Genomic DNA, 57671 nt, shown 5'->3' on the forward strand with positions numbered 1-57671 from the left:
ATTTAGTTGGATGGGCAATTCCCAATGGGTATTGCTTATTATTTGTGTTTAGGTGTTGGGCAGTCAAATCCAATGTTCTGTCAAGCAAGAGCTCAAAAGTTTTGTAATGTTACCTTAAGGCTTTAAATCTACATATCAAATGCTAACCACCTCTCTGGAATTTGGTATATTTTTACCTTGTGTGTTTTTTTTATATTGGTTTGTTTTTCACAAAAACCTCAGGTTCCAGAACGCCCTTTTGTTGGTAGCAAGCTACATCTTTTATGGTTGGTGGGACTGGCGATTTTTATTCCTTATAGCCTTTAGCAGTATCGTCGACTTTACTGTTGGTAATCTCTTAAACCAAACAGACTCTTCTCGCAAGAGAAAATGGCTGTTATCGCTTAGTATTATTGTCAACTTGGGATTATTGGGCTTTTTTAAATATTATAATTTCTTCGTGGACAGCTTTGTGGATACATTCACCTTGTTGGGCCAGCCTTTTACTGTACACCGTCTAAATATCATTTTGCCAGTTGGAATTAGTTTTTACACCTTACAGACACTTAGCTATACTTTTGATGTCTACGATGGCAAACTTAAGGGAACTAAGGATTTCCTTTCCTTCTTTGCCTATGTAAGCTTTTTCCCCCAATTGGTGGCAGGTCCCATTGAAAGAGCGACCCAGTTGCTTCCCCAGTTTCAACGACCAAGGGTGTTTGAATATGATAAGGCTGCTGATGGTATGCGCCAGATTCTTTGGGGCTTGTTTAAAAAAATTGTAGTTGCCGATAATTTAGCCCGGTTTACAGGAGAAGTTTTTACCAATTACTCGGACCACACCGGCAGCACCTTATTTTTAGGGCTCTTAATGCTAGCCGTACAATTTTATTGCGACTTTTCTGGTTATTCGGATATTGCTATTGGAACTGGAAGACTCTTCGGTTTTACATTGATGAAGAATTTTGCCTTCCCTTTTTTCTCAAGAAACATTGCAGAACTCTGGCAACGCTGGCACATTTCTCTGATCACCTGGTTCAAGGACTATTTAGTAAATCGGTTCAAAGGATTTAAAAAATGGCAGGTGGCCAGAAATATATTTCTCATCTTTTTGATCACAGGAATCTGGCACGGCGCCAATTGGACCTATATCATTTGGGGCGTCCTTCATGGGCTGTTGTTTATGACGTTGGTATTTTCAAAAAACAGAAAAAGATACAAAACCGTGGTTGCCAAAGGAAGGATTTTCCCCACTCTTGGAGAAGCCGGATTAATGTTAAAGACATTCCTTTTGTTTGCTATGACCGGAGCATTCTTTGGGATTCAATCCGTTACCGGAAGTGTAGAATACACCGCAGGATTATTTGACTTATCCCTTTTTAGCACGCCATTCCTTCCTCCTAAAAGAGCCCTTATAGGCATGCTTATAATGTTTGTAGTGGAGTGGTTCCAACGTGAAAAGGAACATGGACTCGACATGACAGGATTGAAAATTTCAAGTCCAGTGAAGTTGGGAAGCTATTATTTATTACTATACGCCATTTTCTTCTACGGTGGCAGATCTCAAGATTTCTTATACTTTCAATTTTAAACCGCCATGAAACGTTATCTGATAAAAGTTGGACTATTTATTCTCCCTATGGTGCTGTTACTGACACCAATTGAAATATTTCTTAGGGAAAATCCTTATAAAGCCAAAAGAAACCACCTGAAAGAACACAAAGATTCGATCGAGGTCCTTATTCTTGGCCCCTCCTATTCCTTCCGGGCCATGAATCCAGAATTTTTTGACATTCCCACTGCTTCACTTGCCCATGTCGGAAGTGCTGTGAATACCAATCTGATGCTTTTCGATAAATACGCGTCAGAACTTCCTAATCTCAAATATGTGTTCTTTGATCTTTCCCTTGGTTTTCTAGAGAGAAATAACGGTGATGGTTGGGAAGGCAACCATCTTTTGAACATCTATTATGGGGTACAGAATCAAACCAACACCATCAAGAACCATTTTTTACTCACAGCCAACTTCCAATTTTATATAAAACTAATGGCCAGCTATCTGTACGACAACGATAACATGGAGCTCTTTAATAATTACGGGTTCATCTACAAGCTTTCCAAGCGAAATGACCTCTTCAGAGAATATGGCTATGATGTGGAAAAGTTGCAAAAATCCGGAGAACTGTTCAAAGGACTTGACTTTCAGAATGAAGTAAATGAAGAAAACTACAAAATGAACACCGAGCTCCTCCATTCATTCATCCAAGAGTGTACTTCCCGGGATATAGAAATTATCTTCATTTCACCTCCCAAATTTTACCTAAACAATGAAAAAACACTCCCTTTAATGTCAGAAAGAAGACAGAATTTTCTGGAAGGTTATAAGGACAAGAAAAACATCCACTTCTGGAATTACGAAACCTATCAGGAGAAAAAAACCGAATTGTTTTATGATGAAACCCACTTAAACCCAGAAGGAGCCAAACAATTTTCGACCTTCATCAATGATAAACTGGTCAGCCTCTACAGACAAAAACAACAGGCCAAATTAAAATAAGTCCATCAATAAATAAGAATAAATCTAAATAAAAACAGTTTTATTTGGACTGGTTCAAAAAAATGGCCTAGCTTTGCAGCTGTTAAGAATTAGTCTAAATAAAACAGTCCATGAAATATAGTCTACTAACAGCCGTGCTTGTTTGTGCCTACACCTTTGTTTTTGCACAGACAGGGCAGCTCAAAGGAACGGTAAAAGATCAAAACGGCAACAACATCGCCTATATCAATGTACTTTTAAAAGACACCAAGCTGGGTACATTATCCGATGAAAATGGTCACTATACCATCAACAATATCCCAGCGGGAAACTATACGGCGGTCTTTAACTCTTTCGCTTATGCAGGACTAAGCAAAACCCTGAGCATTAAAGAAGGCCAAACCACCCAGTTGGATGTTCAGCTTGAGGAAGGCCAAATGCAGCTGCAGACCGTGGAAATTCTTGGACGGGCAGAGACCAGCTATAAGAACACCAACTCGTTCATCGGAACCAAATCCTCCACCCCGCTTAGGGAAGTGCCCCAGTCCATTGGTTATGTAACCAAGGAGCTGGCACTTGACCAGGGAGCGTTCAGGGTCAATGATGTGGTCAAAAACATCAGCGGGGTAAATCAATACACCTTCTATAATGACATTACCATCCGCGGCCACCGAATCAAAGGCCAGGACATTTCTGGAAACCTGGTCAATGGCATGAGGGCTTTTACCAGCTTTTGGAAGCAGCAATTGATCCCTCATATTGAGCGGGTAGAAGTAATCAAAGGCCCTGCCTCGGCACTTTTCGGCAATGCTTCAGCCGGCGGGACCATCAACAGGGTAACCAAAAAGCCACTTCCAGAGGCGCGACAGTCTATAAGCTCCACCGTAGGCAGCTTCAATACCTTCAGGATTTTGGGAGATTTTACCGGCCCCATGAGCGAGGACAAAACCCTGCTCTACCGACTGAACCTTGGCTATGAAGATTCAGGTAACTTCCGTGATTTACAATATGACAAAAACCTGATCATAGCTCCTTCTTTCTCTTTTTTGCCCTCAGACAAAACACTATTGAATTTTGATATCGTCTATCAGAAATCAGATGGCAGACTGGACCGAGGACAAGCGGTATTTGGAAACGGCGACCTTTTTTCCGTTCCCATCACCAAATCGCTGAATGCAGCAAATGATTACCTAAAAGAAGAAAGCATCAACGCCACCATTTCCCTCCGCCATGAGTTTTCTGAGGGTTTCAGCTTTAACTCCATCTACATGAGGTCCAATTACAGCGAGGACCTCTTAGAACATCGGGGCAATAATAAATTCGCCAATCTGGGCGATGGAAGTCTCGATATCGAAAAAGTGGAAATGAGAGTGGGCATGCGAAAAAGAAGCTGGAGCAACAATAACTTCAACAACTATTTCAATTATGACTTCAGCACAGGAAGTATCGATCACAAACTTCTGGTAGGTTACGACTATTTCCAGCAGGCCCTCCACCCTGGAGGCTCCCAGCTACAGGCCAGAGGCTACCTGACTGCTGACCGAACGGGCTCCATCAATTCTTATAATCCGGCTAATAAAGACCAATATGCGCTGGATGCCAATGGCAACCCTATTCCTGTGGTAGAACATTTTGACCTTACGGATCCCTTTGCCAATAAGCTGAGAGACCTCAGCAAATACATTTACAGCTCGAATGTCTATGCCCAGTCCCAACTCCACTCTCACGGGATATATCTCCAAGAGCAGGCAGATTTCGGCAAGCTGAAAGTATTGCTCGGACTCAGACAGGAATATTATACCGATGTGCTCAACTACAAAGGCGAAGATGAAGAAAAGGTAAGCCAAAATGCCTTGATCCCAAGAGTAGGCCTAGTCTATGCCGTTCAACCAAACATCAATGTATACGGTACCTACGTACAGGGTTACCAACCCCAAACAGCTACTGTCATCAACGATCCTTTGGCCGGAGGCCCCTTTGATCCCCTTACCAGCGAATTGAAAGAAATCGGTGCAAAAAGCGATTGGTTTGAAGGCAGGTTAAGTGCATCTTTTGCCCTTTACCACTTGATAGACAAAGGTGCTCTTTATAGTGCAAACGAACCGGGAAATCCTGATCTTTTGGTTCAGACAGGCAAGGAAGTTTCCCAGGGTTTTGAACTGGACCTGGCCGGAAGAATCACCGACAATTGGAGCGTCATCGCCAACTATTCATTCAATGAGGCCACCATAGAAGAAAGTGACGACGAAAACCTGATCGGAAGACAGAAACCCAATGCCCCCAAACATGCAGGGAATGTCTGGACCAAATACATCTTCCATGATGGCTACTTCAAGGGCTTGGGCTTTGGCTTAGGAGCCAATTTTGTAACAGAACGTTTCGGTTCTTTGGGATCCACAGCCGAACCTCCCGTTTTTCCTTCTTACCAACTGGTGGATGCGGCCGTTTATTACAAAATGAACAAGTTCCAGATTCAGATGAACATCAACAATATCCTGGACAAAACCCACTGGGTAGGAGGATATGATTATATTCGCGCCTTCCCTGGAGCACCTAGAAACGTGATGACTACGGTCTCCTATACCTTCTAAATTGGAAAAGTATTCTTAATACGAAAACTTCCGGGAATTCCCGGAAGTTTTTCGGGTTTAAACGACGATGGACAAAAAGTTACTTTGGACAATACATAATTGGATCGGTGTATACTGCGGAGTCGTGATCGCCTTTCTCAGTATCACCGGTGCTGCAGCTCTGTTCCGACCTGAGGTAGATCGCCTCCTTAACCCCCATTTGACCAAAGTAGCCGCCCAGGATTCCACTGTATCACTGGCCACTACAGTGCAAGAGGTACTGAAAGCGCATCCTGATATGCAGCTCTTTGAGGTCGAAATGCCCAAGGCTTATCTGGACACCTGGAACATACGCCTTCGAGCCAATGAACCCGATGCCTTCTATCCCATGTTTTGGGAAGTCTTTGTCAATCCCTATACCGGGGAAATCCGTGGCGAAAGAAACTATTACGAAACCTTCAGCTATTTCCTGCGCAACCTGCACGTCCGTTTCTATGAAGGGCAATTTGGCAGGCAGATCGTAGGGCTGGCAGGGATTGCCTTGTTGATATCCACCATCACCGGTCTGCTGATTTATGGAAAATTCATGAAAAAGCAGCCTTTTGGAAATATACGGAGGAAAAATCTCCGCATTACCCAAGCAGACCTCCATAAGCTGATCGGCATGTCCGCCCTGCTTTTCAATCTGATCATTGCCATTACAGGTGCCTGGCTGGGCCTGCAATCCTATCTGATGGAAGGACTGGACATCAAAATGCCCAATGAGTTCATCCGGTCTGAAAAGCCCCTTACCAAAGAAGAAGACACACATTATGCCCTGGACTATGATGCCATAGTCTCCAAAACAAAGGAAGAGTTTCCAGAGCTGCAGCCTTGGTATATTAGGCCTACGACTACCGGAGAAGGCCTCGTTCATGTATATGGGAATGTAGCGGGGCAGGTTTATGAAAGGAGGTCCAACAAACTGGTTTTTGACAAAGCCGACTATTCCATAGAACACCGATACAATATCAGCGACCAGGATTTCAGTGCCAAGCTGTACTATGTCCAAGAAGCCCTTCATTTTGGCGATTACGCTGGACTCCCCATCAAATTGTTCTATTGTATCCTTGCCCTGTCTTCGGGCTTCTTGTCCCTCAGCGGATTCATCATTTACCTGGAAAGGATCAAAAAACAACGCCAAAAAGAAGATGCCCTAGCACTCAAACCTTTGCTATTGAGGTGGACTGCTGGCATGATGGCCTTTATCGTTCTTATCGGTATTTTAAGTCTCCGATACGGCATCGGCATTCCTTCGCTTATTGTCACTACTGCTACTTATGGTTTCTTATTGATCGTCATTTTAAGAAAACTGTTCCTTCTAGGTAGCAGGCACTTCCATTCCACCCAAAAAAAGGAATATGAAAAGACCACTTGACCGTATCAATGAACTTTACCTCATCCCGGCGGTCCTTAGTACAGGGCTTTTGTTTATGGGAATGTTGCTCTATTACTTCCATCAATGGTCACAGGTAAATCCCTTGGCCAAAACACCGGGCATAGAAATAAAAGGGATGACCTGTTTGCTGCTTTCCTTCATGACATTCGCAGTACTTAGGCGAAAAAAAAGACCATTATCTGTTTTGCACCTTACACTGAGCCTTTTGGGGCTGATCTATATTTTCTATTAGTCCACAGCAAAAGACGCACTGACCGGATAATGATCCGACAGGTACCAATTGTCTTTGCCATTATGGACCTTTGCCGTACGGCAAGTTGGGTACAATGATTCGGAAACCATGATATAATCCAGGCGGACCAGCCTACCCATCATTTGAGCTTTGCTTTCCCCAGACTCTCTGCTCAGGATCATTCCGGGAAAGCTGCCCCTTTCAAGTATTCCGGCTGCAAATTCCCTGGTGACATCATGTAAAGGAAACGATAAAAAAGCCGACATCACCGAAAAATCAAGTTCACCCTCGCCCAGCATATTTCCTGCTAAGCCCTTCTCCTTATTGCCTTCCCACATCCGCTTTACCAAATCCCCATTAGGCTCATATAAATGTTCATCATAGGGGCTTTGTGCATTGAAATCCCCCAAGACCATAAACTTATCGGTTGAGCTTGCTATCTCCGCCAATTTAACCTGGAGAATTTTCACTTCTTCTCTTCTGCGTTCTATACTTCCCGGATGTAAATGCACCACCAAAAAATCAATCCCTTTTGTTTGTACATGCAATGCCCCATGGTGCAGATTTCCCAGCATTTTTTCCTTCAATTCTATCGGGTGCTTACTGGTCAATCCCACAGAATAACCGGTGGTTTTTAGCAATACCGAGTACGGATGGCCCCAGGCCGCTGCATCCTCCTGCAATTTTTCATCTGTATAGGCACATAGTTCCTGCAAGGCCACCACATCAGGCTTCTGGGAGCCCACCCACTCCTGCAGGTCTTTCCTCCTTAGCGTATCCTTGCCCCAATCAAAACCATTCCAGATATTATAAGTGATCACCTTGAAATCATCGGTACTTTGGCCTGAAACCATCATTGGAACGGACCATACAAACATCAATAACAGTGTTATCTTTTTCATTTACCTAAAAATCTATTTTTACTTCCTCTGCTCCATTCAAAATGGACATTACTTACCTCCAAAAAAACAAAGAATTCATAAGATTCCTTAACAATTTCCCATGAATGGTTGCATCCACTAGGGAAGATTAATTTTCAAAACATGACAAACCGTTCTGTCTCCTCCAAAATAATTCCAACCACTAGGACCATATAAATAGGCCGGTTTTCCATCCATCATCAATATTTTCGGCCTTTCCATCAATTTGGGCAATCCCCCATAAATCTTCCTCACACTGTTTTCCTGATAAGCACTATAGTAATCCCCAATGGTTTTATACCCAATCGTGGCATCCTTCAATTGAAAAGTCTTTCCATCCTTGGATTTCCAAAGGGTTCCTCCTCCTTTGATTCCGGTATTATGCCCATGATTATCCGTTGTCAAGAGATACACATGGTCCTCGTAGTAAAAAGCGGTTCCATCTTCCAAGGCGCCCTTGTTTGAAGTGACGGGTTGATCGGTTATTTCATAAGGCCCTTCCAGCTTGTCACTGATGGCCAAGCCATACTTCAGTCCCTCCTTACCGGTGGATTTAAAGTAAAGCAAAAACTCCCCATCTCTTTCCATGAATACCGGGTTTACCGCTCCGTTCCTGGACTGGTAGTTCCACTTTTCAGGATCATCAAAACCCAAAATCAAGCCATCCTTTCCTACCTTTTCCCAGGGCCCATATGGAGAATCCGCAATGGCCATCCCTATTCTTTGGTTCCCCGGATGAGGAGGCTGACGGTAGTCGGTATTTGCAATATAAATCAATACGTACTTGTCGCCAACTTTGGCTATTTCAGGATTATGCGGGGCGTACTTGTCCCAAGTATCTTCCCCTGTCCCTTTGATCGCAACATCTGAAAACACAAATGGTCCCTCGGGCTGATCAGCCACATAATGGGCTATTTCGGAAGATTTCCGCCACGCAGGGTCCACCTTCTTTTCCGGCCACCTGGCAGCAAAAATGTGGATTTTGCCATCATCGCCCACTATAGGGGCACAGCCCCAAATGGAGTAATTTTCATCCTGAACGGCTATCCCTTTCCATTCCAAATGCTTGGCAATAAAGGATAGTTCAGCAGCATCTCCCTGGCTAAACCCTCTATTCCCAAACAAGAGGCACAAAACAAAAAGCCCTACAAATCTAAATATTGCTAATTTCATGGATCCTATAGCTTATCAATAACTTTTCAGCTCTGTGCTCATACCCGGTTCTTGGGGTGTTTTATAGCGTCCTTCGACAATCTCCACAGGGTTTACAAAATGGTCCTTTAAATGGGGAATATGTTCCAGCAAAAGTGCAGGATGATCCATGGCAATATGGTTGAACAATACCAAATGCTGATGGATTTGCCCCATATCTCCCACATGGGGCACCACAGGTACATTGTATTTTTTGGACAATAAACTGATCAAAATAAATTCGGAAACCCCACCCACACGAACGGCATCCACCTGGTTAAAACTCATACAGCCGGACTGCAGGAAGTTTTTAAAGATAATTTTATTAGGGACGTGTTCACCTAATGCCAGCTTCACGGGAACTTCTTTGGCCAGATCCACATGTGCCTGCACATCATCGGGATGAGTGGGTTCCTCCACCCAATACGGGTTCAGGGGCAATAACTCCCTGCAAATGTCAATGGCCTGAGGCAAATTCCACTGTTGGTTGGCATCAAACATGATGGTTGCCTTATCTCCGGCGATCTTTCTTACCAATTGGGCCCTGCGGATGTCCCTGGAAGCCTCTTTTGACCCCACTTTCAGTTTCATGGCCGTAAAGCCCATATCCATGGCCTTTCGGATATTTTCAGCTACCTTCTCGTCAGAATAATTGAACCAACCGATAGAAGTATCATAACCCGGATAACCTAAATCCAAGATTCTTTTCCGCTCCACCTTGCCCACCTGCTTGGAATGGAGCTGAGAAATCGCTTCTTGTCTGGTCAAGACCTCCTCATAATAGGAAAAGTCCAAAGTATTGACCAATTGCTCTGGCGTGAGTTCTATCAGCAGCTGCCATAAAGGAAGCCCCTTTGATTTGGCCCAAAGGTCATAACAGGCATTCACCACCGAAGCAATGGCCAAATGCACCACGCCCTTATGCGGCCCCAGCCAACGGAAATTGGGATCATCCACCATGGCCTTATAGGTCTTTCCAAAATCCGCCATCAGCTCATTGATTTCCTTTCCTTCCAAATGCTTGACCAAATAAGAGATGGCCTTACAAACAAGGTCATTGCCAGCTCCCAGGGTAAAGGCCAAACCGACCCCTTCAAGCCCAACATCTGTGCTCAAACGGCAAACCGCATAAGCATATACCGGAGTGGTATGCACAGCATCTGACCCTGCACCATCTTTGAGCGGGAAACGGGCATCTCCCGCCATTCCCTTTTTAATTACTACTGAACTCATTTATCTATTATTTTTTTTAAATACTACTAAAACTTTGGCCGCCCCTACTGCTGGACAGGTATGCCGCCTCCACAAGTCGCATGGTATCAAATGCATCCTCTGTGCAGTGAGGAAGTACATCCGTTTCCCCTAAAACAAATCTTTGCAAACCGGCCATGCTTCCTATAAAGGCATGTGGAAACCAGCCACCTTCAAGCTCCAATTCTCTCCAGCCTTTGTCATCATCCAAAAGGTAATACTCCATCTTGGGCGGCATACCCTTGGGATAGTCAAGAGAAAGCCCTATCCTGATTTTGACCGCTCCTTTGGTACCCTCTACTTTTAAATAGGATTCCTGATGTTGGAGACCAAACTCATGCCCGTGATTGGTCATCACCCTGGCCTGTGTAAACTCATCATAATCCAGGATCATGGTACTTCTGGTAGAGGCCAGCTCCTTTTGTTTAGGATGCTTTATGGTACTGGCGTATACTTTTTGGGGATTGCCCAAAAAACTCCTGATCAAATCCAAATAGTGAATACTATGGTAAAGGATCTCCATCCTGGGCAGCTCAAACAGGAAATCCCACAGGTACCAGGGAGTAAAGACACAGACCTTTATTTCCATATCATAAATTTCCCCCAGCCATCCTTCCTCGACCAGCTGGCGGGCAGCAATGATATAAGGGGCAAACCTGAGCTGAAAGTTGACCGCACTGACGAATTTCTTCTTTTGGCAGGTTTCGAGGATTTCACGCGCCTGCTCCATATTTTCCCCCATGGGCTTTTGGATCAGCACCGCCGATCCCTCTGGGATTTGCTGAAGAATGCTATTGACCATCCCGGCGGGAACGGCGATATCAAAAACAGCCTTTTCCTTCTGTGCCTGTTCTATAAGCTCTTCCAAACTGCCAAAGGCTTGCTTTACAAAAGGGAATTGCTCCTGAAGCGACCTTGCCTTTGCGGGATCAGTATCAAATATCCCGACAACGGAAAAGCCGGCCAATTGGTAAGCAGGTAAATGGGCATCTTTCACGATCCCCCCTGCACCGATAATGACTATAGGCAATGGTTTTTCCGGTAAGATCGCAAGTTGGTTAATTTTCATCTTTACTCCATTTTAATGGTTCCATAAGCTTCCACTTTCTCACCCCCTCCTCACTTACGTTTTGGTATTGACTGACATACTTTTGCCACTCTTTTTCCCTTGGCAGCTGTGACCAGCTCTCGGCATCCTGTTCCAAATCAAAATCCGTTTTGGTCTCCATCACCATAAACACCCTGAAACCGTGGATAAAAAGTTCCATTTCATAAATGCCCATGGTATTCATATTTTCGATTATCTCGGGCCACACTTTTTGATGCACTTCTTTATAGGCCTGTAGCAAGGCAGAATCTTTCTCCAGCCCCAGCGTCATCACTGTCTTCTTACTCCCTTCATTGGTGCTTGCCATGGAAAGCTGAGGTAACCTAAGCTTTATCGCAGTCTGCCTTTTGCTGAAAATTCTTTCTGCAAAAGCCACCTTGTTTCCCCATTGCTCAACCAACTGCTCAAGGCTGGAATCACCATTAACAGCCGGTTTATACTCCACATGGACAAAGCATTCCTCCTGCACCTTATAGACGGCCGGTTTACCTACTTCGAACTTTGCTTGAAAGTCCTTCAGTTCAGCCATCCAAGAATCTGAAGCATTGCCTATTACCATTCCTAGCGTTTGATTTCCTGCCGATGCCATTTTTTAATAGAATATGAAATAGATCACCAACATTATTGCCACCAGTGTCGCGCTCAATAAATTCACTGCCTTTGAAGGCTGCTTTACCCGCAAATAGAAGTTGTCAGGTATCAGTTGTTCAGAACGATCAAAGACAGTTACCAGACCATAGATGATCGAGGAAAAGATAAAATAGAGGTAAGTTTGTCTTAGCCAGTTGAGCCCCAGTCCCTCTGAATTAGAGACATAGTTTTCAATCCCATTGATAGGGATGTATTTTTCTATTATAAATATGGTGGCGGCAAACAAGCTGCCACCCAGTAGTGTCCAAAATGCCGCATTGGCCGTGCCCCTTTTGGAAACCACCCCCCACAGGAAAACGGCTACTATGGAAGGGGCAAAAATGCTGAACATCTGATTGATCAGTTCAAAAATGGCGCCCAGGTTTCCCAAGAAAGGAGACCAAAGGACCGCTGAAAGCAGTACCACAACCCCAGTTATCCGACCAATCCGTACTTTGGACTTATCTGAAAGCCCCGGTCGGAGTTTTTCAAAAACATCGAACACTATCAGTGTGGAGCAACTGTTCAAAGCGGCAGCCACACTGCTCATCACCGCCGCCAGGAGGGCCGCTATCATCAGACCTTTTAGCCCCACAGGCAGCAGGTTAAGGATCATGACCGGCAGCACACTTTTGCTATCCGCGCCTATTTGCTCACGGAAAAGGGCAAAGGCCAAAATCCCGGGAACCACCATAATAAATACCGGAAGGATCTTCAAGAAACCGGCAAATAAGGCCCCTAGCTTGGCTTCCTTCTCCGACTTTGCTCCCAGCACCCGCTGTACAATCGTCTGGTCGGTGCACCAATACCAAATCCCCAACACCAAATGCCCCAGTAGCATGTCCATAAAAGTGAAGCCCTTTTGTGCGCTGTCAAAACTCACGGCCTTCAGCCGATCCGCGTCAACGGCCGCCTTCAAAGCATCATAGGAATCCACTCCCACCTCCGGTAGTTTATAAATGGCCAACAAGGTGATGGTCAACGAACCCAAAATCAAAATGACTGTCTGCACGGTCTCCGTCACCACTACCGATGTCAAGCCCCCAATGATGGTATAAATCCCAGTAGCCGCAGCGATAACAACAATGGAAATCAGGATATTCAGTCCAAAAATCTTTTCAAACACCACCGCTCCGGCATAGAAACTTACTCCGATATGCATAAAAAGGGCCGCCAAAATACTGAAAATGGCCAATACCACCCTGGATCGGCCATCATATCTCTTCTCCAAAAAAGCCGGCAAGGTGGTCACCTTGCTGCGCAGATAAAAGGGCACAAAAACAAAAGCCAAAATGATCAGTTCAAATGCAGAAAACCACTCAAAATTTCCCCACACTATCCCGTCCTTAAAACCGGACTCCGCCAGGCCCACTAAATGGACCGTAGAGATATTGGAAGCAAAAAGCGACGCTCCTATGACACCCCATGTCAGGGATTTTCCTGCGAGAAAATAACCCGAGCTGGTGTTCTTGCTTTTACGGCTAAACCATAGCCCTATCAAAACCACAAGTACGATGTACAGGACAGTGATCGCCAGATCCCAAGTAGATATTGATTCCATACGCATGTATTACCAACAGGACAGCTTTGATTTCAAAACAGCCTGATCTATGTCTTAGTTAGTATAATTTTCCACAAGTTATAAATCTTTATTTAATTTCTAGGTCAAACGACCTAGAAAAATAATTCCAAAGCGCTTTCTTTCCGCATAAAGAAGCACTTTACCGTATCATAGTCTTACTAAAGCTTGCTTTACCAAAGTTTTTTTTGCATTATTAAACCTATACAGTACGCAGCCATTACCGTTACACTAAGCCCTGACCTTAACCTTATCGATGATCATCAAGCACGCTCTTCAAAGGCTGGCACAATGACATCAGGAAGTACGAATGCCATCGTTCATTTTGACCAAAACACTATGAAGATTAAGCCCCAAACTTCCAGGGAGTATTTTAAGGGCCTCAACGCACTCTTTATCGGCTTGCTGATTTTCCAAATCGGTTTCTTTGTGGCGGCCATCGTTCTGGCAAATCCCGCATCCACACAAAGATCCTATTTGGTGGAAATGCTTTTTGTATTTGTCCCCGTACTGGCAATAGGGGCTACCGCAGTCAGCAGCTATTATTTTGATATTGAGTTGGAACACCTAAAATGCCTTCATCCGCTAAAAGAAAAGATGGTCGGCTATCTGGACGCTACGCTCACCAAATATGCCATTTTAGAAACACCTGCGCTACTTTCCATTATAGCCTATTTTATGACTTTAAACCCTTTTTTCTTGGGAACCGCCCTATTCATGGGCATTGTCCTGCTTTTCCATAAACCCTCTAAGGTGAAAGCCATTTCAGACCTTGGCCTGAACAAGCATGACCGCCAGCAAGTAGAAGACCCAAATGAAATTGTAAGTGAAGTAAAAACAAGGTAATCTCTTTTCTATCGCCCGTAAAAATAAGGAAATGAAATTGATATTTTTCGATATCTTAAATTATTAGGCCGTTCGTTCTAAATTTGAGCATGTACAAATTCTATTCTACCCTTATTTTGGCCGTATTGGCCATCACTTCGTGTAAAAGCCCGCTGGAGGAAACACCACCAAACATCATCCTGATCTATGCAGATGACCTTGGAAGAGGCATGCTCAGCCATGAAGGCCAGCAATTTTTACAGACTCCCATATTGATAGATTAGCGGATGAGGGCATTCGATTTACCAATGCCACAGGAAGCATGCTTTGTTCACCTGCGCGAGCTGCGTTGATTACCGGCCTCCACAATTGTCATGAAGCCCCTTTTGAGATCACAAACGGTGCATCGTATGAAAAAATCAGCACTGGAGAAGCCTCACATGAGGAAATTGAAAAAGCCATCAACAGTTCACTCACTGCTGTTCCAGAAAACCAACTTTTTTAGGTCAGGTGGCACAAAAGGCCGGCTACAAAACGACACAGTTCGGCAAACTGGAATGGGGTTTTTCTGTTTCCCGTCAACAGATGCAGCGGCATGGCTGGGATCATTATATGGGATATATGGACCATGTACGAGCTCATGGTTTTTATCCTCCCTTCCTTTTTGAAGATGGTAAAATGGTAGAAATACCGGGCAATACCCGAGCAGACTGTGGCAAGACCATTGAAATGGAGACCGAAAAAGCCTATCAAGACCGCTGGGACATGAGCGGGAAAGCAGTTTACTCCCAAGATATCTTTATGGAAAAAGTACTGGGCTTTATCCAGGACAACAAAGACCAGCCCTTCTTTCTATTCTTCCCCACTCAGCTTCCTCATGGCCCCGTGGCCATCCCGGCTGTGGATCCGGAAATTGCCCAAATCGAGGAACTGACCCAAATCGAAAAAGAATATGCTTCCATGGTCAAACTTCTGGACAATAACGTAGGTCAGATCATGGAAGAGCTCAAAAAACAGGGCATTGCTGACAACACCTTGGTCATCTTCACTTCGGACAATGGCCATGAGATTTACTACTCCATGAAAGACCGGGTACTTAAACCCTATACCAATATGCAGACCGGCGAAAGGTTTGACAACCTGCAGCACAAGTACTACAGTGATCTGGCGGGGGATATTTTCAACGGAAATGACGGAAGGGCAGGCATGAAAAGGAGCAGCCTGCAAGGAGGCATAGAAGTACCACTGATCTTCCATTGGCCCAGTAAGATCAAAGCCGGCAAAACATCTGATCTCCTAGTCAGCAATTATGACCTTATGCCCACTATCGCCGAAATCACCGGATTTGGGCAGGCTTTCCGCACAGATGGCCTTTCCTTTTTCAATGAGATCACCGGCACTGCCCCAGCACCCAAACATGAGCACATTGTGCATTCCTCTTTTGAAGGGCCCACGCTGATTACCCAAGATGGTTGGAAAATCAGGTATATCCTTAAGCGGAACGTGTTTGAGTTATACTATCTGCCGGAGGATTATAGAGAAGAGGACAACTTGGCCCAAAAAGAGGCTGAAAAATTAACCGAGCTTAAAGCTAAATTGCTTGAGGCCTGTGACGGCAACTATGAAAATGGACTGTATGGAGCCAAGAATCAGCTTTCCGTAATCTTTCCACCAAAAAGGCAATAAAACTCCCTACCAAGCTTTCTTCATCCTAAGCGATATTTTCGTTAAATTGAACAGTGTAACAAATCGCTGCAGGCATGTATAAAACGGGAATTGTTTTTGTCTTCTGTTTATTACATTATACCGGTTTGCTGGGCCAATCCGGCTGTGCCTGCTGTTCCAAGCAGCACCATCAATTCGACTTTTGGCTGGGCCAATGGGAAGTGGTGGACGATGAAGGGAAATTGCTTGGACATAACCATATTGAGAAACTGGAACAGGGATGTATAATAAGCGAACATTGGGAAGGGGCAAACGGAATCACGGGAAGGAGCTACAATTATTATGATGCCGAAAATGCCACTTGGAACCAGATTTGGATTGACAGCCAAGGCAATCACCTCCAGCTAAAGGGAAGTGCTTCCGACAACCAAATGGTGCTGGAAAGCAAAGCCCAGGACAAGCCCTCTGAACCATCAGGCAAAAACCGTATCACCTGGACCGCCAACGAAAACGGCACGGTCACCCAGCTTTGGGAGCTCTTGGATTCATCCGGAGCGGTCAAGCATACTGTATTCAAAGGCATTTATAGAAAGAAAACAGAAAAACCATGACTCCCGACACCTTAGAAAAACTGAAATACCCTATCGGGACTTTCCGAAAACCCGAGCAGATAGATGAAAGTCACCTAAATGCATGGATAGAAAGCATCTCTTCTTTTCCACAAAGGGTCAAAGTGTTGACGGATGGACTTACCACTGAACAATTGAACTGGCGTTACCGGCCTGAAGGGTGGTCCATCAAACAGGTCGTCCACCATTGCGGGGACAGCCACATGAACAGTATCATCCGCTTCAAACTGGCCCTTACCGAGGACAACCCAAGTATCAAACCGTATTTTGAGGACCGCTGGGCCAAGCTGATAGATTCCAACGATGACGATATCTCCCATTCCATCATGTTGCTGATGGGGCTGCACTATCGATGGGTCATCCTGTTAAGAAGCCTCGGCAAAAAAGAACTGGAACGGACTTTCTATCATCCAGAAAACCGGAAAGAATCCAATCTTGCCGAGACCATCGGCCAATATGCCTGGCATTGCGAACACCATCTGGCCCATATCAAGCAGGCGGTGGAGCACCAAGGAAGTTTCTGATCAATTGCGAAAACCCTTTATTCACCTTTAACCCTAAAAACCATGGCTGAAATTACCAAATTTGACTGGAGCAGGTTTATCATCAAAACGCCCCTGAAAAGTGATGTAAAAACCATATTTGATGCCTGGACCACCCAAAAAGGACTGGAAAGCTGGTTTCTGAGGCTGGCTGAATTCCACAGCCCGATCGGGCACTTACGCAAGGCCGAGGAGCCCATCCATGTACTTGACAATTACAAATGGCTCTGGCACGGCTATCCTGATGAGGTAGTGGAAAAAGGTGAAATACTTGAAAACAACCACAAAGACCATCTTCGCTTTACCTTTGGAAAAGCGGGGGTTGTCAGTATCAATATTAAAGAAGGCCAAGGAAAATCCATCATTGAGCTCACCCAAGAGGACATCCCGCATTTTAATACCACGGAGGAAAACTACCATGTGGGCTGCAAAACGGGCTGGACCTTTTACCTGGCCAACCTTAACTCCATCCTGCAGGGAGGAGTGGACCTACGCAACAAAGGAGACAACAGTGCGTACATGGATTGATCCTACTTTTTATAAATAGAGATAATGGAAGCCTACATCCGAACCTTGGAAGACGAATTTAGAAGTCATGCCAACAATGTCATTGCCCGAGGTCAAAAAGCCTATATGAAAGATAAATTTGAATTCTATGGCATTAAGACACCTATAAGAAGAAAAATACAAAAACCCTTTCTTGAAAAGGCCGCTTTGCCTGCGAAAACGGAAATTCCGGAAATAGTGGAGATCCTATGGCACAAACCCGAAAGGGAATACCATTATTTTGCCCAGGAACTGGTATTTAAATACATCAAAAAAATAGAAAAACAGGACATCGACCTCTTTGAATACATGGCAAGCCATCAATCTTGGTGGGACACGGTGGATTTTATAGCCGTAAAATTGATGGGAGCCTATTTTCTCAAGTTTCCTGAATGCAGAAAAGTCTATGTAAAAAAGTGGCTCGAAACTGAAAACATCTGGCTGCAACGATGTGCCCTCCTCTTTCAACTCAATTATAAAAAAAATACTGACACCCAGCTTCTCTCCACTACCATTCACGGATTGCTGGATTCCAATGAATTCTTTATCAATAAAGCCATCGGATGGATCCTCCGCCAATACAGCAAAACCGCCCCCAGCTGGGTAAAAGCCTTTGTTGAGAAAACTACGCTTGCCAAATTAAGCGAAAAGGAAGCCCTGAGGTTAATGACATAAGCCCTGCCCCTATTGTTTTTTGGTGTCTTTGCGGATATACATATTGTATTATTGGGATTAGAGGAAGAATGACTTCCTTTAATCCCTCTTTTATAGTTCCTTATTATCAAAGGATAACTGCCTTACTGATAATCGCCTTTTAAAACTATTGCTTCACGACGGGTTGTACCCATGCCACTTCTTTATCTCCTGCTTGATAGGGATTCTCTTTTATTTTGGAAGACAGCACTTTTGCCCGGACATACATATCATCTTCAAGCAAAGCATAAGAGGCTGAGCCACCTTTGACCTCCGATAGCAGCACTCCACTGTCTTCTGGTCTGGACTTTTTGGTTCCAAAAAACTGAATACTGTACTCCACACCCTTCTCTTCCGCCACCTCCACTCGTAGCGTGCTCCCATCAAAAGCCACATCATCCAATACCACGCCGGTGGAAGCATAAAAGTCACCGCTTTCCATGGCTTCTACCAACGCGTCAGGGGAAAGCGCTTCAGCCCGCACGACCACCCAACCCCGTCCCGGATTACTGCTGTTCTCGTTGAACAAATGGTAGTTATGCGCATCGTCCACTGCCAAACCATAGAGCAAGGGTTTGCCGCTTTGGAGATAGGCGGTTTGTACCTTGTCCCAAAGCACCTCCATGCTGAGACGTAAAGAGTCCCCATAGTTGTGCACCAAAGGATGCCCATTGTAAACCTCAAAAAACCGCTCCCCATTCAGCTCAATAAGATCTTCCGGAGAGATGGCCCAGATAAAGTTGGGATGGTTAATATGCATAAACATAGGCTCCCCAAGAGCTTCCCTTTGTTCCTTTACCTTGTCCAGATTGTTTTGCAGGACTTCTACCACAGAATTTCCCCCTTGCGGCTCTATCAATTCCTGCACATTGGTTACATTCATATGCAGTGGCTTCTTATCATAACTATCACTGATTTCTTCGGATTGGATGATCAGGAAATCGCCCTCCTGCTCCATTAAGGCACGGTATTCCTCCAATGTCTTTAACCTTACCTCCCGTCTTCCGGCAGTATCCTCTCGGTATTCCACCCATTCCTCTCCATATTTCTCAAGGTATTTCTGAAAAGCTCTTTCATGTGTGGGCGAATTTGGCAATAGTTTCCATTTTTCGCCCTTGGCCAGAACATTATGGTCTGAAAGCACCGCAAAATCATAACCATGGGATTTATACCAATCCATGATCATTTCAGGGTAGTCATCGCCATCACTCCAATAAGAGTGAGTATGGAGATTCCCCTTATACCACTGCTTATCTGCCGAATCCTCTTTTTCGGAGCAAGCAGAAAATAAAATGACCGTCGAAAGAATGAGTAGAAAGCGCATACAAGTATTCCGGTTGGTTATCATCCTAAAAAGTTAATGATTATAGTGGTAAGCTATAACCAAATGGCTATTAAATAATAGTAAAGACGACTTGAGAGCGCACTGAAAATCAAAAACCGCATTCAACTAAACCGTTTGTTTTAAAACTAATTTATTAGTATTATTAACTATCTTTCATAAACCATAACATCATGAAATTTACAACAGTAATCCTGATAAGTCTTTTTCCGCTTATTTTTTCCAATTGTACCGAAAAAGCAAAACCCGACAATGAAAAAGCAGCACTTGAACTGGCCATAGAAGTCATATCTGATGAGTTGATCTTTATTTCCGGAAAAGAATATTCTTTGACTGAATTTTCCAAAGCAGTCGAAGAGCACTTGCAAATAATGAAAGAAACCGGGGCAAAAGTAGATGGAGTCTTTGTAAATTTAGTAGCAAGCCCCTCCGTAAAAATGGGAACTGTTGCTGATATACAAGGCGCATTAAAAGACCTGAACCTAAGAAAAATAAAGTATTCAGGAAGGTAATCATTTCGACCTGGCTTTTACAGCTCATAAAAAAATCTCTCGCAAAGCTGCCTACCGGAAAGCCACTTTACGAGAGATTTATCTTCATTCTATCATAAGGCATCTACATCCACCTTTGGGCAGATTAGTATTTACACACCTGCCTAAGACAGGGATTTATTCACAAAAGCTGTTCTGTAAACTGGCATCCCAGCAGTGGTATAGCGCATTCTCAAAATGGCTCTGGCTTTTCACCCGACCATATTTGTCCTCTTTGCTCCAATCCACGGATATTTCGTTGCTAAGCTGCACATTATTGATCACCACGCTGCGGTTCAAATCCATGGAATTATCGACAGTATAGCTTATAGAACTCCCCTTGCTCTCCCCTTCTTTTTCAACAGTGAAGGTGGTGGTCGCTTTACCTGACTCCTTATCAAATTCCCAACTGTTGGACAGCCATACCTGAGGATTTCCCTTGTTGCCATCGTATAGTTCCCAAGCGCCCATCTCTCCGTTGAGCTTAGACGTACCGGTAAACCAAACGTATTTATCATACCCTTCGCCACTCACATAACCTGTCCAGCTGACATCTGTACCATTTACTTCGGCAGTGAGCCTTACATCAAAGGAACCCTTAGAAGGAACCTGAAACGCCTTTTCCCACACCCACAAACCTGCATCGGCATTAAACTGAGCATCCGTATTTACGGTGGCCTTAAATGCCCGTACAGGAACAGCCAGGTGGGAGTGAAGAATCGCAGAATAAACACCTACATTGAGCGCGGCATAAGCCCAGTTGCTGACGGCTATCTCCCGTGATCCAGATGACTCCTGATCATCGAACAAACTCATATCGGGCGCCATACTGCTTTCCGGCGGCATGACCGGTTTTTCGGACTGTTGGGCCATTGGCTCTTCGTTTTTGCTACAAGAAGCAAATAGGACCAGCGCGGCCAAAAAGAATCCTAAGGTCTTTTTCATATCGAAAATGGTTTATGTTGTGAATGAGATGTTGAATAACAAAGAAAATGCCAAATAGGCAATTAAAGTATAAAGTAGGGAGTATTGAGTAAAGAGTAGTTAGTATTGAGTAGTTAGTAGAGAGTATTGTGTAGAATGGATCAAGCTGAAAAGTTGGGGAGACAGGAATATTTTAGCTTTGTTATACCTTCTTTATTGTTCTTTTTTATTAACCACAGATGGATAAAGATAAACACAGATGCGGTTATCAGTCCATTAAAAATCTGTGTGCATCCTTTTTATCTGTGGTTTATAATAACCTTATACTGATAGGAAAAGGGAAGTTTTATATCAGATTGATCTGTCCTTCAGGAATATTGCCTGATCCCCTTTTTCCTGTACAGACTATCTAAAATTTACGCTTGAAATTCCTCGCCCCCAGAAATATTGCTTGATTCTAAATAAATCCTCCGTTGTTCCTCCGCGCCCTCTGTGGTTAAAAAAACTTCCCCTTAAAACACAAAAAGCCCCGTATTTCTACGAGGCTTCTGTACCAGGAGCGGGAATCGAACCCGCACGGCCTAATGGCCACAAGATTTTAAGTCTTGCGTGTCTACCTATTCCACCATCCCGGCTTCCTCTAATTGCTTAGAAGTTGTTTCTTTGATGTAGACGAACTTATCTGAAATAACAAAGCCCTTTCTTTCAAGGGCTTAAGTGAGCGAAAGACGAGATTCGAACTCGCGACCCCAACCTTGGCAAGGTTGTGCTCTACCAGCTGAGCTACTTTCGCTTGTGATAAAACTTAATGACTTTGAGTAATTTTCCCCGTCATTGTGAGTGCAAATGTACACAGCTTTTTCTAAACCGCAATACCTGACCAAACATTTTTTTTAAGTTTTATCAGCCAAAACCCCTACACGGTTGATTTTCAGCAGGATTTTTACTCCAGTTTTTTCTTGATTTCATTTAGCTTCAGCAACGCCTCCACCGGAGAAATGGTGTTGATGTCAATGGCATCCAACAGTTCTTGGGCTTCCTTAAACTTCGGATCAATTTCAAACAGACTAAGCTGAAAGTTGTTCTTTGGCACCTCCTTCATCTTCTCCTTCTGCTGATGCATGTCCTTGTCCTTCTCTAAATGCCCCATGATTTCTGAAGCCCTTAACACCACCGGATTGGGCATGCCTGCCATCTGGGCCACATGGATACCAAAACTGTGCTCACTGCCCCCTTCCTTCAGCTTCCGCATAAAGATCACCTTGTCCCCCACTTCCTTTACCGATACATTGAAGTTTTTGATTTTTGGAAAATCCTCAGCCAGCTGGTTCAATTCATGGTAGTGGGTCGCAAAAAGCGTTTTCGCCTTAAACTTCGGATGGTTGTGCAGAAACTCCACGATGGACCAGGCGATGGAAATCCCATCATAAGTGGAAGTCCCCCTTCCTATCTCATCCATCAGCACCAAGCTCCTGTCCGAAAGGTTGTTCAGAATACTTGCCGTCTCGGTCATTTCCACCATAAAGGTCGATTCCCCCTTGGACAGGTTATCCGAAGCCCCTACCCTGGTAAACACTTTATCAATGATCCCTATCCGCGCATAAGAAGCAGGGACAAAGCTGCCCATCTGGGCCATCAGCACGATCAAGGCCGTCTGTCTCAGCAAGGCCGATTTACCCGCCATATTCGGCCCGGTGATGATGATCACCTGTTGGGTGCTGTTATCAAGGTAAATATCATTGGGAACGTAATCCTCTCCTATGGGGAGCTGCTTCTCGATCACAGGATGGCGGCCGTCTTTGATTTCCAAGGTATCGGTGTCGGCTACTTTTGGCCTGCAATAGCCATTGGCAGCTGCCACCAAGGCAAATGACAACAAACAGTCCACCGTGGCCAAAATCCGCGCATTTTCCTGGATCTGGGTCACATATTCTCCAGCACTCTGCACCAAGAGGTTGAAATATTTATGCTCCAGCACGATCAGCTTTTCCTCAGCATGCAGGATCTTGTCTTCGTATTCTTTGAGCTCTTCGGTAATGTACCTTTCGGCGTTTACCAGGGTCTGCTTTCTGATCCATTCCGCCGGAACTTTGTCTTTGTGGGTGTTGGACACTTCCAGGTAATAGCCAAATACCTTGTTATAGGCGATCTTAAGCGAACCTATCCCCGTCCGCTGCATTTCCCTTTGCTGTATCTGCACCAGGTAGTCCTTTCCGGAGGTGGCCAATTTGCGGTATTCATCCAGCTCCGCATCCACCCCGTCCCGGATGATATTGCCCTGATGTACCAGCATGGGCGCATCCTCCTTCAGCTCCCGCTCGATCTTTTCCAATAAAAACTCGCAGGCATTGATCTGGTCACCCAGCTTTTTAAGGGAAGGGTTGCTTTGCTGCTTCAGCAGGCCCTTGATCGGTGTACTACTCTTCAGCGCCTTTTTCAGCTGGTTCATCTCTCTTGGATTGATCCTGCCTACGGCCACTTTGGAAATCAACCTTTCCAAGTCCCCAATATGTTTCAAATGGGCAAGCACCTCTTCTCCCAATTCGGGCTGGGAATGAAAATGCTCCACCACCTTCAGTCTTTCCTCTATCGGATCTTTTTCTTTTAGGGGCAGCACCATCCATTTTTTCATCATCCTGGACCCCATAGGGGTTACTGTCTGGTCCAAAATCTGGATCAGGGGCACCCCTCCGTCTTGCTGTGGATAGACCAGCTCCAAATTGCGGATCGTAAACTTGTCCAACCATACAAACTTCTCCTCTGCTATCCTAGAGATGGAAGCTATGTGCTTTACCTCCTTATGCTCTGTTTCCTCCAAGTAGTACAAAACAGCGCCGGCGGCAATGATTCCGTGCCCCAAAGCCTCGATCCCAAAGCCTTTTAAGTTGGCCGTCTCGAAATGATCAGTCAGCTTTTCATAGGTATAGTCGTATTGGAACACCCAGTCCTCACAGTGAAAGGTGGTGAAATCGTCCTTCAACAGCTCTGCCGCTTTGGCCTTGTCTGCCTTGGAGTAAATCACTTCCGATGGACTGAAGCTTTGTAGCAACTTTTCGATATAAGAAGTACTGCCCTCCGCACACATAAACTCTCCGGTGGAAAGGTCCAAAAAGGCGATTCCCTGGCTCTGCTTTCCAAAATAAACCGAGGCCAGGTAATTGTTACGGCGCTTGTCCAGGACATTATCGTTAAAAGAAAGACCCGGCGTCACCAGTTCTGTCACCCCTCGCTTTACAATGCCTTTTACTTCCTTCGGATCCTCCAGTTGGTCACATATGGCCACCCGGTTTCCTGCGCGGACAAGCTTTGGCAAATAACTGTCCAGGGAATGGTGCGGAAATCCGGCCAGTTCAATATGGCTCGCCGCGCCATTGGCCCGCTTGGTCAGCACAATGTCCAGCACCTTGCTGGCTTTAATGGCATCCTCCCCAAATGTCTCATAGAAATCCCCTACCCTGAAGAGCAACAATGCCCCCGGGTGCTTGGCCTTGATACTATTATACTGTTTCATCAAGGGGGTTTCCTTCGCTGCTTTTGCCTTTGCTTTGGCCATCTTCTACCGGATTTAAATCTTAAGTATTACTTTTGGAAATTATTCAAAGCCTGAAATTAATCGATTCAAGAAGGTAAACAAAAACCGAATGAAAAAATTAAGCATGGACGAGCTTAACCGCCTGTCCGTAGATGAGTTCAAAGAATCCCGTAAAATCCCCATAGTCATTGTACTGGACAATGTCCGCAGCCTGAACAATGTAGGCTCGGCTTTTCGAACTTCGGACGCTTTCCGCATCCAGAAGATTTACCTTTGTGGCATCACGGGCAAACCACCGCATCGGGACATCCAAAAAACCGCCTTGGGAGCCACCGAATCGGTGGAATGGGAATACACCGGCACTACTTTGGAAGCCATTGCAAGCCTTAAAAAAGAAGGCTTTGAGATTTGTTCCCTGGAGCAGGTGGATAAAAGCATGATGCTTGATAAGTTTAGTCCTGCAGCAGGCAAAAAATATGCATTGATTTTCGGAAACGAAGTCTTTGGAGTGGAAGAGGAAGTCATCCTTGCCAGTGACCATGTCTTGGAAATCCCCCAATTCGGCACCAAACACTCCCTTAACATTTCTGTAAGCATGGGCATCGCCATCTGGGATTTTGTTTCTAAGCTGGGGGTACTTGACGAAAAATGAGGTTGGAATTTTGGAATGTTGAAAAGTTTGAAGATTCCTTGCTTGGGATAATTGGAAGATTTGAATATTGAAAAATTGATTTTCCGAACATAATAAGGTTGGTGCTGGTCGGGATTTGCAATCCCGACCTACAGAAAAAAATCTATTCCCATCGTACTCTCCCTCCGAGTCCACCGTGCCCTCCGTGGTTAATCTTTTTAATTCGTGTAATTCGTGGACAGTAAAACTTCCCTGTTCTCCGATGGCTGTGCCTTCAGAGATCATAAAGTTGGGTCTCCAACTCTTAGCTGAGCGATCTATCTGTTGCATTTTTCACCAGAAACATTAGTTTTACGAGGATTTTAAACTTAAATACATTCATTTTATGAAAAAGCTATTTTTTGCAGCTTTGCCTTTTTTAATTATTTCTTGTTCTGAAAAGTCCAACAAAGGAAACATCAACCACAGCGGAGACCAGGGCAAAAAGTTTACATTGGAAATTGTGGATACAATTATGGTGGATTCCGGTGAGAAATTGATTTTTGTGGAAAGCCAAATACAACGCACGGACATCAGCCATGACTTAAACTATTATTTCAACTATAACCGCAAGCAAAATTTAATTGATGTTGTCAATTTGAAGGATTTCAAGCTTGAAAAACAAATCCCTTTTGAAACAGAAGGTCCCAATGGCACTAGCAGTTATGTCTCAAGAATTGATGGTTTCGATCAAGGAAAATTTATGATCAATAATTTCAATGGGCTAGTACAAGTGTTTGACAGCAATGCCGAAAAGCTGCAAAGCCTCCAATTGAACAATGAAACCCTTCCTGGGGATACTTTGAAGCCAGAGGAAAAGGTCAGCACTTTCGGATTTATGGGACCTGGTGGAAACACCTACTATTCATTTTACGAGCAAATTTTTGAGGGGCCAAGGGGAATGGCAATCATCGATATGAAAACTAAAACATTGACGAAAATCCCCATAGATGGGCTTGATGCTATAAAGGATTTCTACATTACCATGAAAATAGAGGGAGGTAGCTCAACAACAAGTCCACCGTTTAATTTTCAGCTAGAAGGTAATAAAATACTCTTATCCAACGGTGCGATCAACGAACTGTTTGTTTATAATATGGATAATGATTCCGTAACGCACTATTCCTATTCAAGCAAACTCACCGTCAATAGGCTTCAAAAGCCTAGTAAAAATATTGCCCATTCACAGGAGGAATCTAAAAAGCTTCGTCAAGAGATGGGAAATAATGTCAGTTTTCAAAAATTTATAGCTGATCCGGAAAACAATCGATATTATAGAATTTCCCATGGAATGGAGGACTCAAAATGGATAAATGTCCTCACTGTTTTTGACGGAGATTTTCAGCAAATTTCAGAAAACCTATTGACCAAATCAATTTACGTTTCAAACAGCTTTGTTAAGGATGGCAAAATCTTTTTTCAACAAAATATAGAAGACTAACTGGCCTTTGTGGTCATGGAGGTGAAGGAAATATAGGTTTGAAGGAATCAATTTAATCTAACCCTCAAACCTATATTTGAGTCAAAGAGGCAACTTTCTTGGCATTTAGGATTTTATTCCCAAGCTGGTTCACTTAATGAAAAATAAGGTTGGAAGGCTGAAAGGTTCCTTGCTTGTGATAATTGAAAATTGGAAGATTAGAACATTGAAAAATTGATTTTCCGCACATAATAAGATCAATTATCCATCTGTGTTTATCCTCGTTAATCTGTGGACAATTTATTTGTCGATAGTCGGGATTTGAAATCCCGACCTACAGAAAAAATCTATTCCCACCGTACTCTCCCTCCGAGTCCACCGTACCCTCCGTGGTTATTTTTTTTTAATTCGTGTAATTCGTGGACCGTAATATTTCCGCCAACCTTTCCAAATCCTCTTTCCTGTGATAAGCCGAAAGCACTATCCTATCCACCGGTGCATCTTCGGGCCTTGGATAGGAAAAAGAAGAAATCAGCATGCCCGCTTGCATTAGCCTTGCTGCCCAACCCTTTTCCTTAAAGGTCAGCACAGGAAAGCCCCTATCAAAACTTAGCCCCTCTATGTCCTCCACCAAGCCAAAAAAATAGCTCATCTGCTCCCTTAAGCGGGCATGTTGATTACTGTAAAGTGCCTCAGCCCCTAAAAATGCCTCACAATATCCCGGTGCCGGAGGCGATGCTCCGCGAAAAATGGCGCTGTTCTTCACCTTGCCCATAAAATAGGCATCCCCTAAAATCACCCCAGCCGGCACTGCCAACGCCTTTCCCAAAGACCCTGCTACGATAAGGTTTACCGGCAGCTCCTTCCACTTTTGGTAGCCTCCAAATATGTCCTCCCCAAGCAGCCCAAAGGCATGGCTGTCATCCACCAACAAGTAATAGCTGTTGTCCGGACAAAGCTCGTTGATCCATGTGAAATCATGGACAGCTGGCAAGATGGTATCCACGGCATTGCAAAGGATCGCGATGGTTCTCCCTTTCATCGATTGGCTCTTCCTGATACAGCCTTCGGCAAACTCCTGAAATGATTGATCAAGATCGGGAACAAATCCCACCGGTAAAATCGCCGGGTGTGCATCCGGAGCCGCCCAAACCTCTTGGGCCATTTCGGCCAACAAGGCCTGTGTCAGATAGCCTGCCATAAAGCCACTGCTTAGCAAGGCGGCGTGATCGGCCCCGGTTTTTTCGGTAAATAGATGTTCCACCTTATCATAAACCTCCAACTGCACATTGCTAAACCTACTGGCCCCATGGTTGGGACCGTACTTCTGTATTCCGTTTAAAATCAATTGCTCAAATTCCGGCACAGCCCCCATCCCCAGATAAGCCGTACCGCTGAAATAAAGGTATTCCTTACCTTCCCAAGGTATGACCCTGTCCACTTTGTGTGCTATGGGATGATGCTGCATGGCTGAGCTTATATCTCTGGTTCATACTTCCCTAAAAAGACATTGACTCCTTTGGGCATGGGGTTACCGTTGGCTCTCCTTAATGTCGCGATCTGCCCACTGTGCCAGATGGCATCCACCAATGGTCCATTGATCAGTACCCAAAAGGGATGGTTTCCCCTGATTTTTAAATTCTCCAATGCTTCTTCATCCATGTCTAAAAGCCGGTCATACACTTCCTTCAACACCAGCAATGCCTCCGCCCTGGCTTCCATAGGGGATAGCTTGTCCTTTTTCCCGTAGCTGTCCTCGATCACCGCCGCCCGGATGACAGTACTCAACCCATAAATATGTTCCATGGTCTCTCCAATGGTCCTCGCATCGGCCTCCACTTTGAATCCAAAATCAGTCTCTTTCAGATCCTGTGTCGCATAGCGGAACCGAAAACCCAGACTTTCCACCATTCTCGCAGCTACACTTCCCGGACTATAATTTTCGGGGTGATGGGTCAAATCTCCAAAAGGTAAATCATCCCCTCCATGCGAAGAACTTTGGGCTGATGAATGATGGGTATACAAAGTCAATACGGTTAAGAGTAATACAAAAACTGATTTCATGTGTTTAAAGTAGCTAGTTTATTTTTTTTTATGAATATCCGCGATTGTCCCCGTAAACGAAAATCTCAAGAAGGTGTCCACGAATTACACTGAATTAGCACGAATTAATTTTTAATAGATTCAAAGAAACGCAATGATTAGCGGAAAATTTCCTAAGAGGTAACCATCCGGATAATCATCAAGAAAATTCGTGCAAACCTGTTTAGCGACAGATAGATTAGCATAATTCATGGGCTCTCAACTTATACTCCAGGCTTTTCTTGACACCGTGCCACTCCTGCTGGATGATGGAAAATACTACTGTATCACGGTAAGTGCCATCCTTGTTCAGGCGGTCATTCCGCAGGACACCATCCTGCTTTGCTCCCAGCCGGCTGATGGCGTTCCTTGAAGGAATATTAAACCAATCCGTTTTGAACTGAACACAAATGCAATCCAGCTTTTCAAAAGCATAACTTAGCATCAGGTACTTGCATTCAGTATTCACCCCTGTACCCTGCGCACTTTTGGCGTACCAGGTATAACCAATTTCCAACCTTTTATGTTCGGCTGCGACATGGCAATATCGGGTAGCGCCAACGATACAATGGTGCTTTTTGTCTATGACCACAAAAGGCAGGGACGATTTTTCATTTTTTTCCTTCAGCGCCTGTTCAATATAAGCGTCAATGGAATCTTGAGACGGCACAGAAGTAAACCAAAGCTCCCAAAGCTTCCCATCAGCAGCGGCTTCCAAAAGACCTTCTTTGTGGGACCGTAGCAGAGGAACCAGCTTTACCCTTTCGCCTTCCAGCTCCAATGTTTCTAACCAGTTTTCCATAGCGTATATTGATGAGTATACATTTAATGGCTGGAAAGATACAATTAAACCTGAGATTAATCCCGCTGGGACGGGACGGTTTTAGGCCTTTAGGAGTTAAACAATAGCCAAGGTTAATCAATAAAAAATCATTCTGTCATCACAAACAGAGGAAAGGGACCTTGACAAACTATGGAGGGAGAAGGCTGAACCAAGGTCACCTGTACCCCTAATCCTGCCCTCTCCAACTCATGAAAGCTCCTCATTTATAACAAACCCACTACCAGGTTTCCCCAAAAATGGGTTTAGTCAATTCCATATTACCATTATCAATCGCCAAAAAAATTCAGGCTGATACGTGAAAACTTGCCCCCTTGTGGAGCTCCCTGCCAAACAGGCGGATTCGTGGACAGCCTCTTAAAACTTACCCTAAGCGTCAAATTCACAAACCAATACTTTTTAAAATCAGTGATTCAAAAAATCCATCAAATAACCTCTGTAATCGTAATACTCGGGATGTTCTAAAACCTCTTTTCTTTCGCGCGGCCTTTCAAAGGGAATAACCAGTTCATCGCCTATTTTGGCGTAAGGCCCACTGGTCATCATAATGACCCTATCGGCCAAAAAGATGGATTCATCCACATCATGGGTGATCGCCACAGCAGTGATTTTTTCCTTCTGCCAGATTTCCAACAGGACGTCCTGCAGCTCTCCCCGGGTAAGGGAATCCAGCATCCCAAAGGGTTCATCCAGCAGCAGTATTTTTGGTTTCAGCGCAAAGGCCCTTGCAATGCCCACCCTTTGTTGCATGCCTTGGGAAAGTGAAGTGGCTTTCTTGTCGAAGTCATTGCCCAGCCCTACCTTGTCCAGATAGTACTTGCAGATATCGAGCTTCTCGGCTTTGCTGGCGTGGGGAAACACCTGCTTTACCCCGATCATCACGTTCTGCAACGCCGTAAGCCAAGGTAAAAGGCTGGGTGACTGAAATACTACCGCCCGGTCTGGACCTGCCCCGTTGATGGGCTGCTGATCTACCATGATTTTACCACCAGAAATATCGTTCAGTCCGGCAATCATCGTCAGCAAGGTGGACTTCCCACAGCCTGAATGGCCTATGATCGACACAAATTCCCCTTTTTTGATGGACAAATGCAGGTCATCCAGTACCACATAGTCCCCTTTGGGTGTGGGATAAACCTTTTGAAGTGCATTGCAGCCCAGCATTTCCGGCTGTCCTTCCAGATGGGGGATATACAGATTTTCTTTTTTTAATAACGCTTCCATGAGTCTTGCTTTTTGGGATTAGAAATATTTTACCTTCTCGCTTTTCTTTTTTCTTCCCAGAAAAACCCTTCCCGGCATGACGGGCTTTAGATCAGGAAGAATGAACTTTTGATCGCTGGCTTTTTTCCTGGTCGCCCCGACCTCTATCAGGTATTCAAGAATATCATTTCTGAGCCTTTTGTAATGCGGGTCTTTATTGATCTCCGTCACATCCCTCGGCCTTTCAAAATCAATCTTAAACTCCGGCCCCAAAGTAGCCTTGGGCCCCGGGGTCAAAGGGATAATGCGGTCGGCCATAATGATGCCTTCATCCACATCATTGGTGATCAATACGGCGGTCTTTTGGTCCTGGCTCCATATTTTGATGATCTCCTCTTGAAGGGTGCCCCTGGTCAGCGCATCCAAAGCACTTAAAGGTTCATCCATCAGCAAAATCTCCGGGTTCATGGCCAAGGCCCTGGCAACCGAAACCCTTTGGCGCATTCCTCCGGAAAGCTCCTTGGGCATTTTATCGATGGCATGGCTGAGGTTTACCATCCCCACATATTTCTTGATATGGGCTTCTTTTTCCTTGGCAGGCATTTTTGGGAACACCTCATCCACCGCCAGCTTTACATTCTTGTAAACAGAAAGCCAGGGAAGCAAAGAGTAATTCTGAAAAATCACCCCTCTGTCAGGCCCTGGGCCAGTGACGGGTTTTCCATTCAAGAGGACCTCACCACTGTCCGGAAACTGAAGCCCGTTGATCAGGTTGATCAACGTGGTCTTTCCACTTCCTGAAAAGCCTACAATGGCCACAAATTCCCCTTCTTCCACCGATAGGTTGATGTCCTTTAGTACATCTACTCTGGAAGAGCCTGTCCCGTAGGATTTCGATACGTTTTTTAATTCTAAAATTGGCATGGTGATTAGGCTTTGTTGAAGGTCATCAGGTTCTGTACAGTAAGCATGATCCTGTCAAGCAGGAAGCCGATAATACCGATCACAAACATGGCCACGATGATTTTGGCGTTGGAATCGCTGGCTCCGTTTTGGAATTCCTCCCATACGAAGGAGCCCAGCCCCGGACTTTGCGCCAACAGTTCGATGGCGATCAATACCATCCAGGCTACAGAAACGGTAATTCGCAATCCGGTAAAAATCAAAGGAAAGGAAGCCGGCAGAATGATTTTAAAAATTTGCTTGCCCACACCAAGTTTCAGCACCTTGGAGACATTGATATAATCCTTGTCCACAGAGGAAACGCCCATGCTGGTATTGACCAAAGTGGCCCACATGGCACAAAGTCCCACACTGATAAAGGAAATGATAAAGGATTTGTCCATCTCTGGGTCGGTGATCACTGTTTTTACAATCATAAAAACCAGCAACAACCAAACTACCGGAGAAACAGGTTTTAAAATCTGGATCAGCCAGTTGAAGGAATTACGAAGCACATCGCTAAGCCCAATGATGATACCGATGGGCACGGCCACAAACAAGGCGAGCAAGAAACCTGCTGCCACTGTTTTTAAGCTGGTACCGATCTGATCAAGGAAGGAAGGCCTTCCCGTATATTTGATAGGAGATAGCCCATCTTCAGCTCTTTGAGCGTTGGTTTCAGCTACTTTTTCCTGGAATTCCTCCTTTTTTTGAGAAATCTGAAGGTGGTCTTTCCAAAGGGCAATATAAGCGTCATAAACCTTTGCTGGGGAAGGAAGGGTGTTAGGCTGGCAGCTGACATCACCAGAAGCAATACAGTCGGCCATGGCCTGGGCAGCTTCTTCACCTTGTTCGCTACGGGCCTTTTCGATCCGATCGTTGGCTTCCATATTGTACAGCGCGGTAGCTCCTAGATGCCACGCCAAGATGAAAACGAAAATCGATGCTATGGGAAATAGCGATTTTTTTATAAAGGTGGTGAGATTCTTTTTGGGCTCTTCCCCACTGATCATTCTAAGAACGGGCTCCATGAAGCCTAGTCCTATAAATTTAAGTGTTTGAATAGTTTTGTCTTTCATGAGTGTAATATTTTGGTTAACCCAGGAAAGGGCGGGAACTGATCTCCCTTTCCCTTCCCTTGGGCTAGTGGTTAATCTTTGTTTCCTATCTTGAAGCTATTGATATAGCCGATAGGGTCTTTTCCGTCGAACTTGATACCATCGATAAAGTCCGCGCTTGGGGCTTTATAGCCATCAGTTTCAGGTACATCGGATGATTCCAGCTTGCCTTCTTCTACCAACATTGCGGCAGCTTTTTCCCAAATGTTCGGTCGATAGATATCCTTGATGGTTTTATGGTACCAATCGGCTGGTTTGCTTTCCGGAATTTGTCCCCATCTTCTCATCTGGGTCAGGAACCAGATGCCATCGGAAAAGAAAGGATAAGTGGCATGGTAGCGGAAGAATACGTTGAAGTCAGGCATAGAGCGTTTGTCGCCTTTTTCGAATTCGAATGTTCCGGTCATGGAGTTTGCGATCACTACGGAGTCGGCACCTACATATTCAGGTCTTGAAAGGATCCCCACGGCTTTGGGGCGGTTACCCGGTGTGTCCAACCATTTTCCTGCACGGATCAAGGCCTTGGTCACAGCGATGGCGGTATTAGGATTTTCCTCCACAAATTTCTTGGTCATCACAAACACCTTCTCCGGGTTGTTTTTCCAAACATCATAGTTGGTGGTCACCGGTACGCCTATACCTTTGAAAACTGCCTGTTGGTTCCAAGGCTCTCCTACACAGTAACCATAGATGGTCCCTGCTTCCAAGGTGGCCGGCATTTGCGGCGGCGGAGTTACAGATAGTAGCACATCGGCATCTACCTGTCCCTGGATATTGTCCGCGGTATAATAACCGGGATGGATACCTGCAGCTCCCAACCAGTAGCGAATCTCATAATTGTGGGTGGACACGGGGAACACCATCCCCATTTTGAAAGCACGTCCGTTGTTTTTGAATTCCTTCACCACCGGTGCAAGGGCATCTGCCTTGATAGGGTGCACGGGCAGACCATCCTTGTCCGTGGGCACATTGGGCTTCATCTTGGACCAAACTTCATTGGATACCGTGATGCCATTACCATTCAAGTCCATGGAAAAGGGAGTCACCAGCTCCGCTTGTCGGCCAAAACCAGCCCCGGCTGCTATAGGCTGGCCGGCCAACATGTGCGAGCCATCCAACTGACCGTCAATGACGCGGTCCAACACGTTTTTCCAGTTGGACTGGGCTTCGATGGTCACGAAAAGTCCCTCGTCCTCGAAGAATCCCATTTCTTTGGCGATGGCCAAAGGTGCCATATCGGTCAGCTTGATGAATCCAAAAGTGAGCTGAGGTTTTTCAATGGCCAATTTTTTGGAGCTGGAGGAACTGGAAGAGGTTGGTTCTTCACTTTCCTGGCTCTTGGAATTGCCGCTGCTACAGCTACTGATAAGGCTGCCGGTACATACCAGCAGTAAAAGGAATGCAAAAAGTCTATTTTTATTTAAGTATCTCATGATCAATGTCTATTAATGTGAATTATTTAGCGCTAGTGAAAAGGGTAGGCTTGAAGGTAATCATGGTCCAGGCCCAGTTTTGCATACGACCTTTGTCGCCTCCACGCAGGGTCTCCATTGTATCGGTGGCAAACATCTGGGAATATCCGATGTTCCAGGTCACGGCCTCGGCGAGTTTTACGCCATAAACCAAGTCTATTTCTGTTCCCATGCTTTTGCTTAGTTCTACGCCATCCCCGTCCAACTGAGAGGATCCGGTCAGAAAATGATGAGCATTAGCTTTTAAGCTTCCCTTACCGATTTTCCAGCTGGTTTTGAGGTAGAAATCATTTACGCCCACAGCACCATTGGCAGGACCTACATAGAAGTAGTCCATAAATCCGTTAAAGGCGTGGTTGGTACCAAAGTCAGGGCTAAATGCTTTGTTTTTTGAATCGGTAGGGTCATCGTCACCGGAGATATATTCCACCCCAAAGGTCAAGGGAGTCACCGGAGTAGCAATGGTAGCATTGATGCCCGCCAATAAGGCGCTCACTTCTGAGGATCCTTGCGATCCTGTTTGGTAGTAAAGATCTCCCGCAAACGTGATCCCTCCGATTTTGGTAGAGGCGATAGCTCCAAATGTTTGTTTATTGGATACGGTGGAATCAGCATTTTGAAAGCCAGCATTCAAAGCCAAAAGGGATAATGCCGCCGCATCAAAATCCTTATGGAACCAAGCATATTGCATGGTCTTATAGTTTCCTCCTACACTGTAGAAGCCTGCTCCGTTGGATTGGATAAACGCCGGTTCGGCCACATCTGTATCCTGGTTATAGGCAAATCCCAGATGGAGTTTGGTTTTGCTTTCCTGCTCTTCATACATGAAAAGTAAGGCATCATGTCTTCTCCCTTGCTGCGCCCACTCCAGGCCACCCAAGAACCGTTGGTTATCGTAAGAAATGATTTGTCGACCTGCCTTTACCGAAAAGGAGGGTGAAATGAAATACTGGCCCCAAGCTTCACTGATAAAAGTCTTGCCCATTTCTTCCTTAAAGATCTGAGGTGTTTCTCCCCAAAACCTTACATCCTGAAACGCCAGTTTGAATTTGAAATCACTGGACAGATAATCCAGGTAAAGTCGCGAGCGCTGCTCTGTAAAGAAAGCAGGTTCTTTACTTTCATCGGTCAATGTTTTGAACCCATTTCTGAATTCCGTGCGTGGACGGACTTCTGCAGAAACTGAAAACTGAGCCAAAGCCTCATTCCCGATGAGACAAATAAGTACGGCTGTTAGGTAATAGAATTTTTTCATTGGTATATGTTTGTTGTGGTTGCGAACGATTGATTAAGTAGTATTACGTAACTACGTACAAACATACAGGGAATGAATTTGGGGTTTTATGGAATTAAGCAGGTTAAAACCACTTTTTACACCATAAAAAAACCTGCGATAACGCAGGTTTATTCTTAAAATCATCCTCAAAACACCAATAAAGCGGTTTAGCTATCCAGAAAGAAATGGTGTTCAGAGATCTCTTTACTAAGTAATTCTACGTTTTTAACACCTAATTTTTTACCGGAGGTCTGGACAAGTCCTTCTTTCTTTAGCGCAGAAATAATACGTATAACCTGTTCATCTGTGGTTCCAGCAAAATCTGCAATGTCCTTTCTGGAAAGCTGCAGCTTAAAAAAACCTTTGTCCTGGCCGAATTTCCTATTGATATACAAAAATGCATCGATGACTCTTTCCCTGACAGTCATTTGGGCAAACTTCTTCACCTTCGTCTCACTTCGATTGAGTTCTTCTGCATAAAAAGTCATCAGATCAAAAGTCAAGGAAGGAACCATTCGAAGCATGCTAATCATGGTATCCGTGGAAAAATTGCACAAAACAGTATTTTCCAGTGCTGTGGCACTGATATGGTAAAACTCCCCTGCGCCAAAGCCCCTGTGACCGATAATCTCCCCATCCCGGGCAAAACGAACAATCTGCTCCTTCCCGTTCAGTCCCGTCTTGGCCACCTTTGCCTTGCCTTTGTTCACAAAATACAAGCCATGTACAGGGGCCCCTTCGATGATAAAATTCTGCCCTTTCTTACAGCTGATCATGTTCTTTTTTTCTATAAAGTCATGCATTTCTGCCAAATGACAGTTCTTTTTAATAATACAGGATGTATTGGGGCAAGTCGGGCATAGGGTCATGTTCTCCTTCATACGTAAATCATTATATACGTAAATATACGTATTATTTTTAAGGAGAGCAAAAAACGTTAAGCCAAGACAAAGCATAGCCTACTTATTATCAATTATTTACAGGTCCCCTTTCACTTCTTAACGCCTCGCCTGAGAAAAAGCCTGATCTTCATTGATCCCTAATTTTTTTCCAAACCTCCCCTGAAACTAACAGCCTAAGTAGTTATGATTCCACTGGTTAGCAGAATTAATGTCCTAGATAAAATCCTCGGCTTTCATTTATTGTATTTCCAAAACATCCTTGTTAAATTGTTTTTCACCGTTTAAAAGAAATGTTGTCCAAAAAATCCCAAATGTCAACTTGTCCTCAATAAAAAAGGCGTCGACATGGTCCTATTTTTGAAAACAGTTTTCCATCAATGATTCAATGAACGTAATGGAAAGCCACATGAAAACACACATTAATGCTGTTCAATGTGTTTTTTTTGTGCTTAACCTTTCATTATTTATTAACAAAAAATACTTAAATTAATGTATTAAATCGCCCAAATATGGAAGCCTACGAAATCATTATCAGACCTGCAAAAATGGAAGACATGTCCAAAATCCAGGAACTTTACGTGTCTACTATATTGGAATCCTGCAAGAACGACTATAGTGAATCCCAGATAGCCGCTTGGATTTCTTCCGTTGTCAACGAAGAAAGATGGAAAGGTGCTTTGACCCAGGAATTTTTTTTAGTGGCTGAGGATGGAAATAAGATCATAGGCTTCGGTGGCCTTGAAAACGGAAGCTACTTGGATTTTATGTATGTTCACCATGATTACCAGCGCTTGGGCTTGGCAGAGCGTCTGCTCAATGCCCTGGAAACGGAAGCCCTGCGTCTTGGCTCAAGGGAAATCACCACGGATGCCAGCAAAACTTCGATGCCATTTTTTGAAAAAAAGGGCTTTCACTATATCAAGGAAAACAAAAAATACATCAACGGTCTGGAAATCACCAATTATAGGATGAGTAAGGACATCCATTGATCAGACATTTTTTACCAAAGGGGGCTTTATGTCCAATTGGGCAAGAAAATTTATCCCGTAACTTTGGGGTATAATCAGGAAAAGTAGTCAATGGAAGACCAGACGGTTAGAATCAATAAATACTTAAGTGAAATAGGGTACTGCTCCAGAAGGGCTGCGGACAAACTGCTGGATGAAGGCCGCATCACCATCAATGGCAAAGTCCCTGAGCTGGGCACGAAGGTCAGACCAGGAGATGAGGTCCGGGTAAACGGCAAACTGGTCTCACCTCCTAAGGAAGATTTTATCTACCTGGCCTTCAATAAACCTGTGGGCATCGTCTGTACCACCGATACCAAAAGGGAAAAAAACAACATCATAGACTTTATCAAGCATCCCAAGCGTATTTTTCCCATCGGCAGACTGGACAAGCCCAGCGAAGGCCTGATCTTTCTGACCAATGACGGGGACATTGTCAATAAAATACTGCGCGCTAAAAACAACCACGAAAAAGAATATGTGGTCACTGTGGACAAGCCCATCACTACCCGCTTTATCCAAAGAATGTCCGATGGCATCCCTATCCTCGGCACGGTAACCCGCAAATGCGAGGTCCAGAAAATCGGAAAATACACCTTCAAAATCGTGCTCACCCAAGGCCTCAACCGGCAAATTAGACGAATGTGCGCCTACTTGGATTACGAAGTCACCAAACTGAAACGTATCAGGATCATGAATGTCTCCTTGGATATCCCTGTTGGAAAATGGCGCTACCTGACGGAAAAAGAACTTCAGGAAATCAATCTGGCCGTAGAAGACTCCTCCAAGACTTTTGATGACTAAGCAATAACTGAGGGCTCCCATAGGAAGTCATCTACTTTTATTACAGAATAGAGAAGAGAGATGTAGGCTTAAAATCTTTAAAATTGCCTTTCGCCTGTAGTCTATTCCAGGGCAAGTTCTTGCCCTAAGCTTTGAGCACATGTTCAGGGCAGTCCATTCGAAGATCCTTATCCTCAAGACGCATTTTTAACAGGGCACAGTAATGTTCCCCTTCCCGGTCTTGATAGTATTGGCAGGAAAAACACATTCTTTGCAAAGAAATAATTCCTGCCTTGTTCAAGTGCCTGATAAGATGAAACAGACTAGACAGCAAGGCCGCTTTTTCCTTCTCTTGGAGGCTTTCCAGGGGCTTTTTCAATTCCTTGGTAAAATGGCTGCTGTTATTGGCCAGCTGCCTACCTCTTTCTGTCAGGAGAATCTTATAACTTCGCGAATCTTCAGAAGAATAGACTTTTTCGATGAGCTGTTTTTGATGAAGGCTTTTGACCGTATCACTAATCGTGGGCTTGCTCATGTTAAATTCCTTGGCCAAATAGCTTACCGTACATGTATCCGCCTGATGAAACAATAAAAAAATCAATACCTGTACCTGAATCGGACTCATTCCATGCACCTTGCTTTCTTCCCATAGAAGTACCCGGTACGCCTGGGATATTCGCTCCAAACCAGCAATGATCTTACTTTCAATATGCTGGTTTTGGTAGCCTAAATCAAAATCAGATTTTGCCATAAGACCTTTCTCCTCAATTTTGGTTAAAATAACAAAGCCCATACAAGTAAGGAATCCTAACTTATATGGGCAAATTTTTTTGGTGAATTTGTAGGCTTAACCTTTTACATCTTCCATGGAAGCTCCAAAATTGATGTGCAGCACATTGCCATTAGGAGTTACCAAAGCCGGAACGGACTTTACCCCTACCCGCTCGGCATCTTCAATTTTTGAGCGATGCTCACCCAAATGGATAATCTCTACATTTTCTTTGCCAATAAGGCCTACTATGTCCTGCTCTGCTCTTACACAGACCGGACATCCTGCGTGATAAAATACGGATTTTGCCATGATCATTAAATTTTAAAAGGATTCTGAGCAGTATTGCCGACATCAATTTAGTTAGGATTCCTAACTTTTACAAATTTTATTGTTAAGAATAATCCCATCGTCTACCCTCCCAAAAAACAACATTGTTTTATTACCTTCAACCATGGAAAAAATCAGACAACTTTTTGAGCAGCAGGTATCCATGAGTGATAAGGATTGGACCCGTTTTTCCAGCAAGCTACACAAACAGACCTTTTCCGCTAAGTCCCCAGTTTTGTCCGCTGGAAAGGTAGAAAACCACCTTTCTTTTATCGAATCCGGTATTGTCCGCTACTTCATTCCAAAGGAAGAACAGGACCTGACTTTTGGCTTTAGCTTTGCCGGGGAATTTATGAGTGCCTATGATTCTTTTTTGGGGCGCAGCCCCTCCCTCTATACCATTGAGACACTGAGCGCCACCTCCCTATGGCGCATAAGCTATGATGACTTACAGGAGGTGTACAAAAATACCAGTGTAGGCAACACCATTGGCCGGTATGCTGCCGAGGGGCTCTTTCTAAAAAAGGCCAAGAGGGAATTGGCATTGCTTCAGGAATCGGCCGAAGAGCGTTACCTGAAGCTTTTCAGGGAAAGGCCAGAACTGATCCGCGAAATCCCCTTAAAATACATCGCAAGCTATATTGGCATCACCCCTCAGGCTTTAAGCCGCATCCGTAAACGCATTTCTTAACCTAGGTTCATTGTTTCACCTCGGTAAAGGACGGAACTTTGTTCCAAACAAATTCCAATGCCATGTTGCCATTGTATGTATTGATGATCGCTTTCTTGTTGAGCTGGTCCACTATCTACCTGACCAAAAGGAAAAGTTGCTGGCCACTGGCCGGAAGAATGGCCCTGTCCATCATGCTCTGCTTTACCGCCATGGGCCATTTTATGTTTACCGAAGGAATGGCCAAAATGCTTCCTGATTTTCTTCCCTATAAACAAGCCGCCATTTATTTTACCGGTTTGATTGAAGTGGCAGCCGCCATTAGTATCCATCTGCCCAAAATGCGAAGATTGACCGCTGGACTCCTTATCCTCTTCTTTCTATTGATCCTACCCTCCAATATCAAGGCAGCCATGGAAAACCTGAATTACCAAACCGGCACTTATGATGGGCCCGGGCTCTCCTATTTATGGTTCAGGATACCTTTTCAGCTTCTTTTGATCGGCTGGACTTATTGGTTTGTGGCCAAGTCGAAATAAGCACTTGTGTTAGGTTAATTGTAAACAGGCGTAGTGAACTTGTCGAATCCTTTACTTTTTAATATTATTAGAGCGGGTATAACTGTTTAGGCAGCTTCCCCGCTGTGCGGGACAAGGCTGCTTGTTTAACTGATTAACTGAAAAATCAGGTTTAGAAACGTGAAATCCATCAATCCTGTCCGGCCTTTAGGCAAGGTAAACCATTAAACAAACCTTTGCTGTATGAGGAAGGTAGCCTACTAAAAACGAAGGTGGCTTCCAAAAGCATCAACACATCATGCTTACCATAACACTTGCATTAATAAATATTAAAGTCTAGCCAAATTCACCAATTTTATAAGAATATTCCTCCAAACGAAACTCGCTTTGGTTTTCTGGAATCTTTGAAATGGTCCCTTTCCCCAAAAGGAGTACCTAGAAAGTCCCCTTTAGGGGATTTAGGGGTAAAAATCGGCTATATAGTTTCAATAAGTGTATTCCTTAATTCAGAAATTTATATCCATGGTACCAGTAACTTAAAAAAAGTCCTGCTGATAATGTTGATAGGCGCAGATTCTTTTGTGGCCCATTTATGGAGATTCTAAAAAAGCAGTGGACAATTGAATATACAGGCAACTTAAATCCTTTGGGTCGGTCTCTAATCAAAGTCAAACTCAATTTCCCATACCCTTCTTCACTGTCATTGGCATTAATCTGATAAGTATACCTCACAGTTCTTCAAAGGTGTTTCCCTACATAGTCAATTGGAAAGACGAATATTTACCGCATCAGGTAGGTTATCATCCCTGCCAGCAGCTAAGCCCATCGTGCAGAAAATTAAAATCAGTAGCTTTTTCATAATTGTCTTATTATTGGTTATATCCATAAAAGCCCTTTAAGTTGGCCTTACATTTGAAAATAGATCATTCTCTCGATAAATTACCGCCTATAAAAACACAGCCCTATGAAACTGTACAGAGTCATTTTACCGGTTCCGGACATTGAGCAAGCCTTCAAGTTTTATGAAGAAGCCCTGGTCAATAAAGGACAAAGGGTATCTCCCGGAAGGCATTATTTTGATTTGGAAGGGATGATTCTAGCCCTGTACGACCCACAGGCTGATGGCGATGAAGTGCAGTCTTGGCAATTTCACGAAAACCAATACCTTTACTTTGCTGTTCGGAACCTGGAAGAGGTTCATGCAAGATTGAAGAAAACAGCCTGTAAACAGTTGGACCAAAAGATCGGGACCATGCCCTGGGGAGAACGGCTATTTTACGCGCAGGACCCTTTTGGCACCCCCATTTGTTTTGTAGATGAACAAACTGTTTTCCTTGGTTAATAACCGATTACTTTTATTAGAATGAAGAATAAATTCAGCGAAGAGGAACTGAAGGCCATTGCCAGCCAACTGAGCCACCCCAAAGGGGAAATGGGAATGGAAGTGTCCAAGACCATGCACCAATCCAATATCAGCATGACCGAAAAAGCCATTGAACTCTTGCATCTCGAAGAGGAGGAACAGCTGCTGGAACTTGGTCATGGCAATGGCCATCATGTGCCGGAACTGTTCGGGGCTTACCCTACAATCCGTTATTCGGGGCTGGAAATTTCCGAGCTGATGCATGAAGAGGCCAAGAAGGCCAATGCCGGCTTTATCGAAAATAAACAGGCAGCCTTTTATCTATATGATGGCCAAAACATCCCTTTTGAGGATAACCACTTTGACAAGATCATGACCGTAAACACCATTTATTTTTGGAAAGAACCCCAAAAGATGGCCGCTGAAATCCACCGGGTCTTGAAAGAAGGGGGCAGTTTTTCGCTGGCCTTTGCCCAAAAACGCTTTATGGAAACCCTGCCTTTTACACAATATGGCTTCACGTATTATGATGACCAAAAGGTGGAAGATCTGATGTACGATACCGGTTTTACCATCGTGGAGCAATCCGATATCAAAGAAACGCTGAAGAGCAAAGACTTAAGGGAGGTGGAAAGGGAATTTACGGTGATGCGCTTTTTAAAGTAGGGAAAATTGCCGAAATTAAATAAGGCTAAATTTTCTGACTATGAAGCGGGTTCATCTTTTTGAATTTGAAGACCTCAGTTGGTTCCCCGACCTGATCCGAAATTACATGACGGATTTTCTGGCTTTTCTGACCAGTACTACCAATTTGTTTCTCCCTGTCCTTCCCCTGCTCGAAAAAGGCATCCATGCCGGCAAGACCGGGCACTTTATAGACCTGGGATCCGGCAGCGGGGGAAGTATCCTTTCCCTCAATCGGGCACTTCGCAAAAAGATGCCCCATCTGAAGATTTGGCTGACCGACTATTATCCCAACTGGGAGGCTTTTGAGCAGATCAAGCAACAGGCCTCCAATATCGATTATGTCCAAAATCCCGTGGATGCCCGTAATGTTCCGGATGAACTTCATGGTCTAAGGACCATGTTCCTGAGTTTTCATCACTTTAGACCGGAAGATGCGCGGGAGATCCTCCAGGATGCCGTGAATGCCCATAGCCCCATCGCCATTTTTGAAGCCCAGGACAGGTCCCTGGCCAGTTTGCTGGCCATGTTCCTCTCTCCGATCACGGTACTGCTGACCAGTCCCTTTATCAAGCCCTTTAGCCTGGGAAGGTTGTTTTTTACTTATTTGGTCCCTATTGTCCCCCTGGCCGTTTGGTGGGACGGTATCGTTTCTTCCTTAAGAACCTATTCCCAAAAAGAAATGCAGGAATTGGTGAACGGGCTGGAACAGGCCGAATCTATGGACTGGGAAATGGGAAAAGTAAAATCCGGCCCCGGCTTTGTACTTTATCTTTTAGGAGTACCTAAAGGAAGGAAATCAGAAAACAAGGGGTGACAAGTATTCCATCAAGCTGATCACTTTGAGGTGTAAAAGCATAGGCAGCCTCTACTACGACATTTCATTTCCAAAAGGTACAAACACAGTAGCGACCGTCACCTCTTAGGATGCTCGGCTCAGTTCCCCGGGAAATTCGCCTAGGCCGCCACCGCGTTTGTCCCAATTTAACTCATCGTTTCTAGAACTGTTTTATCAGTTCATGTTCCCAATAAGCGCCGCTTATATCCGTAATTTTGACGGTATAGCTACCTTCCGTGAAACTTTCAACCTGCGGACTGTCCAAGCTCAGCCTTGCTTTTGCCCCCAAGGGCAGTATAAGGCTATGGTTCCCCGGTTTCACCTTGGCCACATAATAATTGGAGATATTGCTTTCATCCAATGCGGCCAAATCTTCCTGGGAGTACCGAAGGAGCACCTTACCTTCAGCATCTCTTAATTCAATGCCAATGACCCAAGAGCCATAGACATCCACTCCTTCTGTTCTCATTATATCAAATGAAAGGCTGTTCCTAGTGATTAGGCCATGGCTTATCTCCAGCTTTGGCTTCACCGATTTATTATGAAGAGTTCCCCATACGCCACCATGAAAGAGCTGGTTGGTCATTAAGGTCATCCCCAAAATGAACAGCGAACCCACCAATACGAGCTTTGGAAACAGCTTTTCTTTAATGGGCAATTCACCAGAACCAATCCATGGAAACCAGGACTTTTCAGTGATCGGAAATCTTTTACCTATTAGATAGTGGTCCATGGAATACTTCCCGCTTCCGGTTAGAAACAAGACAAAACCCGTGGCTATTCCCAAGACACCTATTTGCCATTCATCCAAGCACGTTGTGCCTATCCATCCTGAGCCAAGGAGAATCCCCATGGCCAAGCCAAATACCCCGATGCTCATCCCCCTAGTAAATAAACCCAACATGATAAACAATCCCACCACCCCTTCGATAAGCGTGAAAATGACCATATTGAGCCACAATAAATCCGGATGCTCAACCAGATATTGGATGATGGGCTTTATACCTAAGGCATTTGGCAAAAAATGATTAAACTTTTCACCAATATAGCCCGCCACCTCCGGATCCAGTTTATTCGCTAAAATGGTCCTTCTAAAAAAGGCAGAAAAATAGGTCCAACCAATGACCAACCTCAATCCCAGGGCTAAAAGCCCTGTATCACTTTTTAAACTGATATTTTTCATTTTTTCCATTAAATACTAAGTGTTATACCTCCCTTTTTCATCCATTGAAAGCCGTACAAAATGCCATTCTCCACCACCACTATTCCCTGGGGCAACTGTTCCGGATTGACCTTAAATTTGCTTAGCGAAAGGCCGCAGACAAGGACCTTAACTTGTTGGGTCATTGCCCCTGCCACTATTTGGTTGACCTCTGCAGCACCTACCAGTTCCGTGACGGTTTTACCACAAATGACTATGTGAAACTCCCCGTACTTTTCTCCGTCTTCTTTGGCCAATTCCTCGGCTGTTAAGAGGATGGCTTGAAGTTGTTGGACGTTTTTGCTTAGCACCAGATAGTTGTGCTTTTGGGGATTAAAAGATTGTGCCTTCGTATCCGTCAAGCCTGCAAACAAGGTCAAGAGGCTCATAAAATATATTATTCTTATCTTCATTGTTGCTGTAATTTTTTAAGTTGAAATGGATGATGCTATAACCCGCCGCCAATAAGGTCCAGCTCTGCCGCTGACCGACTTTTCTGTTCGGAATATCACTGGATAGCCAAGGGTGTTTTGGGGAAGTAAACCTGCAGCGAGACCCGCCAGGCATCTATTATCCCGCCATGTGGAAGCGGAAGTATTACCTAATGCCCTACACAGTCCCTTTTGGGTTTTTGTTTCCTATTGGCGGAGCTGATCTAAAAAATGGTTACAGGTATGCCCTGAAGTTTTGATACAAAATGTACAGAGGAGCAAAATAAACCGTATGGTTTATCGCTTGAAAAGGATGGATTGATGTTTTACTGACCGCAACCGGCTTGAAAGTAAAACCAATAGCTTTCTCTAAGCAGGGTAAATGATCGATCGATAGCTTGGAAAAAGATAGTTGAGTCTCAGCAAGCTCAAATGTGCCGCAATTTGAATTGCTTAGGGTCGTTTTATTCTTGGTGAGTACTTCGGTTGGGGAAAGCCCCATTTCTCCCTGAATATAATTCCTCACCTTGCAAGGGGAAAGCAATAGCAGAAGAGCCAGTCCAATGACAGACAAAAGGAGGCTTTTCTTTCTTTGGCTTTCTCGTTCCTTCACCTTGCTAGCTTTACGGTAATCTATGGAATGACCTGTTTTAAATTTCTCTTTACGTAAATCATGATTGGAGGGTTCGAGGGCTCACAAAAAATGAATGGTTTAAAGCCTCCATCCTCTATTTCGTTAAAAATTGACTGTGTATAGCTAAGTTGAAAATCAACAATGTATAACCTGATCTACGTGCATAAATTCTTTTCCCTTTAAATAAGAACTTAAAGGGAGACAAGGGATGGTAGACCATCGACTTAGATGGGAAAAAAATGGTTACCCCCACTTTATATTATGGTTGAATTGTAAGCTTTAAAGAAGAATTTGAGACTACCTTTTCTCCTCTAAAGTCATCTGGCATCGACTGCTTAGATCAATGCTCCTCCTTTTTTGTGTAGGTCTTCTTCGGTAATAACGCCAAGCTGCATCAAAAAGGCCAAATTGTCAAATACGCTCCAGTATTCAGAAATTTTGCCATTTTTAAACTTGAACAACTCGCACAAATCAACTTTGATTTCCCGCTTTGTGGGCGGAGTTCCCATAAGCTCTCCTGTGTGTTTACCTTTGATGGTGACATAGGACAAGCCTTTTTCTCCTTCCACAATGATTTCTTTAATATCCACTGACATATTGGAAAAAGCCTGGAAATAAAACCTCAGTTGCTCTTTGAAATAGTCAATTCCTTTTTTGGCTGTGGGAACATTTTGATCGGGAGTATGATTGACTACATCCCTGTTGAAATATTTGTCAAGTTCATTGACATCCCCGCTTTTAAAGACATGGTAGGTGTCTTTGATGAGTTGTTTATAATCTGTTGTTTTCATGGATTGATTTTCATTAAATCTTGTTCCATTCATGGGGATAACCGGGATAAATTTACAAAATAATTGGCCAATATATTATTTTAAAGCAACAAATATCCATCGACAAACCAGAAACGAAATTAAATTTCGACTGGCTTGTCAGCTATGGATTTTCTTTGGCAATTAATCAGCAAATACTTAGCGGTGGGAAAAAGGGTGATTTAGTTACCTGCTATACTTCCACTACTAAAACTACCATATAAAATGAGGCCGCTACTTTTGCCGATTTTCCTGTGGCGTTATGCTTCAGTTCGTTTTATCTATATGGGCTATATCTGCCCAATTATTTATGCCTCAGCATTCTCCTTCGGAAATTGCCCCTATTCATAACCTCTACTTTTTGCTCCAATCACTTCCTTCTCAGCTACCACTATTTATGATTGCTTTCATACAGCATTTTTCATTTCTGATATGCTCCGGAAGAGTAGGTTAATTCATAACTATGGGTATAAATTTCAAATACTATTCCGAAAGGATCTTCCACATAGACCATTTTATAGGGCTTTTCATTGGGGTAGTATTCTCTTATTGGCATTCTCTGCTTTCCTCCTGCCTCTACTATTTTTTTGGTGAGATTTTCAATATCCGGATCTTGTACGCAAAAATGGAACAGTCCCGTGTTGAAAGGGTTGAACTCAGGGGATTCCTTTATTCCATGGGGAAAAGAAAATAATTCAATTCCAATTCCATCTGAGGTGGACATATGGGCAATCTCAAATTCTTCCCAGCCTTCTCCAAATACATCAATGCACATCTGCCCAATGGCCGTTTCTCTTTCTTTTTTTACCGTTGAAGGAGGCATGATAACATACCATCCCATGACATCTTGATAAAAGTCAACAGCTTTCTTGATATCTGGAACGGTAATCCCAATATGGGAAAAGGATTTAGGGTAGTTTATTTCTTTCATCAGTTCTTGGGGTTTGTAACTCTTATAACTCGTGTCAACTTTTTAAGTTCAACTGTATTCTTCAAACCATCTTACGGTTTCCGGCATATTCCGTTCAAATCCTCCTGGAATGAAAAAATTAAGCAGTCCTACTTTCTGCTCAGTTTGGTTTTTAAAGTCGCGAATAGTTTTTGAAGGAATTCTAATAAATGCTCCCTTTTTAGCATTAACCCATTCTGTGCCAATCAATATTGAAACCTCACCTTCAAGCACATAAAAAACTTCATCATTATCTTCGTGCTGGTATGCACCTGGACCATCAGCGTTTGGCTCTAACCACCACTCCGAAATACTGTATTTTCCGGCAGTTTCATCTTCGTCTGCTTTGAAAATTGCTTTCATCGTCCCACAATTGTACTCCCGCCACTCGCCTACTGTCAAGACAATTGGGGCTGTATGGTTTTGCTTTGTTCCATATTTATTTTAGGTTCATTTATAGTTTTCAAAGTCTGCCTAATATAGAATACTAAAGCCTATTAAAACCGGAAATACTGACCAAGCTGCAAACCCTAAGTGAAAATAACAATTAACAAGGTACCTCTTTTAATATATACAAGGGACGCGGTAAGTCATTGGATTTCCCGCATTCCCTCCAAAAAGACCTGGGCTGGTCCAATCGCAGTATACTTATAAATTTTCAGCTTCCTGTTCTTCCAACCATTTTATAATGGCTTGATTGGTTTGCGCTGGCTTTTCCTGCTGGATCCAATGGCCACAATCCAAGTTGACCACATCCAAATTTGGGGCGAACTCATTTAAGGTTTGGGACTTCGGAATCACATCCCGGTCACCATAGATCATCAATGTCGGCTGCTGGATCATTGGCTTCACGTCTGCCAATAAATGCCAATTGCGGTCAAGGTTTCTGTACCAATTTATCGCCCCTGTAAACCCTGAAGATTCGAATGCGGAGACGAAAACGGACAGTTCCTGTTCATTCATAATGGACTCACCAGGTGCTTTATCTGCTAGCGAGAGGTTCATCAGCAGCATTCCCGGGGCTGGCGGTGCAGGAGGTACGTCTTTCCGGAACAGATTACGCAGAAAACGAGCTACGTTTCCATCCAATACCGCAGCTGCCACTCCCGGTTGTCTGTTAAAATGAACAAAATAAAAGTCCTCACCGAAGACCTCCTCCATCACCTCTATCCAAGGCTTCTCTCCTCTCTCCTGATAGGGTAAAGCCAAGTTTATGACTTTATTTACCCGCTCTGGATGCAATAAGGCAAGATTCCAAACCACATTCGCCCCCCAATCATGGCCTACAAAAGTAGCATCTTGATATCCATAATGGTCGAGTAATGCCACCAGGTCACCCGTTAGGTGCTCAATATCATAATCTGTTACTTCGGCCGGACGAGATGAGTTGCCATAACCTCTTTGGTTGGGGACAATGACATGGTAACCCGCTTTGACAAGAGCCGGGATCTGATAACGCCAAGAAAAGGCATGTTCCGGAAAACCATGACAGAGGACAATGGGCTTGCCTACATTTTGTTTTCCCGCTTCAACTACTTCGAGTTCCACTCCGTTGACCGAAATCATGATGGGTTTGGGAAACCCCATATGATCAGGTCGCTTGTTCCTTTCGTTTGTCATTCCTTTTATTGTTTTACTATTGGATATATTACAAACGTAAAGCCGCCCTGTGACAGCCCTATGTCAGTAGGGGCAAAAAATTAAATCATGACCTGATAATCGAAATTACACTTCTTTTGGCTTGAATACTTCTATTGATTTATTTATTTGCTCCAGGTATTTTTCCGCTCTTTCGGCTGCAAAATAGTCAATAAAATATACCATCAGCCCCAGTAACATTAGTGATAAACTAATGGCTTTCCAATGAGGTGAATTAAAAACAAAAAACAAGATGGCTCCACCAATTACCATAATGATAGCCGCCGGATAAGAGTACTTAAAAATCTCATCAAAGCCTTCCACTCTCTTTTTCTTTGATGCTATGAAGGCTTTTGGATTGACATTAAATTGCTTAGTGTATTCAACTATCCGGGTTTTATTGCTATAAACTCCCGAAAAGCTCATTATCAAGGGGATGAGACCTACGGTTAAAAGTGGCCATACCATTGCTTTTGCATTGGGTGTGTTACCAAACTTCCAGAACAATAATGCCGAAACAACTATCATTAACCCAACGGATCCCATTATTACTGCTTCTTGAATTTCGCCTTTAGCCCAATTGATAATATGCTGTATAAATTCCATGCTGATTAGTTTAGGTTTCGGTATTCCATAGGAGTTTTTCCCACCTTGTTTTTAACCCGGATTATTCATTAGCGATCGTAGTAGCCTGTCCCGACTACTGTCGGGAAGGGCTGAAAATGCAACAAAATCAGGCTGTTTGGAGACTGAGGCATAGCACCGCTATGGTGAAGTCGAAAACAGAAGCAAAGCGACTGATTTTATCCGCCGCGGCGGATCAGTCCGTAATAGATAAGCTAATGAATATTTCGGGTTTAAATAATCTACTGAATTAGACTGCATCAGATAGCAGGGATGTATACAAATCATCGGGTATTGTATAGATTACTACTATAGACTCGATATTAGTTCTGCATTGCCACGGAAAACAACGCTTTCAAAAATTTCGGAAGTACTTGGACATTTGGAATTTTTAAAAGTAGTGTGTTTGTGAATTGAGCTTATTTACACCGTCTTTCTAGAGTAAACACCAAAAGGGGAAAAAGCTTTCCCCAGGGTTATCGCTTTATCAATTTGTTCAACACGGCATTAAAGACTTACCCGCCGAGAAGGGCTGGGGCTGTTCCAACTTCAGCAGGCTTGGTTACGGGGGCAGTTTTAACTTACAGATTTTCGACAATTTGAATGTTATTTCCGCAGGTGAAGGTATTTTCTCCAACTGTATTTAAATTTTATTTCTTTAGGATATTCTATCAATGTATCGGTGTCTTTTCGCGTGCTGGCCGGACATCTTTGCGCCGTACTATTTCATGCCTGGCCTCCAGCCGACAGTTATGTCCTGTTCAGTAATTCAATTTATTTATGGCAGACCAACAGATCTGGGCAGCTTACCTCTTTTTCCGGCATGATTGGCCGGAACTGCCTAAGTAAGCCTTATCCCCAATTTTAACAGTTTAAGCTATGAAAAAAAGCCAGACCAACATTGGAAAGGCTATTGAATCACTTCCTTGAACACAGCATTCAGTACTTGCCCGCCATAAAAGCTGGCCTGTTCCGGCTGACAGCTTGCTTGGATAGTGGCTGTTCGCTTTTATCTGTGTAGTTTTAATTTCATCATTATGTCCGTTTGTTCGTCATTTCCAAGTTTGAAAATGTGTTTGTCGAAGGCAACAAATCCATTTTTTTCATAAAATCGGATGGCTCTTGGATTTTGTTCCCAGACTCCCAACCAAACATATTCCACGTCTTTTTCTTTCGCCAATTCAATCGCTTTTTCATAAAGCATTTGTCCGACTTTTTTTCCGTGAAACTCTTTTAGCACGTAAATCCGTTCAATTTCGAGCGCGTTTTTGTCTTTTATTTCGGTTTGGGATTGTCCAGTATTTACTTTTAAATACCCGATCGTTTTTCCTTCAAATTCTGCAAAGTAAAATTCCGAACTTTGGTCGTTCAATTCCGCTGTCAATTTTTCGGTCGAAAATCCGTTTTCCAGATATTCTACCATATCTTCTTCGCTGTTTTCGGAAGAAAAAGTTTCGGCAAAAGTCCGCTTTCCGATATCCTTTAACTTTTCAATATCTTGAAGATTTACTTTTCTGATTTTCATTTATCCCGTGTACTTTTTTCAGCTTGCAGCCATTTTTTATCCCCAGAAAATCCGGACATATTCGGCCAACATATCAGAAGCATTGATTTCAACCCTCCTTATCCCTTACCAGCTGCCTCCGGCACCGCCGCCGCCGAAGCTGCCGCCTCCAAAACCGCCGAAGCCACCGCCACCGCCAAAGCTTCCTCCACCACCGGAGAAATTGCCAAAGCCGCCACCGCTTCTTCTGCCCCCGCCCAGCAGGTTCATCAGCATCAAAGAGGTAAAGAGGTCCACTCCACCGCCGCGGCCACCCATATGGTTGTCGTTATCGTTGCGGTTTCTCAACAGCGGCAGGATCACAAAGATGAAAATGAAGAACAGAAGAAAGAAAATGGCCCTTCCGCTATGCCCCTTTTTCTCCACGTCCTCGGCATCGTACTCCCCGGAAGCGAGCTTGATGACCATGTTGGTTGCCTGGTCCAGGCCCTCATAGTAGGCCTCCCGCTTAAAGGCCGGCACAATGACATTGTCCACGATACGCCGGGCAAGGGCATCGGGAACCGCGCCTTCCATCCCATAACCGGTGGCGATAAACACCTTACGGTCGTTCATGGCCGCCAAAATCAGCAGTCCATTGTCCTTGCCCTCCTGGCCGATCCCCCAGTTTTCTCCCAGCTGAAAGGCATAATCCGAGATATCATACTGCCCCACCGAGCCCATCAGCACCACCGCAATCTGCGTGGACGTACTGTCATTATAGGCCTCCAGCTTCCTTTCCAAGGCATTTTGTTCTGTTCCGGAAAGGGTATTGGTGAAGTCATTGACCAGTTTGGGGGGATTGGGACGCTCGGGGAAATCCCCCTGAGCGGACAAAGCCTGGCAAATAAGAAGAAAAAGGGCAAAGAAAAAGGTTTTTTTAATCAGCATGTTATCCAAAAGAGATTTCATCGGAGAGTTCATTTTCGTCACTGTCAGCATCGTAGGGGAAGTGTTCTTTCAGGGCCTTGCCGGACATCTGTATTCCTTCGATCAGTCCCGCAGTAAATTGGCCGGCCTTAAAATGCATCACCATTTTTTCTTTGATGCTTTCCCAAAAATCCTTTGGGACCACGGCGTTGATGCCACCATCGCCGAGGATGGCAAATTTATGGTCCTCCACTGCCAGGTAAAAAAGAACCCCGTTGCGGAGTTTGGTCTTGTGCATCTTCAGCATGGCAAAGACATCGGCGGCCCTGTCCAGGACATCCCCTTTGCAATGGCTTTCCAGGTGCACCTGAATTTCTCCAGAGGTTTCCAGTTCTGCTGCTTTGATGGCAGCGACGATTTGCTCTTTTTCTGTTTTGCTAAATAACTTTTCGGCCATGGCCTGTAATTTTATAAAATTGCCCGACAGGTGCCGGGCAAAATGTTCACATTTAGAATTCTACGCTCGGAGCAGTCTCAGCTCCTTCAGTGGCTTCGAAATAGCCCTTTTTGTCAAAATCATACCATCCCGCAAAGATATTGTTGGGGAAGGTCCTGAGGTTGGAATTATAGGCCTGCACCGATTGGTTAAAGTTTCTTCTGGCCACCGCAATGCGGTTTTCGGTACCTTCCAGTTGGGCCTGCAGGTCCAGGAAGTTCTGGTTGGCCTTAAGGTCAGGATAACGCTCCACGGCCACCAGTAGCCTGCTCAGACTCCCGCTCAGCTGATCCTGGGCTTGCTGAAACTGGGCTATTTTCTCCGGGGTAAGCTCATCGGCGTTCAGGTTGATGGAAGTGGCCTTGGCCCGGGCATTGATCACCCCTTCGAGGGTTTCTTTTTCGAAATCCGCATAACCTTTTACGGTATTGACCAAGTTAGGAATCAGGTCAGCCCGGCGTTGGTATTGGGTTTCCACTTCGGCCCATTGGCCATTGATGTTCTCCTCTGTCTGCACAAACTGGTTGTAGGTACCTACCGCTTTGGTATAGACAAAAATACCCACCACTACAATGATAAGAATCGGAATAATCGCTTTTTTCATGTGTATTTAATTAATTTAAAGAAATCACTACCAGTCGAACTGAAAACCTTCTTGACTTCACCTGCATCCCTCCAACAGTGGGAGCTGGGGCAAAATCCGACAGATTTCATCGATTGCGACGAATAGGATATTCGAATTTAGATAATATGACGTAAAAGCCCCTGAATGGTTGAGAAAAATAACTTAGATATTGTACACCGCATCGTCATTATCCTGTTTCTTAGCCGGTAAAGAAAGACGTTTCATCTTCACTTTAAAGGTAGTTCCCTTATCCAACTCGCTTTCTACCTCGATATCTCCGTCCAAAGAACGTATCTGTTCCCTGACCAAATAAAGCCCCAGTCCTTTTCCTTCGACGTGGGAATGAAACCTTTGGTAAAGGCCAAAGATACGGTTTCCGTATTTTTCCAAATCGATGCCAATTCCATTGTCCCTAAAAGTCAGTAGGCAGTTGGCCCCAGCCTCTTCGGTGCCGACCCAAATTTCTGGGATCCTGTCTGGATCGCTGTACTTAATGGCATTGGTCACAAAATTCAACAAAAAGTTTTCTAAATGGCTGTAGACATAATTAATAGATCGGACCTGAAAATCCCGGTGGATGATGACCTTCGCTTCCTTAAGCTGCTTGAACAGGCTCTTCTCGATATTGTTCAACAAACTATGGAAAAACACCTCCTCCACTTTGATGATTTTTTGTTTTCGGATAGAGACCACTTCTATCAGGTCACTAAGTGTGGCATTCAGGATAGACACTGAAGTCTTAAGGTTATCAATGACTTCTTGGTTTTCGGGGCTGCTGATTTCCTCTTCATCCAAAAGATCCAAAAGCGAGGTGATGTTCACAATAGGGGCCCGGAGGTTATGGGATACGATATAAGCAAATCTTTGAAGCTCATCGTTGTGGCTGGAAAGGTCTTTGATGAGTTTTTCCCGCTCCACTTCTGCCTTTTTCGCTTCTGTGATATTTTGTGTCACCAGCAATATCCGCTCTACCCTTCCCTCATCATCCGTAAGCGGTACGCCTATCTTCATGTAATGCTGATCCTTAAAGTAGATTTCGTAAAGGACTGTTTCCCCTTGAAATACCCTTTGCAGCTCTCCTTTTGCCTTGATCGCAGTAGCTAAATCATACCTCCCCAGGTAATTGAGCCCTATAAGTTCCTGCGGATCTATACCCATGTTTTTGTATTCACTGCCATCCGCATAGACATGTTGGTACTTGCGGTCCAGGACATCCACGGTCCCTTTGGGAAAGTTTTCCGCTATGCTTTTGTACAGCTGTTGGGACTCTATCAGCTTTTCTTCATTTTTGATCCGCTGAAGGTCTGCCCCTACCCGGTCTCCCAAAACCGTAATAATGTCCTTGATTCCTTTGGGGTTTCGGATGGGCTTGGTGTCCAGGAGCAGCAGAATCCCTATTTTTTTCCCGGACTTATCATTGATGCCCGTGGAGCAGTACGATTCGATTCCCATGTCCTTGAGTATATCATCCTCAGGGTAGAGCTCACAAACTCTTTCACAATGGATGACCATATCATTCTGGTCTTTGGCCACTGCTTTTTGACAGGGGGTATTTTCCAGCGGATAGGTGATATTCGACATGATGACACCTCTTTTGGCCACTGAAATGGTTTCCACCACATCTTCCTCGGGGAGGTATTCCCCGATCATACACATTTCCATATCCAATTTATTGGTCAATAACTTGACCAGCTCATTGAAAAACTCCTTATCACTGTACCGGGTAGAAATCTCGGCCACATTATTCATGATCAGCTGGGTATACTCCTTTTCGGTAATATCTTCAAAAAGAGCCTGATAACCTTCCACATGTTCCATCTCCTCCACGGTGAGCCTTACATAAAAATGCTTATGGTTAAAATCCGTGGTACAGGGTCCCTCATATTCTCCCTTTCCGGAACGGAAGGCTTCCTTGAAGGCATTTACCACCCCTTCATCGGAAGAAAATGTGGTAATGCTTTTACCTACTACCTGGCTGGGACTTTTCGCATCGATTTTCTTTAGCAGGGTCTTATTGACACTCTGGACTATTCCTTTATGGTCAAAATTGATAATGGCCAGGGGGCTGCTATCGTAGATGGATTTTAGCTGTTTAAAATGTTTTCGGTTGGTCTCTTCCACCTCCATGGTCAGGGAAATGTCTAAAATATAGCCTGCCCACAGGTCCTTTCCCTCTGACTTTCGAAGAGGGCTGGACCTGGAATACATCCATTTTTCTTTTCCCCTTAGGGTATAGATTCTAAAATAATCCTCCACTAATTGTCCAGCTTCCTGATTAACAGTGTTCCTCTGTTTGATCTCCCTTAAATCTTCCGGATGGATATAATTTTCGAAGGAAGCTTGCTCCTCCAAAAAAGTGGCAGCATCTACCCCAAAAAGTTCTTTAATACCCTCACTGACAAATACTATTTTTTGGTTCCCATCGTCCTCCCTCTCGAAGATATACATAAAACAAGGCATCAAATTGGGAACTACTTTATCGATCTCGGAGGGAAAATCTTTGGTAAACTCCCTCATATGGGAAACGTCCTCAATATACCTGAAATAGATTTTTTGTCCAGAAATCGTTTCCTCAAAAAACCGCGTGGTTTCTTGTACATAGATGTAATTTCCGCTCTTCTGGCGAATCCGGTAATAGGAATAAACCGGAACACCCGCTTTTCTGGGCTGGCGCTTTGGACTGCTGAGTACATTCATGTCATTGGGATGCACCAAGCCCTCCCAATCCAAAAATCCGCTCTCCTCCCATTCTTCAGGGGTATATCCCAATAACGATTCTAAATCCCCAAAACACTCAAGATTCCTTTCTACTGGACTGAATTGTAGGAAAACCGCATTTGGAGTCTCCTTAATGATGGCCTCCATCTTTTGCCTGATTTCCTGGGAAGTTTCGTACAACTCCCTAATTCCCCTGATCCGTAGCCAATAAAAGTTTCCCGGCGGGACAATTTCTTTTCCCAAAGACCATCCATTGCCAAGGGACAACAGGCCCTCGTTTTCCTTTTCTATGAATTTGAGGTACTCTTTTTTGGAACGTTTGGAAAACTGTTGGGAAAGGTAATTTGCCAAATCAGTGATTCCAGCAGGACCAAAATGCCTTTCACCCTCATAAAAATAGAGCTGTCCTCTATCCTTATCCAACAGCCATTCTTGCCTGAAATCTTTGGTGATAGGTTTGGTTACGATCAGGGCGTTGACCAAGCAGCTGTCCTCAAATTCCTGATGGATGACATTCCCCTCTATGGATACCTTGATAAAATAATTATCCTTGAGTACCATAAAGGTCCGTAGCTTTTCTTGCCTTAATAAGGACTTCACGATTACAATTAAGGGATCACTGCCTAAGGTAGGAAATAATTGCGCGAAGCTTTCGATAGTGAGCGGACCCAACTTTTCCAACAACGCTTCCCCGGCGAAAAGCAACTCATAATTGGCGCCCCGCTTCTTAAAAGTTATTAGAGAATAGTTAATATTTACAGCAGTTTCTTGGATCATTTGGAAAATTTAAATGACCTTACAGAGGTAATATACTTACATTTTTTAATAAATCGGAAAATTTATAGCTGCTTCTCCAAAACTATGGTCTTGTCCAGTTCAACAGAGCCGCCCTTCACGTTCCTTCGGATCGTAATCAAAATTTCACGCCCCTCTTCCGAACGTAAAAGATCATTAATTTCTCCTAATTTCCAATAAACTGCCGGAAGTAAATTGATACCAAGAATCTCGTCTCCTGCTTTTAATCCCTCTTTGGATGCAGGGGAATCTTTTTGTACACTGCTGATATAAAACCTCCTATCCTCCACGCTGCTCATCCTGACCTTTATGCCGCTCATATCATAATGGAAGGGCTGATGAAAATCCCCTCCTTTCTTAAAATACAATTGCTCCCTCGTATAATCGATGATCAACTGCATCTTAGAAAGTATCTCAGAGCCCAAGCTGCCCAAGCGGCCGGATTCAATGATAATGGAAGAAAACTCTGTTTCTTCGGGATACGAGGTGAGTACGTTCCGAAACTTCAGTTTCCCCAACAGGTACCTGTCCACCCTTCCGGCAAAGCCATAGAGATCTCCACCCAAAGATCGCCCTAAGTCCGTCTCAATATACTTTGGGGGGAGGGTGATCTCCTCAGAGGTCTCCCGGTTAAGAAGCAGCGCATGATTGGCGCCGGTATCAATAAGTAACTTGCCCTCGATTTCAGGACCGTCAATTTGCCGGATGGTGCTGCTGACATAGGGTTTGTAATTATGAAATTCCAACTCAATACCTCTATAACCAAAAGGCTTTTTATCAAGGCGGTC

56 protein-coding genes and 2 tRNA genes (1 of these 58 running past the window's edge) are annotated in these 57671 nt (G+C 44.2%); 23 read left to right on the forward strand and 35 right to left on the reverse strand.

Going from position 1 to position 57671, the window contains the following annotated elements; all coding sequences use genetic code 11:
- The first annotated feature begins 139 nt into the window (after positions 1 to 139).
- From ACYVAA_RS09315 to ACYVAA_RS09335, 5 genes are all read left to right on the forward strand, one after another.
- Positions 140 to 1570 carry an MBOAT family O-acyltransferase gene (locus ACYVAA_RS09315; RefSeq protein ID WP_460540842.1) on the forward strand — a complete coding sequence of 477 codons (1431 nt, stop codon included), beginning with the start codon at positions 140 to 142 and terminating at the stop codon, positions 1568 to 1570.
- Between the two features lie 6 nt (positions 1571 to 1576).
- Entirely contained in the window at positions 1577 to 2536 is a 960-nt protein-coding gene (locus ACYVAA_RS09320) for an SGNH/GDSL hydrolase family protein (protein ID WP_460540844.1), read from the forward strand.
- A 110-nt stretch (positions 2537 to 2646) separates the two neighbouring features.
- Complete coding sequence (locus tag ACYVAA_RS09325) at positions 2647 to 5106, forward strand: TonB-dependent siderophore receptor (protein ID WP_460540846.1); 2460 nt, start codon at positions 2647 to 2649, stop codon at positions 5104 to 5106.
- Between the two features lie 67 nt (positions 5107 to 5173).
- A complete protein-coding gene (locus ACYVAA_RS09330) occupies positions 5174 to 6502 on the forward strand; it encodes a PepSY-associated TM helix domain-containing protein (RefSeq protein ID WP_460540848.1) in 1329 nt (442 codons plus the stop codon).
- A complete protein-coding gene (locus ACYVAA_RS09335) occupies positions 6486 to 6755 on the forward strand; it encodes a hypothetical protein (RefSeq protein ID WP_460540850.1) in 270 nt (89 codons plus the stop codon). Before ACYVAA_RS09330 ends, ACYVAA_RS09335 begins: the two co-directional genes overlap by 17 nt.
- Here the strand turns inward: ACYVAA_RS09335 and ACYVAA_RS09340 are convergent.
- The 6 genes from ACYVAA_RS09340 to ACYVAA_RS09365 form a co-directional block, all read right to left on the reverse strand.
- On the reverse strand, positions 6752 to 7657 hold the full coding sequence (locus ACYVAA_RS09340) for an endonuclease/exonuclease/phosphatase family protein (protein ID WP_460540852.1): 906 nt from the start codon (positions 7655 to 7657) through the stop codon (positions 6752 to 6754). The genes ACYVAA_RS09335 and ACYVAA_RS09340 overlap by 4 nt on opposite strands.
- Positions 7658 to 7774: 117 nt before the next feature.
- Positions 7775 to 8848: a glycoside hydrolase family protein gene (locus tag ACYVAA_RS09345; RefSeq protein WP_460540854.1), complete on the reverse strand. Its 1074-nt coding sequence runs from the start codon at positions 8846 to 8848 to the stop codon at positions 7775 to 7777.
- A gap of 15 nt (positions 8849 to 8863) precedes the next feature.
- Positions 8864 to 10099: an enolase-like domain-containing protein gene (locus ACYVAA_RS09350; RefSeq protein ID WP_460540856.1), complete on the reverse strand. Its 1236-nt coding sequence runs from the start codon at positions 10097 to 10099 to the stop codon at positions 8864 to 8866.
- Positions 10100 to 10115: 16 nt separating this feature from the next.
- Positions 10116 to 11186 (reverse strand): Gfo/Idh/MocA family protein, encoded by a 1071-nt coding sequence (locus tag ACYVAA_RS09355; RefSeq protein WP_460540858.1) that lies wholly within the window; start codon positions 11184 to 11186, stop codon positions 10116 to 10118.
- A complete protein-coding gene (locus ACYVAA_RS09360; RefSeq protein ID WP_460540860.1) occupies positions 11176 to 11814 on the reverse strand; it encodes an L-rhamnose mutarotase in 639 nt (212 codons plus the stop codon). The genes ACYVAA_RS09355 and ACYVAA_RS09360 overlap by 11 nt, the downstream gene beginning before the upstream one ends.
- A gap of 3 nt (positions 11815 to 11817) precedes the next feature.
- Positions 11818 to 13416, reverse strand: coding sequence for a sodium:solute symporter family transporter (locus ACYVAA_RS09365; protein ID WP_460540862.1), 1599 nt, complete (start codon positions 13414 to 13416; stop codon positions 11818 to 11820).
- A gap of 309 nt (positions 13417 to 13725) precedes the next feature.
- Here ACYVAA_RS09365 and ACYVAA_RS09370 point away from each other — a divergent pair, with 309 nt between their 5' ends.
- The 8 genes from ACYVAA_RS09370 (at position 13726) to ACYVAA_RS09405 (ending at position 18316) form a co-directional block, all read left to right on the forward strand.
- Complete coding sequence (locus ACYVAA_RS09370) at positions 13726 to 14280, forward strand: hypothetical protein (RefSeq protein WP_460540864.1); 555 nt, start codon at positions 13726 to 13728, stop codon at positions 14278 to 14280.
- Positions 14281 to 14369: 89 nt separating this feature from the next.
- Positions 14370 to 14543 (forward strand): hypothetical protein, encoded by a 174-nt coding sequence (locus tag ACYVAA_RS09375; RefSeq protein ID WP_460540866.1) that lies wholly within the window; start codon positions 14370 to 14372, stop codon positions 14541 to 14543.
- Between the two features lie 38 nt (positions 14544 to 14581).
- The gene (locus tag ACYVAA_RS09380) at positions 14582 to 14764 is read left to right on the forward strand and encodes a hypothetical protein (RefSeq protein ID WP_460540868.1); all 183 of its coding nucleotides are present in this window, start codon (positions 14582 to 14584) and stop codon (positions 14762 to 14764) included.
- Between the two features lie 5 nt (positions 14765 to 14769).
- Complete coding sequence (locus ACYVAA_RS09385; protein WP_460540870.1) at positions 14770 to 15945, forward strand: alkaline phosphatase family protein; 1176 nt, start codon at positions 14770 to 14772, stop codon at positions 15943 to 15945.
- A gap of 74 nt (positions 15946 to 16019) precedes the next feature.
- The gene (locus ACYVAA_RS09390) at positions 16020 to 16535 is read left to right on the forward strand and encodes a hypothetical protein (protein WP_460540872.1); all 516 of its coding nucleotides are present in this window, start codon (positions 16020 to 16022) and stop codon (positions 16533 to 16535) included.
- Positions 16532 to 17077 carry a metal-dependent hydrolase gene (locus ACYVAA_RS09395; RefSeq protein ID WP_460540874.1) on the forward strand — a complete coding sequence of 182 codons (546 nt, stop codon included), beginning with the start codon at positions 16532 to 16534 and terminating at the stop codon, positions 17075 to 17077. Before ACYVAA_RS09390 ends, ACYVAA_RS09395 begins: the two co-directional genes overlap by 4 nt.
- Positions 17078 to 17119: 42 nt before the next feature.
- Complete coding sequence (locus ACYVAA_RS09400) at positions 17120 to 17623, forward strand: SRPBCC family protein (RefSeq protein WP_460540876.1); 504 nt, start codon at positions 17120 to 17122, stop codon at positions 17621 to 17623.
- 24 nt (positions 17624 to 17647) lie between these two features.
- Positions 17648 to 18316 carry a DNA alkylation repair protein gene (locus ACYVAA_RS09405; protein ID WP_460540878.1) on the forward strand — a complete coding sequence of 223 codons (669 nt, stop codon included), beginning with the start codon at positions 17648 to 17650 and terminating at the stop codon, positions 18314 to 18316.
- A gap of 145 nt (positions 18317 to 18461) precedes the next feature.
- On the opposite strand, the gene ACYVAA_RS09410 is transcribed toward ACYVAA_RS09405, so the two are convergent.
- Positions 18462 to 19658, reverse strand: coding sequence for a CehA/McbA family metallohydrolase domain-containing protein (locus ACYVAA_RS09410; RefSeq protein WP_460540880.1), 1197 nt, complete (start codon positions 19656 to 19658; stop codon positions 18462 to 18464).
- A 191-nt stretch (positions 19659 to 19849) separates the two neighbouring features.
- On the opposite strand from ACYVAA_RS09410, the gene ACYVAA_RS09415 reads away from it, so the two are divergent.
- Complete coding sequence (locus ACYVAA_RS09415; RefSeq protein ID WP_460540882.1) at positions 19850 to 20188, forward strand: hypothetical protein; 339 nt, start codon at positions 19850 to 19852, stop codon at positions 20186 to 20188.
- Positions 20189 to 20344: 156 nt separating this feature from the next.
- Here ACYVAA_RS09415 and ACYVAA_RS09420 read toward each other — a convergent pair whose 3' ends face one another.
- From ACYVAA_RS09420 to mutS, 4 genes are all read right to left on the reverse strand, one after another.
- Positions 20345 to 21151: a hypothetical protein gene (locus ACYVAA_RS09420; RefSeq protein ID WP_460540884.1), complete on the reverse strand. Its 807-nt coding sequence runs from the start codon at positions 21149 to 21151 to the stop codon at positions 20345 to 20347.
- A gap of 530 nt (positions 21152 to 21681) precedes the next feature.
- A tRNA-Leu gene (locus tag ACYVAA_RS09425) sits at positions 21682 to 21765 on the reverse strand.
- Positions 21766 to 21850: 85 nt separating this feature from the next.
- A tRNA-Gly gene (locus ACYVAA_RS09430) sits at positions 21851 to 21923 on the reverse strand.
- A gap of 150 nt (positions 21924 to 22073) precedes the next feature.
- Entirely contained in the window at positions 22074 to 24683 is a 2610-nt protein-coding gene (gene mutS, locus ACYVAA_RS09435) for a DNA mismatch repair protein MutS (protein WP_460540886.1), read from the reverse strand.
- An 88-nt stretch (positions 24684 to 24771) separates the two neighbouring features.
- Between mutS and ACYVAA_RS09440 the strand changes: the two genes are divergently transcribed.
- Positions 24772 to 25314 carry an RNA methyltransferase gene (locus ACYVAA_RS09440; RefSeq protein WP_460540888.1) on the forward strand — a complete coding sequence of 181 codons (543 nt, stop codon included), beginning with the start codon at positions 24772 to 24774 and terminating at the stop codon, positions 25312 to 25314.
- Positions 25315 to 25678: 364 nt separating this feature from the next.
- Positions 25679 to 26773 (forward strand): DUF4221 family protein, encoded by a 1095-nt coding sequence (locus tag ACYVAA_RS09445; RefSeq protein ID WP_460540890.1) that lies wholly within the window; start codon positions 25679 to 25681, stop codon positions 26771 to 26773.
- 382 nt (positions 26774 to 27155) lie between these two features.
- Here the strand turns inward: ACYVAA_RS09445 and ACYVAA_RS09450 are convergent, their stop codons facing one another.
- The 9 genes from ACYVAA_RS09450 to ACYVAA_RS09490 form a co-directional block, all read right to left on the reverse strand.
- Positions 27156 to 28220, reverse strand: a complete 1065-nt coding sequence (locus tag ACYVAA_RS09450; RefSeq protein WP_460540892.1) for an aminotransferase class I/II-fold pyridoxal phosphate-dependent enzyme — start codon at positions 28218 to 28220, stop codon at positions 27156 to 27158.
- Positions 28221 to 28228: 8 nt separating this feature from the next.
- Entirely contained in the window at positions 28229 to 28816 is a 588-nt protein-coding gene (locus ACYVAA_RS09455; protein ID WP_460540894.1) for a hypothetical protein, read from the reverse strand.
- 217 nt (positions 28817 to 29033) lie between these two features.
- Positions 29034 to 29636, reverse strand: coding sequence for a GNAT family N-acetyltransferase (locus ACYVAA_RS09460; protein ID WP_460540896.1), 603 nt, complete (start codon positions 29634 to 29636; stop codon positions 29034 to 29036).
- A 444-nt stretch (positions 29637 to 30080) separates the two neighbouring features.
- On the reverse strand, positions 30081 to 30899 hold the full coding sequence (locus ACYVAA_RS09465; RefSeq protein ID WP_460540898.1) for an ABC transporter ATP-binding protein: 819 nt from the start codon (positions 30897 to 30899) through the stop codon (positions 30081 to 30083).
- Between the two features lie 18 nt (positions 30900 to 30917).
- On the reverse strand, positions 30918 to 31802 hold the full coding sequence (locus tag ACYVAA_RS09470; protein ID WP_460540900.1) for an ABC transporter ATP-binding protein: 885 nt from the start codon (positions 31800 to 31802) through the stop codon (positions 30918 to 30920).
- Between the two features lie 5 nt (positions 31803 to 31807).
- Positions 31808 to 32899, reverse strand: coding sequence for an ABC transporter permease (locus tag ACYVAA_RS09475; protein WP_460540902.1), 1092 nt, complete (start codon positions 32897 to 32899; stop codon positions 31808 to 31810).
- Between the two features lie 71 nt (positions 32900 to 32970).
- Positions 32971 to 34371: a CmpA/NrtA family ABC transporter substrate-binding protein gene (locus tag ACYVAA_RS09480; RefSeq protein ID WP_460540904.1), complete on the reverse strand. Its 1401-nt coding sequence runs from the start codon at positions 34369 to 34371 to the stop codon at positions 32971 to 32973.
- A 22-nt stretch (positions 34372 to 34393) separates the two neighbouring features.
- The gene (locus tag ACYVAA_RS09485; protein ID WP_460540907.1) at positions 34394 to 35665 is read right to left on the reverse strand and encodes an alginate export family protein; all 1272 of its coding nucleotides are present in this window, start codon (positions 35663 to 35665) and stop codon (positions 34394 to 34396) included.
- Positions 35666 to 35853: 188 nt separating this feature from the next.
- Positions 35854 to 36567 carry a Crp/Fnr family transcriptional regulator gene (locus ACYVAA_RS09490; RefSeq protein WP_460540909.1) on the reverse strand — a complete coding sequence of 238 codons (714 nt, stop codon included), beginning with the start codon at positions 36565 to 36567 and terminating at the stop codon, positions 35854 to 35856.
- Positions 36568 to 37097: 530 nt separating this feature from the next.
- On the opposite strand from ACYVAA_RS09490, the gene ACYVAA_RS09495 reads away from it, so the two are divergent.
- Positions 37098 to 37577: a GNAT family N-acetyltransferase gene (locus tag ACYVAA_RS09495; protein WP_460540912.1), complete on the forward strand. Its 480-nt coding sequence runs from the start codon at positions 37098 to 37100 to the stop codon at positions 37575 to 37577.
- 90 nt (positions 37578 to 37667) lie between these two features.
- Positions 37668 to 38399: a pseudouridine synthase gene (rluF, locus tag ACYVAA_RS09500; RefSeq protein ID WP_460540914.1), complete on the forward strand. Its 732-nt coding sequence runs from the start codon at positions 37668 to 37670 to the stop codon at positions 38397 to 38399.
- 124 nt (positions 38400 to 38523) lie between these two features.
- Here rluF and ACYVAA_RS09505 read toward each other — a convergent pair whose 3' ends face one another.
- Both ACYVAA_RS09505 and ACYVAA_RS09510 read right to left on the reverse strand, forming a co-directional pair.
- Positions 38524 to 39129 carry a MarR family winged helix-turn-helix transcriptional regulator gene (locus tag ACYVAA_RS09505; protein ID WP_460540916.1) on the reverse strand — a complete coding sequence of 202 codons (606 nt, stop codon included), beginning with the start codon at positions 39127 to 39129 and terminating at the stop codon, positions 38524 to 38526.
- A 96-nt stretch (positions 39130 to 39225) separates the two neighbouring features.
- Positions 39226 to 39459, reverse strand: a complete 234-nt coding sequence (locus ACYVAA_RS09510) for a thioredoxin family protein (RefSeq protein WP_460540918.1) — start codon at positions 39457 to 39459, stop codon at positions 39226 to 39228.
- Between the two features lie 142 nt (positions 39460 to 39601).
- Between ACYVAA_RS09510 and ACYVAA_RS09515 the strand changes: the two genes are divergently transcribed.
- The 5 genes from ACYVAA_RS09515 (at position 39602) to ACYVAA_RS09535 (ending at position 43529) form a co-directional block, all read left to right on the forward strand.
- The gene (locus ACYVAA_RS09515) at positions 39602 to 40168 is read left to right on the forward strand and encodes a Crp/Fnr family transcriptional regulator (protein WP_460540920.1); all 567 of its coding nucleotides are present in this window, start codon (positions 39602 to 39604) and stop codon (positions 40166 to 40168) included.
- 38 nt (positions 40169 to 40206) lie between these two features.
- Positions 40207 to 40686 (forward strand): DoxX family protein, encoded by a 480-nt coding sequence (locus tag ACYVAA_RS09520; RefSeq protein WP_460540922.1) that lies wholly within the window; start codon positions 40207 to 40209, stop codon positions 40684 to 40686.
- 943 nt (positions 40687 to 41629) lie between these two features.
- The gene (locus ACYVAA_RS09525; RefSeq protein WP_460540924.1) at positions 41630 to 42007 is read left to right on the forward strand and encodes a VOC family protein; all 378 of its coding nucleotides are present in this window, start codon (positions 41630 to 41632) and stop codon (positions 42005 to 42007) included.
- Positions 42008 to 42028: 21 nt separating this feature from the next.
- The gene (locus ACYVAA_RS09530) at positions 42029 to 42694 is read left to right on the forward strand and encodes a class I SAM-dependent methyltransferase (RefSeq protein WP_460540926.1); all 666 of its coding nucleotides are present in this window, start codon (positions 42029 to 42031) and stop codon (positions 42692 to 42694) included.
- A 40-nt stretch (positions 42695 to 42734) separates the two neighbouring features.
- Positions 42735 to 43529: a hypothetical protein gene (locus tag ACYVAA_RS09535; protein WP_460540928.1), complete on the forward strand. Its 795-nt coding sequence runs from the start codon at positions 42735 to 42737 to the stop codon at positions 43527 to 43529.
- Positions 43530 to 43710: 181 nt separating this feature from the next.
- Here the strand turns inward: ACYVAA_RS09535 and ACYVAA_RS09540 are convergent, their stop codons facing one another.
- The 13 genes from ACYVAA_RS09540 to ACYVAA_RS09600 all read right to left on the reverse strand — a co-directional run.
- Positions 43711 to 44733 (reverse strand): TQO small subunit DoxD, encoded by a 1023-nt coding sequence (locus ACYVAA_RS09540; protein WP_460540930.1) that lies wholly within the window; start codon positions 44731 to 44733, stop codon positions 43711 to 43713.
- Positions 44734 to 44741: 8 nt separating this feature from the next.
- Positions 44742 to 45164 (reverse strand): sulfur reduction protein DsrE, encoded by a 423-nt coding sequence (locus tag ACYVAA_RS09545; protein ID WP_460540932.1) that lies wholly within the window; start codon positions 45162 to 45164, stop codon positions 44742 to 44744.
- Between the two features lie 987 nt (positions 45165 to 46151).
- Positions 46152 to 46607, reverse strand: coding sequence for an ester cyclase (locus ACYVAA_RS09550; protein ID WP_460540934.1), 456 nt, complete (start codon positions 46605 to 46607; stop codon positions 46152 to 46154).
- A gap of 439 nt (positions 46608 to 47046) precedes the next feature.
- Positions 47047 to 47556, reverse strand: coding sequence for a VOC family protein (locus ACYVAA_RS09555; RefSeq protein ID WP_460540936.1), 510 nt, complete (start codon positions 47554 to 47556; stop codon positions 47047 to 47049).
- Positions 47557 to 47604: 48 nt separating this feature from the next.
- The gene (locus ACYVAA_RS09560; RefSeq protein WP_460540938.1) at positions 47605 to 47937 is read right to left on the reverse strand and encodes a cupin domain-containing protein; all 333 of its coding nucleotides are present in this window, start codon (positions 47935 to 47937) and stop codon (positions 47605 to 47607) included.
- Between the two features lie 285 nt (positions 47938 to 48222).
- Positions 48223 to 49194 carry an alpha/beta fold hydrolase gene (locus ACYVAA_RS09565; RefSeq protein WP_460540940.1) on the reverse strand — a complete coding sequence of 324 codons (972 nt, stop codon included), beginning with the start codon at positions 49192 to 49194 and terminating at the stop codon, positions 48223 to 48225.
- Between the two features lie 105 nt (positions 49195 to 49299).
- On the reverse strand, positions 49300 to 49818 hold the full coding sequence (locus ACYVAA_RS09570) for a hypothetical protein (RefSeq protein WP_460540942.1): 519 nt from the start codon (positions 49816 to 49818) through the stop codon (positions 49300 to 49302).
- 1027 nt (positions 49819 to 50845) lie between these two features.
- A complete protein-coding gene (locus tag ACYVAA_RS09575) occupies positions 50846 to 51361 on the reverse strand; it encodes a GNAT family N-acetyltransferase (protein ID WP_460540944.1) in 516 nt (171 codons plus the stop codon).
- Between the two features lie 105 nt (positions 51362 to 51466).
- Positions 51467 to 52270: a TPM domain-containing protein gene (locus ACYVAA_RS09580; protein WP_460540946.1), complete on the reverse strand. Its 804-nt coding sequence runs from the start codon at positions 52268 to 52270 to the stop codon at positions 51467 to 51469.
- A gap of 1 nt (position 52271) precedes the next feature.
- Positions 52272 to 52706, reverse strand: coding sequence for a TPM domain-containing protein (locus tag ACYVAA_RS09585; RefSeq protein WP_460540948.1), 435 nt, complete (start codon positions 52704 to 52706; stop codon positions 52272 to 52274).
- Between the two features lie 52 nt (positions 52707 to 52758).
- Complete coding sequence (locus tag ACYVAA_RS09590) at positions 52759 to 53349, reverse strand: LemA family protein (protein ID WP_460540950.1); 591 nt, start codon at positions 53347 to 53349, stop codon at positions 52759 to 52761.
- A gap of 183 nt (positions 53350 to 53532) precedes the next feature.
- Complete coding sequence (locus ACYVAA_RS09595; protein ID WP_460540952.1) at positions 53533 to 56865, reverse strand: PAS domain-containing protein; 3333 nt, start codon at positions 56863 to 56865, stop codon at positions 53533 to 53535.
- Positions 56866 to 56927: 62 nt separating this feature from the next.
- Positions 56928 to 57671, reverse strand: partial view of an aspartyl protease family protein gene (locus tag ACYVAA_RS09600; protein ID WP_460540954.1) — the 3' portion only. Its footprint extends 420 nt past the window's final position; 744 of the gene's 1164 nt are visible here — the last part of the coding sequence; its start codon lies beyond the right edge, outside the window; the stop codon is at positions 56928 to 56930.

It is taken from the genome of Echinicola sediminis (genome assembly GCF_054777495.1).

Excerpts from the sequence above, each read along its gene's own strand:
- ACYVAA_RS09315 (WP_460540842.1), top strand. The coding sequence starts at position 140 with ATGCTAACCACCTCTCTGGAATTTGGTATATTTTTACCTTGTGTGTTT.
- ACYVAA_RS09320 (WP_460540844.1), top strand. The coding sequence starts at position 1,577 with ATGAAACGTTATCTGATAAAAGTTGGACTATTTATTCTCCCTATGGTG.
- ACYVAA_RS09325 (WP_460540846.1), top strand. The coding sequence starts at position 2,647 with ATGAAATATAGTCTACTAACAGCCGTGCTTGTTTGTGCCTACACCTTT.
- ACYVAA_RS09330 (WP_460540848.1), top strand. The coding sequence starts at position 5,174 with ATGGACAAAAAGTTACTTTGGACAATACATAATTGGATCGGTGTATAC.
- ACYVAA_RS09335 (WP_460540850.1), top strand. The coding sequence starts at position 6,486 with ATGAAAAGACCACTTGACCGTATCAATGAACTTTACCTCATCCCGGCG.
- ACYVAA_RS09340 (WP_460540852.1), bottom strand. The coding sequence starts at position 7,657 with ATGAAAAAGATAACACTGTTATTGATGTTTGTATGGTCCGTTCCAATG.
- ACYVAA_RS09345 (WP_460540854.1), bottom strand. The coding sequence starts at position 8,848 with ATGAAATTAGCAATATTTAGATTTGTAGGGCTTTTTGTTTTGTGCCTC.
- ACYVAA_RS09350 (WP_460540856.1), bottom strand. The coding sequence starts at position 10,099 with ATGAGTTCAGTAGTAATTAAAAAGGGAATGGCGGGAGATGCCCGTTTC.
- ACYVAA_RS09355 (WP_460540858.1), bottom strand. The coding sequence starts at position 11,186 with ATGAAAATTAACCAACTTGCGATCTTACCGGAAAAACCATTGCCTATA.
- ACYVAA_RS09360 (WP_460540860.1), bottom strand. The coding sequence starts at position 11,814 with ATGGCATCGGCAGGAAATCAAACGCTAGGAATGGTAATAGGCAATGCT.
- ACYVAA_RS09365 (WP_460540862.1), bottom strand. The coding sequence starts at position 13,416 with ATGGAATCAATATCTACTTGGGATCTGGCGATCACTGTCCTGTACATC.
- ACYVAA_RS09370 (WP_460540864.1), top strand. The coding sequence starts at position 13,726 with ATGACATCAGGAAGTACGAATGCCATCGTTCATTTTGACCAAAACACT.
- ACYVAA_RS09375 (WP_460540866.1), top strand. The coding sequence starts at position 14,370 with ATGTACAAATTCTATTCTACCCTTATTTTGGCCGTATTGGCCATCACT.
- ACYVAA_RS09380 (WP_460540868.1), top strand. The coding sequence starts at position 14,582 with ATGCTTTGTTCACCTGCGCGAGCTGCGTTGATTACCGGCCTCCACAAT.
- ACYVAA_RS09390 (WP_460540872.1), top strand. The coding sequence starts at position 16,020 with ATGTATAAAACGGGAATTGTTTTTGTCTTCTGTTTATTACATTATACC.
- ACYVAA_RS09395 (WP_460540874.1), top strand. The coding sequence starts at position 16,532 with ATGACTCCCGACACCTTAGAAAAACTGAAATACCCTATCGGGACTTTC.
- ACYVAA_RS09400 (WP_460540876.1), top strand. The coding sequence starts at position 17,120 with ATGGCTGAAATTACCAAATTTGACTGGAGCAGGTTTATCATCAAAACG.
- ACYVAA_RS09405 (WP_460540878.1), top strand. The coding sequence starts at position 17,648 with ATGGAAGCCTACATCCGAACCTTGGAAGACGAATTTAGAAGTCATGCC.
- ACYVAA_RS09410 (WP_460540880.1), bottom strand. The coding sequence starts at position 19,658 with ATGCGCTTTCTACTCATTCTTTCGACGGTCATTTTATTTTCTGCTTGC.
- ACYVAA_RS09415 (WP_460540882.1), top strand. The coding sequence starts at position 19,850 with ATGAAATTTACAACAGTAATCCTGATAAGTCTTTTTCCGCTTATTTTT.
- ACYVAA_RS09420 (WP_460540884.1), bottom strand. The coding sequence starts at position 21,151 with ATGAAAAAGACCTTAGGATTCTTTTTGGCCGCGCTGGTCCTATTTGCT.
- mutS (WP_460540886.1), bottom strand. The coding sequence starts at position 24,683 with ATGGCCAAAGCAAAGGCAAAAGCAGCGAAGGAAACCCCCTTGATGAAA.
- ACYVAA_RS09440 (WP_460540888.1), top strand. The coding sequence starts at position 24,772 with ATGAAAAAATTAAGCATGGACGAGCTTAACCGCCTGTCCGTAGATGAG.
- ACYVAA_RS09445 (WP_460540890.1), top strand. The coding sequence starts at position 25,679 with ATGAAAAAGCTATTTTTTGCAGCTTTGCCTTTTTTAATTATTTCTTGT.
- ACYVAA_RS09450 (WP_460540892.1), bottom strand. The coding sequence starts at position 28,220 with ATGCAGCATCATCCCATAGCACACAAAGTGGACAGGGTCATACCTTGG.
- ACYVAA_RS09455 (WP_460540894.1), bottom strand. The coding sequence starts at position 28,816 with ATGAAATCAGTTTTTGTATTACTCTTAACCGTATTGACTTTGTATACC.
- ACYVAA_RS09460 (WP_460540896.1), bottom strand. The coding sequence starts at position 29,636 with ATGGAAAACTGGTTAGAAACATTGGAGCTGGAAGGCGAAAGGGTAAAG.
- ACYVAA_RS09465 (WP_460540898.1), bottom strand. The coding sequence starts at position 30,899 with ATGGAAGCGTTATTAAAAAAAGAAAATCTGTATATCCCCCATCTGGAA.
- ACYVAA_RS09470 (WP_460540900.1), bottom strand. The coding sequence starts at position 31,802 with ATGCCAATTTTAGAATTAAAAAACGTATCGAAATCCTACGGGACAGGC.
- ACYVAA_RS09475 (WP_460540902.1), bottom strand. The coding sequence starts at position 32,899 with ATGAAAGACAAAACTATTCAAACACTTAAATTTATAGGACTAGGCTTC.
- ACYVAA_RS09480 (WP_460540904.1), bottom strand. The coding sequence starts at position 34,371 with ATGAGATACTTAAATAAAAATAGACTTTTTGCATTCCTTTTACTGCTG.
- ACYVAA_RS09485 (WP_460540907.1), bottom strand. The coding sequence starts at position 35,665 with ATGAAAAAATTCTATTACCTAACAGCCGTACTTATTTGTCTCATCGGG.
- ACYVAA_RS09490 (WP_460540909.1), bottom strand. The coding sequence starts at position 36,567 with ATGAAGGAGAACATGACCCTATGCCCGACTTGCCCCAATACATCCTGT.
- ACYVAA_RS09495 (WP_460540912.1), top strand. The coding sequence starts at position 37,098 with ATGGAAGCCTACGAAATCATTATCAGACCTGCAAAAATGGAAGACATG.
- rluF (WP_460540914.1), top strand. The coding sequence starts at position 37,668 with ATGGAAGACCAGACGGTTAGAATCAATAAATACTTAAGTGAAATAGGG.
- ACYVAA_RS09505 (WP_460540916.1), bottom strand. The coding sequence starts at position 39,129 with ATGGCAAAATCTGATTTTGATTTAGGCTACCAAAACCAGCATATTGAA.
- ACYVAA_RS09510 (WP_460540918.1), bottom strand. The coding sequence starts at position 39,459 with ATGGCAAAATCCGTATTTTATCACGCAGGATGTCCGGTCTGTGTAAGA.
- ACYVAA_RS09515 (WP_460540920.1), top strand. The coding sequence starts at position 39,602 with ATGGAAAAAATCAGACAACTTTTTGAGCAGCAGGTATCCATGAGTGAT.
- ACYVAA_RS09525 (WP_460540924.1), top strand. The coding sequence starts at position 41,630 with ATGAAACTGTACAGAGTCATTTTACCGGTTCCGGACATTGAGCAAGCC.
- ACYVAA_RS09530 (WP_460540926.1), top strand. The coding sequence starts at position 42,029 with ATGAAGAATAAATTCAGCGAAGAGGAACTGAAGGCCATTGCCAGCCAA.
- ACYVAA_RS09535 (WP_460540928.1), top strand. The coding sequence starts at position 42,735 with ATGAAGCGGGTTCATCTTTTTGAATTTGAAGACCTCAGTTGGTTCCCC.
- ACYVAA_RS09540 (WP_460540930.1), bottom strand. The coding sequence starts at position 44,733 with ATGAAAAATATCAGTTTAAAAAGTGATACAGGGCTTTTAGCCCTGGGA.
- ACYVAA_RS09545 (WP_460540932.1), bottom strand. The coding sequence starts at position 45,164 with ATGAAGATAAGAATAATATATTTTATGAGCCTCTTGACCTTGTTTGCA.
- ACYVAA_RS09550 (WP_460540934.1), bottom strand. The coding sequence starts at position 46,607 with ATGAAAACAACAGATTATAAACAACTCATCAAAGACACCTACCATGTC.
- ACYVAA_RS09555 (WP_460540936.1), bottom strand. The coding sequence starts at position 47,556 with ATGAAAGAAATAAACTACCCTAAATCCTTTTCCCATATTGGGATTACC.
- ACYVAA_RS09560 (WP_460540938.1), bottom strand. The coding sequence starts at position 47,937 with ATGAAAGCAATTTTCAAAGCAGACGAAGATGAAACTGCCGGAAAATAC.
- ACYVAA_RS09565 (WP_460540940.1), bottom strand. The coding sequence starts at position 49,194 with ATGACAAACGAAAGGAACAAGCGACCTGATCATATGGGGTTTCCCAAA.
- ACYVAA_RS09570 (WP_460540942.1), bottom strand. The coding sequence starts at position 49,818 with ATGGAATTTATACAGCATATTATCAATTGGGCTAAAGGCGAAATTCAA.
- ACYVAA_RS09575 (WP_460540944.1), bottom strand. The coding sequence starts at position 51,361 with ATGAAAATCAGAAAAGTAAATCTTCAAGATATTGAAAAGTTAAAGGAT.
- ACYVAA_RS09580 (WP_460540946.1), bottom strand. The coding sequence starts at position 52,270 with ATGCTGATTAAAAAAACCTTTTTCTTTGCCCTTTTTCTTCTTATTTGC.
- ACYVAA_RS09585 (WP_460540948.1), bottom strand. The coding sequence starts at position 52,706 with ATGGCCGAAAAGTTATTTAGCAAAACAGAAAAAGAGCAAATCGTCGCT.
- ACYVAA_RS09590 (WP_460540950.1), bottom strand. The coding sequence starts at position 53,349 with ATGAAAAAAGCGATTATTCCGATTCTTATCATTGTAGTGGTGGGTATT.
- ACYVAA_RS09595 (WP_460540952.1), bottom strand. The coding sequence starts at position 56,865 with ATGATCCAAGAAACTGCTGTAAATATTAACTATTCTCTAATAACTTTT.